The sequence below is a fragment of the Streptomyces sp. 35G-GA-8 genome (genome assembly GCF_023534745.1).
Lineage (GTDB): Bacteria > Actinomycetota > Actinomycetes > Streptomycetales > Streptomycetaceae > Streptomyces.
The window spans coordinates 286,654-342,886 of the sequence record NZ_JAMHJQ010000008.1; the positions used below are offsets into that span (position 1 = coordinate 286,654).

Sequence of the window (56,233 nt, forward strand, 5' to 3'; positions counted from 1 at the left end):
GCAGCAGCCGCCCACCAGCGACAGGCCGTACTCACGGACGAAGGTCTCCTGGGCGTCGGCCAGTTCCGGGGCCGACAGCGGGTAGTGCGCCCCGTTCTTGCCCAGGACCGGCAGGCCGGCGTTGGGCATGCAGGAGAGCGGGATCCGGGAGTGCCGGGCGAGATAGCGCAGGTGCTCGCTCATCTCGGCCGGGCCGGTGGCGCAGTTCAGCCCGATCATGTCGATGCCGAGGGGCTCCAGCGCGGTCAGGGCCGCGCCGATCTCCGAGCCGAGGAGCATCGTGCCGGTCGTCTCGACCGTGACCGAGCAGATGATCGGCAGATTCGTTCCCGTGGCGGCCAGCGCGCGGCGGGCGCCGAGGACGGCGGCCTTGGTCTGGAGCAGGTCCTGCGTGGTCTCCACCAGCAGCGCGTCGGCGCCGCCCGCGATCATGCCCTCGGCGTTCTGCTGGTAGGCGTCGCGCAGGGTGAGATACGGGGCGTGGCCCAGCGTCGGCAGCTTCGTACCCGGTCCCATCGAGCCCAGCACCCAGCGCTGCTGCCCGGTGGAGACGGTGAACTCGTCCGCGACCTCCCGGGCGATCCTGGCGCCGGACTCGGCGAGCTCGAAGACCCGCTCGGGGATGTCGTACTCCGCGAGGGCCGCGTAGTTCGTACCGAAGGTGTTCGTCTCCACGCAGTCGACGCCGACCGCGAAGTACTCCTCGTGGACCGAGCGGACGATGTCCGGCCGCGTCACGTTCAGGATCTCGTTGCAGCCTTCCAGGTTCTGGAAGTCCTCCATCGTCGGATCCTGTGCCTGGAGCATCGTGCCCATCGCGCCGTCGGCGACCACCACGCGGGTGGCGAGCGCCTCACGGAGGGCTTCGATACGGGTGCGGCTGTCGGTGGACGGGCTCGGCGACGAGGCCATGAAAGTACTCCCGGGGCTGCGACGGCTGTCGGCTTTGCGCCCGCTGGAGCAGGGCGCACCCGGCCAGCGTAGCCGGGCGGGCCCCGTTACGGTGCGGCATCCCAGCGGGCGGACGGCATCCTGTCCACGGAAAGATCCGGGGCGCGCGGTCTTGACAGATCCTCTCGATGGAGAGAGAAGGTCGGCATCGACCGATAGTGTTCAGCATTGTCGAACGTAGTGGAGGTCCGGGTCCGATGGCGAAGAACATCCAGTCGCTGGAGCGGGCGGCGGCGATGCTGCGGCTGCTCGCGGGTGGCGAGCGCCGGCTCGGCCTGTCCGAGATCGCCTCCTCGGTAGGGCTGGCCAAGGGCACCGCGCACGGCATCCTGCGCACGCTCCAGGCGGAGGGCTTCGTCGAACAGGACGCCGCCTCGGGCCGCTATCAGCTGGGGGCCGAGCTGCTGCGTCTGGGCAACAGCTATCTGGACGTGCACGAGCTGCGCTCCCGCGCCCTGGTGTGGACGGACGATCTGGCCAGGTCCAGCGGGGAGAGCGTCCATCTGGGGGTGGTGCACCAGCAGGGCGTCCTGATCGTCCACCATGTCTTCCGCCCGGACGACAGCAGGCAGGTGCTGGAGGTGGGCGCCATGCAGCCGCTGCACTCCACCGCGCTGGGGAAGGTGCTCTCGGCGTACGACCCGGTGGCGCACAGCGAGGCGGTGGAGGGCGAGCGTACGGACTTCACCGCGCGGACCGTCACCGATCTGGCGGAGTTCGAATCGGTGCTCGAACTGACCAGGGCGCGCGGCTGGGCCGCCGATGTCGAGGAGACCTGGGAGGGCGTGGCCGCGGTGGCCGCCCCCATCCACGACCGGCGACGGATGCCGGTGGGCGCCATCGCCATCACCGGCGCGGTCGAGCGGCTCTGCCCGGCCGGCGAGCTGCGCTCCGAACTGGTCGCGGCGGTCCGCGAATGCGCCCGCGCGGTGTCCAGGGACATCGGCGCCGGGCGGTTTTGAACCGAATGCCGGATCATCGGTACTGATCGAGGTTTCGGCCACTGAACCCTTGACGACGCTGCATCACAGGATAAAACTGCCGTTCAACGGTCGGCATTGTCGAACACTTACCGGCAATACGAGTTAGTGTGTGGCAACGCCAAGGGCCGTCAGCCCTCACCCGAGGGCGCGGACCACTGGTGTGAGCCGGCGGTTTGTCTTTCCCTGGACGAAGGAGTCTCGGGTGTCCAACTTCGACATCTTCATAGGTGAGGTCACGGGCACCGCCCTGCTGATCCTCCTCGGTGGCGGCGTGGTCGCCGGCGTCGTTCTCAAGCGGTCCAAGGCACAGAACGCGGGCTGGCTCGCCATCAGCTTCGGCTGGGGCTTCGCCGTCATGGTCGGCGCGTATCTGTCGGCTCCCCTCTCCGGCGCTCTGCTCAACCCCGCGGTCACTCTCGGTCTCGCGATCGAGGGCGGCGTCAAGTGGGGCGATGTCCCGCTCTACGTCGGCTCCCAGATGCTGGGCGCGATGATCGGCGCCTTCCTGGTCTGGGTGGCCTACATGGGCCAGTTCAAGGCTCATCTGACCGACCCGGACATCCTCGCGGCGCAGCCCGCGGTCGAAGGGCTCGTGGACCAGAAGACGGCTCCCGGCGCGGGACCGGTGCTCGGTGTGTTCTCCACCGGACCCGAGGTCCGGAACGTACTGCAGAACGTACTGACGGAGATCATCGCCACATTCGTCCTGGTCATCGCGATCCTCACGCAGGGCCTGAACAACTCGGGCAACGGCCTCGGCACGCTCGGTGTCCTGATCACCTCGTTCGTCGTGGTGGCCATCGGTCTCTCGCTGGGCGGCCCCACCGGGTACGCCATCAACCCGGCCCGGGACCTCGGCCCCCGTATCGTGCACGCGCTCCTGCCGCTGCCCAACAAGGGCGGCTCCGACTGGACGTACGCCTGGATCCCGGTGGTCGCGCCCCTGATCGGCGCGGCGCTGGCGGGCGGTTACTACAACTGGGCCCTCGCGTAAGCCCCCTTCACCCCCGCATCGAACAGGAGCAGACACCGTGAGCGACACCATCAGCACCGGAACCTCCTCCCACGGGACGGGGCCGTTCATCGCGGCCATCGACCAGGGCACCACCTCCAGCCGCTGCATCGTCTTCGACCGGGACGGCCGCATCGTCGCGGTCGACCAGAAGGAGCACGAGCAGATCTTTCCCAAGCCGGGCTGGGTGGAACACAACGCCACGGAGATCTGGACGAACGTCCAGGAAGTCGTGGCGCGGGCCATCGAGAAGGCGGGCATCACCTCCGCCGACGTGAAGGCCATCGGCATCACCAACCAGCGCGAGACCACACTGCTCTGGGACAGGAACACCGGCGAGCCCGTTCACAACGCCATCGTCTGGCAGGACACCCGCACCGACGCGCTCTGCCGGGAGCTGGGCCGCAATGTCGGCCAGGACCGCTTCCGCCGCGAGACGGGCCTGCCGCTGGCGAGCTACTTCGCGGGGCCCAAGGCCCGCTGGCTGCTCGACAATGTCGAGGGGCTGCGCGAGCGCGCCGAGCGCGGCGACATCCTCTTCGGCACCATGGATTCCTGGGTCATCTGGAATCTGACCGGCGGCACCGACGGCGGGGTGCATGTCACGGACGTCACCAACGCCTCCCGCACGATGCTGATGAATCTGCACACCATGGCGTGGGACCCGAAGATCCTGGACTCGATGGGGGTGCCGGCCGCGATCCTGCCGGAGATCCGCTCCTCCGCCGAGGTGTACGGAAACGCCAAGGGCGGCGCTCTGGACGGCATCCCGGTCGCCTCCGCGCTCGGCGACCAGCAGGCGGCGCTGTTCGGCCAGACCTGTTTCGCCGAGGGCGAGGCCAAGTCGACGTACGGCACCGGCACCTTCATGCTGATGAACACCGCGCACAAGCCGGTCAACTCGTACAACGGCCTGCTGACGACCGTCGGCTACCGCATCGGGGACGAGCAGGCGGTGTACGCGCTGGAGGGCTCCATCGCCGTGACCGGCTCGCTGGTGCAGTGGATGCGTGACCAGATGGGCCTGATCAACTCCGCGGCCGAGATCGAGACCCTGGCGTCGTCGGTCGAGGACAACGGTGGCGCGTACTTCGTCCCCGCCTTCTCCGGTCTCTTCGCCCCGCACTGGCGCCCCGACGCCCGCGGTGTGATCGCCGGTCTGACCGGCTATGTGACCAAGGCGCACATCGCCCGCGCGGTGCTTGAGGCCACGGCCTGGCAGACCCGCGAGATCAGCGACGCCATGACCAAGGACTCCGGCGTCGAGCTGACCTCGCTCAAGGTCGACGGCGGGATGACCTCCAACAATCTGCTGATGCAGACGCTCTCCGACGTCCTCGACGCCCCCGTGGTGCGCCCGATGGTCGCCGAGACGACCTGCCTCGGCGCCGCCTACGCCGCGGGGCTGGCCGTGGGCTTCTGGCCGGACACCGACGCGCTGCGCGCCAACTGGCGCCGGGCCGCCGAGTGGACGCCCCGGATGGACGCGGCCACCCGCGACCGTGAGTACAAGAACTGGCTCAAGGCAGTCGAGCGCACCATGGGCTGGCTCGACGACGACAGCAGCTGACCGACCGTCAGCTCACGCACCGGTGAGCCGGTGAGATCCGAAGAGGAGTGAAGAATGAGCACCCTGCAGCGCGTTCCCGCCCTGGGGACGCACCCGGCCGGCGGTTCCCTGCCGACCCGCGCCGAGACCCGGGATCAACTGTCCAACGCGACGTACGACCTCCTGGTGATCGGCGGCGGCATTCTGGGCATCTCCACCGCCTGGCATGCCTCCCAGTCGGGACTGCGGGTGGCCCTGGTGGACGGCGGCGACTTCGCCGGCGCCACGTCGTCCGCCTCCTCGAAGCTGCTCCACGGCGGGCTGCGCTATCTGCAGACCGGCGCGGTGAAGCTGGTGGCGGAGAACCACTTCGAGCGCCGTGCGGTGTCCCGGCAGGTGGCACCGCATCTGGCCAATCCGCTCACCTTCTATCTGCCGGTCTACAAGGGCGGACCGCACGGCGCGGCGAAGCTCGGCGCGGGCGTCTTCGCCTACTCCGCGCTCTCGGCGTTCGGTGACGGTGTCGGCCATGTGATCAGCCCGGCCAAGGCGCGGCAGGCCGTGCCCGAACTGCGTACGGACAATCTGAAGGCCGTGGCCGTCTACGGCGACGACCAGATGAACGACGCGCGGATGGCGCTGATGACCGTCCGCGCCGCCGTCGACTCGGGCGCCACCGTCCTCAACCACGCCGAGGTCACCGGCTTGCGCTTCACCCAGGGGCGGGTGACAGGGGCCGATCTCAGGGACCGGATGGACGGTACGGAGTTCGGCGTCGACGCCCGGCTCGTGCTCAACGCCACCGGCCCATGGGTCGACCATCTGCGGAAGATGGAGAACCCGGACGCAGCGCCCTCCATCCGGCTCTCCAAGGGCGCGCATCTGGTGCTCAGGCGCACCGCCCCGTGGAAGGCCGCGCTCGCGACCCCGATAGACAAGTACCGCATCACCTTCGCCCTCCCCTGGGAGGACATGCTGCTGCTCGGTACGACGGACGAGGAGTACGAGGGCGATCCCGGGGATGTCGCGGTCACCGAGAAGGACATCCACCAGATCCTCGACGAGGCGGCGTTCTCGGTCCGCGACCAGCAGCTGACCCGTGATCTGATCACCTACTCCTTCGCGGGGCTGCGGGTGCTGCCCGGTGGTCCGGGCGACACCTCCAAGGCCAGGCGCGAGACGGTGGTGACCGAGGGCCGCGGCGGCATGCTGTCGGTCGCCGGCGGCAAGTGGACGACGTTCCGCCATATCGGGCGTACGGTGCTCGCCAAGCTGGAATCCCTGCCGGGCCACCCCCTGGGCCAGGGCATGGAGCCCGTCTCCCGGCTGCCGAAGAAGCTGCCGCTGCCGGGGATCGCCAGCCCGAACGCGGTCGCCCACCGGCTGCTGATCGACGGCGGCGGCAGTGGCCCGTCGATGGCGGTGGACACCGCCCGCCATCTCGCCACCCACTACGGCTCGCTGGCCTTCGACATCGTGCGGCTGGCGAACGAGTACCCGGCGCTGGGCGAGCGGATCCACCCGGACGCGCCGGAGATCTGGGCACAGGTCGTCTACGCCCGGGACCACGAGTGGGCCGAGACGGTGGACGACGTACTGCGCCGCCGTACGACGCTGACGATCCGCGGCCTGGACACGGAGGACATCCGCTCCCGGGCCGAGGCGCTGCTCGCCGGGCGGCGCTGAGCGGCGCCGAGCGAATAGCCGGGCGAATTCCCGAGCGAATATTCGTACGAATTGAGGGGCACTCCCTGCCGGGGTGCCCCTCCTCGGCGTTCGGGGACGCATAATGGGGGCCGATACATCGGATGTATGGAGGTCGCCCATGGCTGTCACCGACGAGGCCATCGAGAAGATCAAGGGAATGATCGTCTCCGGCGCGCTGCGCCCGGGCGACCGGCTGCCCAAGGAGAGCGAACTCGCCGCCGAGCTCGGGCTGTCCCGCAACTCGCTGCGCGAGGCGGTGCGCGCCCTGTCGCTGATCCGCATCCTCGACGTACGGCAGGGCGACGGCACGTATGTGACCAGCCTCGATCCCCAGCTGCTGCTGGAGGCGCTCAGTTTTGTGGTGGACTTCCACCGGGACGACACGGTGCTGGAGTTCCTGGCCGTACGGCGCATCCTGGAGCCGGCCGCCACCGCGATGGCGAGCACCCGGATAACCGAGGCCGAACTCGACTCGCTGAGCGCCCAGTTGGACGCTCTGGGCGAGCGGCCCTCGGTGGAGCAGCTGGTCGCCGCCGATCTGGAGTTCCACCGGGGGATCGTGCAGTCGTCGGGCAACTCGGTGCTCTGCTCGCTCCTGGACGGGCTCTCCGGGCCCACCACCCGGGCCAGGATCTGGCGCGGGCTGACCCAGGAGGACGCGGTCAGCCGTACGCTCCACGAGCACCGGGCGATCCTGGCGGCGCTCAGGGACCGGGACGCCGAAGCGGCCCGGTCCTGGGCGACGGTCCATATCGCGAGTGTGGAGATGTGGCTGAGATCCACGCTCTGAGGTTCCGCATGGGGCCCGCCTCGGCGGGCGGGCCCCATGGCCCGGTCAGTCCTGCTTCTCGCCGCTCGCGAAGCGCGAGATGACCAGCGCGACGATGATGATCGCGCCGTTCAGGAACTGGTTCCAGAGCGCGGGCACACCCCCGAGCGTCATCACATTGACCACCAGCTGAAGGGTCAGCACCCCGGTCAGCGCCCCGAAGAGCGTGCCGCGCCCGCCCTTCAGGCTGATGCCCCCGATCACCGCGGCGGCGAAGACCTGGAAGATCCAGCCATTGCCCTGGGTGGCCGCGACCGAGCCGTAGTGGCCGGTGTAGAGGATGCCCGCGAAGGCCGCGAGCAGCCCGCCAACAGCGAGCACGATCCAGGTGATCCGGTCCACCCGGATCCCGGCGGCGCGGGCCGCCTCCGGGTTGCCGCCGATGGCGTACAGCGAGCGGCCGTGCCGCAGCCAGGCCAGCGTCGCGCCGCCGATCGCGAAGAGCGCCAGACAGATCCAGACGGCGGCGGGGGCGCCCAGCCAGTCGGTCTTGCCCAAGTACCGGAAGGACTCCGGGACATCGGTGATCGACTTGCCCTCGGTGATGCCGATATGGAGTCCGCGCAGCATGGTGAGCATGCCGAGGGTGGCGATGAAGCCGTTGACGCGCAGCTTCAGCATCAGGAAGCCGTTGACCACGCCGATGGCCATGCCGACCAGCAGACAGGCGGGGATGGCCATCCAGATCGGCAGCAGGTCGAGCCCGGCGAACCGGCCGCCCTCGGAGGGCAGTACCAGCCACATCGCGATGACCGGCGCGATCCCGATCGTCGACTCCAGCGACAGGTCCATCCGGCCGCAGATCAGGATCAGCGCCTGGCCGAGCACCAGCAGACTCAGCTCGGAGGACTGCTGGACGACGCTGATCAGATTGCTGGAGGTGAGGAAGACCGGCGAGACGATGAAGCCGATCACCATCAGCACCAGGATCACCGGCACCAGCGAGAAGTCGCTCCACCGGATGAGCCGGAGCCGGTTCAGCGGGCTCGCGCCGTCGGCCTCCTCGGCCACCGGCGGACGCATCGTCTCGGTCATTCCCGCTCCCCCACACCTTCCATGGCGGCGACCAGTTCCCGGTCGGTCCACCCACTTCCGAACGAAGCCACCACGCGCCCGTGGAACAGGGCGAGTACCCGGTCGCACACCCGCAGATCGTCCAGCTCGTCCGAGACGATCACGGCCGCGCTGCCCTCGTCCGCCACCCTGCGCACCACGCCGAGCAGCGAGTCCTTCGATTTGACGTCGACGCCCGCCGTGGGCCGCAGGGCGATCAGCGCGCTGGGTCCGCGCGCCAGGGCGCGGGCGACGACGACCTTCTGCTGATTGCCGCCGGAGAGCCCCGAGACCGGCTGTTCCGGGCCCTGGGTCTTGATGTCCAGCGACGCGATCATGGCTCTGGCGAACTCCCTGGTCCGCGAGGGCAGTACGGTCCCCCACGGGCCGAGCTGGTCGGTGACCGTGAGCGTGGCGTTCTCGGCGACGCTGCGGTCCAGGACGAGCCCCTGACGGTGCCGGTCCTCGGGGATGTATCCGATGCCCGCGTCCAGCGCGTGCGGAACGCTGCCCGGCCTCACCGTACGGCCGCGCACGGATATCCGTCCCGAGGTCGCCGTACGCATCCCGGCGAGCGTCTCGCCGAGCGCGGTGTTGCCGCTGGCCGCTGCTCCGGCCAGGCCCAGCACCTCACCGGGCAGCACGGCGAGATCCAGCGGCTCGAACTCGCCCTCCAGCGCCAGCGCTTCGGTCCGCAGTACGGGCTCGGCTGCCGGGTCGTCCGCGCCCTTCGCGCCCGACGGGCCGGTCGCGTCCGCGCGCGCGGCGTGCCAGGCGACGGCCGTCCCCGCGGACTCGCCGGTCATCGCCGTCACCAGCTCCGTCTTGGACAGCTCGGCGACCGGAGCGGTCAGCACATGGCGGGCGTCCCGGTAGACCGTGACGGCGGTGCACAGTTCGTACACCTCCTGGAGATGGTGGGAGATGAAGAGGAACGCCACGCCCTGGTCGCGCAGTTCCCGCAGCTTGTCGAAGAGCCGCTGGATGCCCCGCGCGTCGAGCTGCGCCGTGGGCTCGTCCAGGATGATGAGCCGGGCGCCGAAGGACAGTGCCCGCGCGATCTCGACGAACTGCCGCTGCTCGACGGGGAGATCCTTGGCGCGGGCGTCCGGGTCGACATCGACCCCGTACCCGGCCAGCAGCTCGCGTGCCTGCCCGCGCAGCCGCCGCCAGCTGATGAGGCGGCGGGCGCCGGGCCCGGATCCCCGCACCCCGTAGTCGTTGAGGAACAGGTTCTCGGCGACGGTCAGATCGGGCACGACCATCGACTTCTGGTAGACACAGGCGACCTTGGACTGCCAGGCCGTGGTGTCCCCGAAGGCGGGCGCGGGCTCGCCGCCGAAGGTCACCTCGCCCGCGTCCGGTCTGTGCAGCCCGGTGAGGACGCTGACCAGGGTGGACTTGCCCGCGCCATTGCGGCCGACGAGCGCGTGGGACTCGCCGGGCCGTACGGTGAGCCGGACACCGTCGAGCGCCACGGTGGGACCGAAGCGCTTGACGATGCCTTCCGCGTGGACCGCGGCGGGGGCCCGCTGCTGCTGTTCCATGGCTAGCTCTTCTTCTCCAGCTGGTTGGCCCAGAGCTTCGGGTCGTCCACGTTCTCCTTGGTCACCAGCGGCGCGGGGAGCTGGTCCTCGAAGCCGTTCGGGATCTTGATGATCGTGGAGTCGTGGTCGGTCGGCCCCTCCTTCGGCGTGGTGCCCGCGAGCGCCTGCTTCGCCCAGTACAGCGCGTACTTGGCGTACAGATCGGCCGGCTGCGAGACCGTGGCGTCGATCTTCCCCTCGCGGATCGCGTCCAGCTCCTCGGGGATGCCGTCATTGGAGATGATCGTGATGTGCCCCGCCTCGCCGGGCGCCTTGAGCAGCTTCTTCTGCTCCAGCAGGGCCAGTGTCGGCTGGAGGAAGACACCGCCCGCCTGCATATAGATGCCGTTGATGTCGGGGTGGGCGGCCAGGGTCGACTGGAGCTTCGCCGAGGCCACGTCGCCCTTCCACTCGGTGGCCAGCTCGAAGACCTCGATGCCGGGGAACTTCTGGTCCATGCAGGACTTGAACGCCTCGGAACGGTCACGGCCGTTGATGGAGGAGAGGTCGCCCTGGAACTCGACGACCTTGCCCTTGCCCTTGAGCTGTTCGCCCAGGTACTCGCAGGCCTTCTGGCCGTACGCGCGGTTGTCGGCCCGTACCACCATGTAGACATCGCCCTTGTCGGGCCGGGTGTCGACGCTGATGACGGGGACCTTCTTCTCGCTCAGCGTCCGGAGCGTCTCCGCGATCGCGCCGGTGTCCTGCGGTGCCATGACGACGGCCTTGGCGCCCTGGTCGGTGAAGACCTGGACATTGGAGACGAGTTTGCCGATGTCGTTCTGCGAGTTGGTCAGGGAGAGCGCGTCGACCTCGCCGTCCTTGACGCCCTGTTCGACGTACTGCTGATAGGAGTTCCAGAAGTCACTGTCGTTGCGCGGCAGGTCGATACCGACCTTCCCGCCGCCCGCCGCGTCAGGGCCCTGGTCGCGGTTGCAGCCCGCCAGGGCGGTCACGGCCAGGAGCACGGCGCAGGCGGAGGCGCTGGTCGTACGGAGTCTACGGAGTGGGGGGCGTCCCACGGGGTGTCGCGGCATGGATTGTCCCGTCCTTTGTCCCTCATGCGTGCGTGAGTACGGCTCAGGTGGCGGGGCGCAGGCGCAGGCCCTGCATTCCGCCGTCGACCGCGAGCGCCGTGCCGGTGACGGCGGCGGCGGCCGGGCCGGCGAGATAGGCGACGGCGGCGGCGACCTCGTCCGCGCTGACCAGCCGTCCGGTTGGCTGGCGCGCTTCGAGGGCGGCGCGTTCGGCCGCGGGGTCCTGGGCCTGGTCGAGCAGTCTGCCGACCCAGGGCGTATCGGCGGTACCGGGGTTGACGCAGTTGACGCGGATGCCCTCGCGGACATGGTCGGCGGCCATCGCCAGGGTCAGCGAGAGGACCGCGCCCTTGCTGGCGCTGTACAGGGCGCGCTGGGGCAGCCCCGCCGTGGCGGCGATGGAGCAGGTGTGGGTGATCGAGACGCAGCCGGGCCGCTCGGCGGCCGATCGGCGCAGATGGGGCAGGGCGTGCCGGGCGGTGCGGACCATGCCGAGGACATTGATGTCGAGGACCCGCAGCCACTCCTCGTCGGGGTTGTCCGCGACGGTGCCGATGGCGCCGATCCCCGCGTTGGACACGACCGTGTGCAGCCCGCCGAACTCCTCGGCCGCCGCGTCCACGGCCGCCCGTACCGCCGTGTCGTCGGTGACATCGGCGGTGAGGGCCAGCGTTCCCGCGGGCGCTCCGGCGCTCTCCCGGTCCAGCACGGCGACCCGGGCGCCCCGCGCGAGCAGCAGCGTCGCGATCGCCGCCCCGATCCCCGAGGCGCCGCCGGTCACCAGCGCGCCCAGCCCCGCGAGTTCCCGCGTCTGTCCTGACTCCGCGGCGGTCATGCGCCGGCCTCCTCGGTGGTGCGACGGGCCTGCCAGACGGGTCCGTCGGGATAGCTGTGCGCGGCGATGGACTCCGGGAGCATCCGGGCGGAGAAGCCCGGTGCGCTCGGTGTCAGATAGCGCGCGGAGACGACCACCGCCGGGTCGGCGAAGTGCTCGTGGAGATGGTCGACGTACTCGATGACCCGGCCCTCCAGACTGCCGGAGACGGCGATGTAGTCGAACATCGAGAGATGCTGGACGAGTTCGCAGAGCCCGACACCGCCCGCGTGCGGGCAGACGGGCACGCCGAACTTGGCCGCGAGCAGGAGGATCGCCAGATTCTCGTTGACGCCGGCGACGCGGGCCGCGTCGATCTGGACATAGTCGACGGCGCCGGCCTGGAGCAGCTGCTTGAAGACGACGCGGTTGGCGACATGCTCGCCGGTGGCCACCTTGACCGGCTGGCCGGCCCGGATCGCGGCATGGCCGAGGATGTCGTCCGGGCTGGTCGGCTCCTCGATCCAGTGCGGTTCGTACGGCGCGAGGGCCGACATCCAGCGCAGCGCCTCGGACACGTCCCAGCGCTGGTTGGCGTCGACGGCGATCCGGATGTCGGGGCCGACGGCGGCGCGGGCCAGCTTCATCCGGCGGATGTCGTCGTCGAGATCACCGCCGACCTTCAGCTTGATCTGTTCGAAGCCGTCGGCGACCGCCTGCTCGGCGAGCGTCACCAGCTTGGCGTCGTCGTAGCCGAGCCAGCCGGGCGAGGTGGTGTACGCGGGGTAGCCCTCGGCCCGGAGCCGGGCGGTGCGCTCGGCCCGCCCCGGCTCCGCGGCACGCAGGATGTCCAGCGCCTCGTCCGGGGTGAGGGCATCGGTCAGATAGCGGAAGTCGACGAGCGAGACGATCTCTTCCGGCGTCATCGCGGCCAGGAACTCCCAGACGGGTCTGCCCGCGCTCCTGGCCGCGAGATCCCAGGCGGCGTTGATGACGGCGCCCGCCGCCATGTGCATCACGCCCTTCTCCGGGCCGAGCCAGCGCAGTTGCGAGTCATGGGTCAGTTCGGTGGAGAGCGCGGCGAGATCGGCGGCGGTGCGCGGGGCCGGGCGCCCGACGACATAGGGGCGCAGCGCCCCGATGGCCGCCGCGGTCACGTCATTGCCGCGCCCGATGGTGAAGCAGAGGCCATGTCCCTCGGCACCGTCGTCGGTGCGCAGGACCACATAGGCGGCCGAGTAATCGGGATCCGGGTTCATGGCGTCGGAGCCGTCGAGCTGTTCCGAGGTCGGGAAGCGGATGTCATGAACCTCGAATCCCGTGACGGTCTGACTCATACACGCCCCTTGAGAAGAACATCGGATCTCTTTTGGTCATCCGATGTATAGCGTCGTGGGCGCCCGATCGTCCAGGGCCGGGACGAAAATTACGATCACAGCTCGGATGAATCGTCGGTGTGAGTCCACGACTCCTCGGGCTATGCCCCGGTACGGAGAAGTTCACCCGGCCGGGCACGGGCTGCGGACGGGCAGGTGTGAAGCCGTAAGGTTGGTGCGTACAAGAGGGAACTTCGGAAGGAGGCACTGGGTGATCGAGCTCGACGGGGTTCCCGAGCTGATCGACCCGGTCATGGTGGCCGCGTTCGAGGGCTGGAACGACGCGGGCGACGCGGCCTCCACCGCGGTGGCGCATCTGGACCGGGAATGGAAGGGCGAGGTGTTCGCGGCGCTGGACGCCGAGGACTACTACGACTTCCAGGTCAACCGGCCCACGGTCTATCTGGAGGGCGGCCTGCGGAAGATCACCTGGCCGACCACCCGGCTCTCCGTGGTGCGGGTCGGCGGTGAGAAGCCCCGCGATCTGGTGCTGGTCCGGGGGATCGAGCCGTCCATGCGCTGGCGTTCGTTCTGCAACGAGCTGCTGGGCTTCGCCCATGAGCTGGGCGTGGAGATGGTGGTCATCCTGGGCGCGCTGCTCGGCGACACCCCGCACACCAGGCCGGTGCCGGTCAGCGGGGTCACCTCCGACACGGACCTGGCCAGGACGATGGACCTGGAGGAGACCCGGTACGAGGGGCCGACGGGCATCGTCGGCATCCTCCAGGAGGCCTGTACGCACGCGGGGGTGCCCGCGGTGAGTCTGTGGGCCGCCGTACCGCACTATGTGTCGCAGCCGCCCAACCCGAAGGCCACGCTGGCGCTCCTCAACCGGCTGGAAGATCTCATCGGTCTCCGGATCCCGCAGGGCGAACTGGCCGAGGACGCACGGGCGTGGCAGCTGGGCGTCGACCAACTGGCCGCCGAGGACAGCGAGGTGGCGGAGTACGTGCAGTCGCTGGAGGAGGCGCGGGACACCGCGGAGCTTCCCGAGGCGTCGGGCGAGGCCATCGCCAGGGAGTTCGAGCGGTATCTGCGGCGGCGTGACGGCGATCCCGGCCAGGGGCCGGCGAGCCATGCCTCGGAGAGCGGTGAAGGCCCGTCCTATCTGCGTGACACGCCCGGTGGCCGGCGCCGCCCGCAGAAGCCGCCGCGCGGCGGACCCGACACGGGCAAGGGCCCCGAGCAGGGTCCGGGTCCGGGTCCCGAACGGGGCTCAGGAACCGCGCCGGACAAGGGTTCTGACGGGGAGCCGGGACCTGACGGGGACGCGGGCCCCGAGGGCGAGGACGGCTCCGCCGAGGACTGAACGCGCGTACCAGGAGCGGGAAGACCGGGACGTACGGCAGTTACGGCCCAAGAGCGGGGCGGCGCCTCACCGGCACCGCCCCGCTCCCGTATCTCCTGGGCACGGGGTCTTCCCAGGCTCTAAGCGCGGGATCCTCGTGGCGCGATCACAGCGCGACGCCGAGCAGCGCGTCGACCGCGCGCGAGACCACTCCGGGCGCTCCCTCGTCCGTGCCACCCGTGGTCTCCTGGAGGGCCGCCCAGCGGTCGACGGCCGTGAGCGCCGCGGGCGCGTCCAGATCGTCCGCCAGCGCCGTGCGGATCTCGTCGAGCAGCGCCTCGGCCGAGGGTCCGTCGGGCCGCGACACCGCGGCCCGCCAGCGCCCCAGCCGCTCGACCGCGTCCTGGAGCACCTGATCGGTCCACTCCCAGTCGGAGCGGTAGTGGTGCGCGAGGAGCGCGAGCCTGATCGCCGCCGGGTCCACGCCCTCGCGGCGCAGCGTCGAGACGAAGACCAGATTGCCCTTGGACTTGGACATCTTCTCGCCGTCCAGGGCGACCATCCCGGCGTGCACATAGGCCTGGGCGAACGGGTGCTCACCGGTCAGTGCCTGCGCGTGCGAGGCGCCCATCTCGTGGTGCGGGAAGGCCAGATCGCTGCCGCCGCCCTGGACGTCGAAGCCCATGCCCAGATGGTCCAGGGCGATGGCCACGCACTCGATGTGCCAGCCGGGCCGGCCGCGGCCCAGGCTGCCCCCGTCCCAGCTCGGCTCGCCCGGACGCGCAGCCAGCCAGAGGATCGGGTCGAGGGGGTTCTTCTTGCCGGGCCGGTCGGGGTCGCCGCCGCGCTCGGCGGAGAGCAGCCGCATCGTCTCGGCGTCGAGGCGCGAGACCTCGCCGAAGTGCCGATCGGCCTCGACCGAGAAGTAGACGTCACCGTCGAGTTCGTACGCGGCCCCCGCGTCACGCAGCCGCTCCACCAGCGGCACGATGCCCGGTATCGCCTCCACGGCGCCGATGTAGTGCTGGGGCGGCAGCATCCGAAGGGCGGTCATGTCCTCCCGGAACAGCGCCGTCTCGCGCTCCGCCAGCCCGACCCAGTCCTCGCCGTCGCGCCGCGCCCGCTCCAGCAGCGGATCGTCGACATCGGTCACGTTCTGGACGTAGTGAACCTGCCGCTTGGTGTCGAGCCACACGCGCTGGACGAGGTCGAACGCGTTGTAGGTCGCCGCGTGCCCCATGTGGGTCGCGTCGTACGGCGTGATGCCGCAGACATAGATCCGGGCGACGGGACCGGGCTCGAGGGTGACTCGGCCATTGGTCGAGGTGTCGTGAATCCTGAGGTCGCGGCCCTTGCCAGGCAGGGCGGGGACCTCGGAAGCGGGCCAGGCATACATGTCATGAGCGTAACCGGATGGAGGTTCCGCATACGAACCGGATGGGCGGTCCTGGCCGGTTGGGCGCTCTTGCGCGATGCGCCGCCGGCTGATCGGGCCGGCCGGACGGACCGGCGCCCGAGGTCGCACGGCCCGTGCCCGTGCCGGTCTCGTGCCGTGCTCAGACCGGTGGCCAGGGGATCGCGGGCCACTGGCCGGAGGGCTCCGGATGGCGGCCCGTGTGGCGCAGTTCACCCACACGGGACCGAATGGCGTCGGTCTCGGCCAGAGTGAGCAGTTCGGCCAGCCGGGTGGCGAGGGGCGCGCCCTCCATCAGGGCTTCTTCCAGCCTGCCGAGCACCTCCAGCGTCTGGGCGGGCAGCGGCTCGCCGGCCCAACCCCAGAGCAGGGTGCGCAGCTTGTCCTCGACGTTGAACGTGACGCCGTGGTCGATGGCGTACAGCCGCCCCTCGGGCGCGGGCAGCAGATGGCCGCCCTTGCGGTCACCGTTGTTGATCACCGCGTCGAGCACGGCGAGCCGTCGCAGTCGCTCGTCGTCCGCGTGCACCAGCAGGGCGGTCTCCCCCTCGCCGACTTCGGCGAGGCCGACCGCCTTCCAGCCGTCACCGGGCTCCTCGTCCTCCACGAGGGCGAGCAGCGGCGCCGCGGTCCCGTCCGTGTCCGCCTCGATCCACAGCTGGCACATGCCCTCGCCGTAGGGGCCGTCCCGCAGCACGGTCGGGGGCACCAGGCCCCAGCCGGTCGCCTCGGAGACCTCGTACGCCGCCACCTCGCGCTGGGCCAGCGTGCCGTCCGGGAAGTCCCACAGGGGCCGCTCGCCCGCGACGGGTTTGTAGACGCAGTGTGCCTGCTCGCCCTCGTACGCGACGGAGCAGTAGAGCACCGCGTTGGACGCCTCGCGGATACGCCCGAGCACCGTCAGCTCGCCCTTGGCGAGGAGATCGACCGGCGTCACGCTCCGCGGCGGTATCCGTTCTGGCGCGGGCATACGTGTCCTTCCGGGTCGAGCGGCAGGCTGCACAGCGGGCACGGCGGGCGGCCGGCGTTGACCACGTCCAGGGCCCGCTTGGCGAAGGCCCTGGCCTGGGCACCGGTCAGCCGGACGCGGAGCATCGGCGGACCGTTCTCCTCGTCCTGGAGCAGTCGTTCCTCGGCCTCGGCGAGATCCTCGTCGCTGTCGGCGTCCAGCTCGACGAGCGCCTGGGCCTCGACGATCATGCGCTGTTCGTCGCCGTCCCAGGCCAGCGCCATCGTGCCGACCCGGAACTCCTCCTCCACCGGGGCGTCGAGCGGCGCGGAGTCGGAGACGTCGGAGGGTGCCATGGCGGGTACGGGGGCATTGCCGCCGGTACGGCGTACGACCTCGTCGAGCAGCTCATCGATCCGCTCGGCGAGCGCGGCCACCTGGGTCTTCTCCAGGGCGACGCTGGTGACGCGCCCTGCGGCGGAAGCCTGCAGGAAGAACGTACGGCGTCCAGGCAGCCCGACCGTGCCGGCCACGAAGCGGTCCGGTGGGTCGTAGAGGAACACCTGACGGGACACGTCCTGATCTCCCTTGGAAATCGTCGGTAACGGCACATCGGTCATGGCGATGGATCGGCACGCGCGATGGGCGGACCGCGGGTCCCGGGAAGCCCCGGGATCGCACGGACGGCGCGTCCACCCTACTGCGCGGAGCGATCACGGTGCTCCCGCTCCGCCCCCCACGACACCGCTGCCGCCGCCGGTGTTCTCCCGCGGCGCCAGCCCGGCGAGATCGCCGGTGTCACCGAGCCGCAGCACAAAGGGGCGCAGCCGCGTGTAGCGGACCGCCGTGACCGAGCAGGGGTCCACATGGATCCGCTGGAAAAGATCCAGATGCATGCCCAGGGCGTCCGCCACGAGCGCCTTGATGATGTCCCCGTGCGAGCACATCAGGAAGACGGCGTCCTCACCGTGCTCCTCCTCCACGCGCGCGTTCCACTCCCGTACGGCGTCCACCGCGCGCGTCTGCATCGCGCGCATCGACTCGCCCCCGGGGAACACGGCGGCCGAGGGATGCTGCTGGACGACGGTCATCAGCGGCTCGTCGGCCAGCTCGGCGAGCTTGCGGCCCGACCAGTCGCCGTAGTGGCACTCCCCGATCCGGTCGTCGGTCTGGACCGCCAGCTCCGGCCTGGCCTCCAGCAGCGGCTGAAGGGTCTCCCGACAGCGCTGCAACGGGCTGCTGACGACGGCGGCGATCGGCACCCCCGCCAGGCGTCCGGGCAGCGCCGCGGCCTGGGCGGCGCCGCGCTCGTCGAGGGCGACCCCCGGCGTCCAGCCCGCGAGCAGCCCCGCGGTGTTGGCGGTGGACCGTCCATGACGTACGAGGATCAATGTGGCCATGCCCGCCAGCGTAGGCGGTCCGTACGGCGGCGTCATGGGCCGGTGCGGGCCCGGAGGATGCGGGCCGGACGCCGAGAGGGGAGAATGCCCGCCGTGATCGTGGACTGTGCCATCTACCGCGACGGACGCCGTACCGACGGCCCCGCCGACTTCTCCGACGCCCTCGCCGAGGCGCGCGCCACGGGCGACGCGTTCCTCTGGCTCGGGCTGCACGAGGCCACGGCGCACGAGTTCGACCTCGTGAGCAGCGAGTTCGGGCTGCATCCGCTGGCCGTGGAGGACGCGCTCACCGCGCATCAGCGGCCCAAGCTGGAGATCTACGACGACTCGCTGTTCGTCGTGCTCAAACCGGTGCGGTACGACCACGAACGCGACATCGTCTCCTCCGGAGAGCTGATGGTCTTCGTCGGCGACTCCTTCGTGGTGACGGTCCGGCACGGCGGGAGCGCTCCGCTGACGGCCGTACGGCAACGGCTCGAAGCGGAGCCCGAGGTACTCAAGCACGGACCCACGGCGGTCCTGTACGCGGTCAGCGACGCGGTCGTGGACGACTACATCGAGGTGGCCGGGGAGCTCCAGCTCGATCTGGAGGAGCTGGAGGAGCAGGTCTTCGCGCCGAACGGGGGCGACGGCGGATCCGGGTCGCGCAAGCCGGGACCGGGGTCGGGGCCGGGCTCGGTGATGTCGACCGCGGAACGGATCTACAACTTCAAACGGCAGGTGATGGAGTTCCGCCGGGCCACCGGCCCGCTGGCGTCGCCGATGGCCCGGCTGGCGGGCCCCGGGGTGCCGTTCGTCGACACGGGCTCGCAGCTGTTCTTCCGGGACGTCAACGACCATCTGCTGCACGCCAATGAGCAGGTGGAGGGGCTGGACCGGCTGCTCTCCGACATCCTGGCGGCGCATCTCGCGCAGATGGGCGTGCGGCAGAACGACGACATGCGGAAGATCTCGGCGTGGGCGGCCATGGCCGCCGTCCCCACGCTGGTCGCGGGGATCTACGGCATGAACTTCAGGTACATGCCGGAGCTGAGGTATGTGTGGGCGTATCCGGCGGTGCTCGTGTTCATGGTGGTCGTGGTCTTCGGGCTGCATCGGGCGTTCAAGCGTCGCGGCTGGCTCTGACCCGCCATGCGTGGCCCCGACCCGCCGCGCGTGGCTCCGACCCGCCGCGCGTCAGGGGTTTGGAATCTCAGCGGCTCAGAAGGCCGGTGCGGCGGTCGCGGTCCCGCCGAGCGCGTCGCGCCGCTCGGGCATCACGAGCGTGACCATCCGGCGCCAGCCGATGAGCCGTTCGTACGCGTAGATCGCGTGGATCCCCGCCGCGAGTGCCGCCGACTTGGGCGCCGGCCAGCCGAGGATCCGGCCCATCCGGCCCATCACGGCCAGACTCACCTGACGGTAGACCCTGATCTCGGACAGGGCGCAGTGCCGCAGGGTGCGCTGGATCGTACGGCCATGGCCCGCGCGGGCCAGCCGCAGCAGCTCCTCGTGGCAGTAGGCGAGATGGTTGTCCTCGTCATTGCTGATCATCTTGACGGCCTTGCCGACCTCGGGGTTGTCGCCGAAGTATCTGACCAGCATCACCATCTGGTCGGCGGCCCGCTGTTCGGTGATCCGGCTGTGCGCGAGATAGACGAGGATGTCCTCCTCGGTCAGCGGTTCGTCACGGCGCAGCTTCGTGTGGGCGAGCCCGATGCCCTGCCGCTCCAGCAGCGTGGTGTAGTCCGTTTCCGCGGGTACCGCGACCGGCTGGAGACCGCGCTTGCGCAGCAGGGCGTTGAAGATCCGCCCGTGTTTGTCCTCGTCGGCGCCGTGCCGGGCGATCTTCGGAGCGAGATCCCGCATGGACCCCGGCACCAGGGCGGCGATCCGGCCGTTCTCCCATCCGCCCTGGGACTCGCCGCTGGCCGCGATGGAGCAGAACAGCCGGAAGGAACGATCGTCGTCCAGGATTTCCTGGAACAGGCTTCGGGCCGAGAGCATCACTGCCACCTCCATACAGACATCCGCAGAAACCGAGTCAAATGGGGTGCGGGGGAACAGGCAACAGCTACGCCGGGCCGCTGAGCCGAAAGAAGGAGCGTGAACGAAGCCCCGGCGCGTAACCGAGCGGGCCCGGAGGCGTTGTCGTACATGACGGCCGTGGCGGGGAAGACCCCCCGAGCCCCCACCACGGCCGGAGACTTCCGGCCGGCCGCCCGCATACCTCTCCGTACGTCACCGCGGACGTCGCGTACGAGCGCGCCGGTCCGGTAGCCCGTTCGGGCTATGCCGACCACACGGACCGGGACGGATCGGACCGGGACGGATAGCGGACAAGAGTCAGGGCGGCTACGACACCAGCCCGGCGCGCTCCAGGGCCTCCGTGCCCACGCGGAGCGCGGCGATCCGCTCGTCGAGCGTGAAGCCGGACGGTGCGAGCGTCAGCGTGGTGACACCGGCGGCGGCGTACGCCCCCATCCGGTCGGCGATCCGCTCGACGGAGCCGAGCAGTGTGGTCGAGTCGATCAGCTCGTGCGGTACGGCCGCCGCCGCGCCGTTCTTGTCGCCCGCGAGGTACTTGTCCTGGATCTCGGTGGCCTCCTTCTCATACCCCATGCGCCGGGCGAGCTGGTTGTAGAAGTTCTGCTTGCGGCTGCCCATCCCGCCCACATAGAGCGCGGTGTACGGACGGAAGACATCGGCCAGCGCGTTGATGTCCTCGCCGACCGCGATCGGCACGGTGGGGCAGACGTCGAAGCCGTCCATGGTCAGCCCGGCCTTCTCGCGGCCCGCCCGCAGATGCCGGACCGCCGTGTCCTCCAGATGCTCGGCGGAGGGGAAGATCAGCAGCGCGCCGTCGGCGATCTCGCCGGTCTGCTCCAGGTTCTTGGGGCCGATCGCGGCGATGTAGAGCGGGATGCGCTCGCGCTCCGGGTGGACGGTGAGCTTCAGCGGCTTGCCGGGGCCGCCGGGCAGCGGCAGCGTCCAGTGCTCGCCCTCGTACGACAGCCGCTCGCGGGTCATGGCCCCGCGGACGATCTCCACATACTCCCGGGTGCGGGCGAGCGGCTTGTCGAACTTCACTCCGTACCAGCCCTCGGAGACCTGCGGGCCCGAGACGCCGAGGCCGAGCCGGAACCGGCCGCCGGAGAGGGAGTCGAGGGTGGCGGCGGTCATGGCCGTCATCGTGGGCTGGCGTGCCGGGATCTGAAGGATCGCGGAACCGACGTCGATGCTCTCGGTCTGCGCGGCGACCCAGCTCAGTACGGTCGGCGCGTCGGAGCCGTACGCCTCGGCGGCCCAGCAGACGTCGTAGCCGAGCCGGTCCGCCTCCTGCGCGACGGCGAGGTTGTCGCCGTCCATCCCCGCGCCCCAGTATCCGAGGTTGATGCCGAGCCGCATAACCACTCCCTTACCGATGAGTAACGTCCCTGTGCCCGGGACTCTAGCGCGCGATACGGGCATCCGTCAGGGGCGGGTTGTCCACAGGCTCTCTCCGCGTGGGGCCGTGGCCAGTAATCTCAGCAGCCATGGAGCAGAGGCATCTCGGCCGAACCGGCCTGCGCGTGTCCAGAATCGGGCTCGGCACCCTGACCTGGGGGCGGGACACCGACGAGCACGACGCCGCCGACCAGATGAAGGCCTTCTGGGAAGCGGGCGGCACGCTGATCGACACGGCGGACGTGTACGGCGGCGGGGAGGCCGAATATCTGCTCGGTCAACTCGTCGAACGGCTCGTTCCGCGCCGCGATCTGATCATCGCGACCAAGGCCGGGAGTGTGCCCGATCCCTACCGGCGCTTCGACGGTTCGCGCGGACATCTGCTCGCCGCGCTGGACGCGTCCCTGGAGCGGCTCGGCACGGACTATGTGGATCTGTGGCAGATCCACGCCTTCGACACCGGCACACCGCTGGAGGAGACGCTCCACGCGCTCGACATCGCGGTCACCAGCGGGCGGGCCCGGTACGCGGGGGTGTCGAACTTCTGCGGCTGGCAGCTGGCCAAGGCCGCCACCTGGCAGCTCGCCTCACCCGGTATACGGACCCGGCTGGCCAGCAGTCAGATGGAGTACTCACTGCTGCAACGCGGGGTGGAGCGGGAGGTGCTGCCCGCCGCGATCGATCTGGGGGTCGGGCTGCTGCCCTCGTCACCGCTGGGGCGCGGGGTGCTCACCGGCAAGTACCGGCACACCACACCGCCCGATTCCCGGGGCGCCTCCGAGCTGTTGGCCCCGTTCGTCGAGCCGTATCTGGACGAGCCGGCGAGCCGGATCGTGGACGCGGTCGCGACGGCGGCGGAAGGGCTCGCCACGACCCCCTTGGCAGTGGCGCTGGCATGGGTACGGGACCGCCCCGGGGTCGTGGCACCGATCATCGGCGCGCGCAACGCGCAGCAGCTCACGGCCGCTCTGTCAGTGGAGAGCCTTAGTCTTCCTGACGAGATCTGCCAGGCGCTCGACGATGTGTCGGCGCCCGTGCACCGCTATCCCGACCAGGACTGGAGCACGCTGTGAGTACGGACCGCGACACCGCCGCGGGGGCGGCCGAGACCGCCACTGAGCACGCCACGGAGGACGCGGAAGGCCCCGGCACGGACAGTCCCGGCGCGGACAGTCCCGGCGCGGACGCGCCGGACGCGGAGGGCGGGACGGCCGCGGCCGAGGTGTCCGAGGCCGCGGCCGAGCTGGCCGCGCAGCGGGAGCTGCGGGAGCGGATCGAGCAGCGCAAGGCGGAGAAGGCCGGCCCCATCGCCGCCGGCACGAAACTGAGCGGGCAGGCCGCCGATCTGCTCGCCGCCGTACGCGCCGTGGAGAGCGGCGCGCCCGTGGACCGGTCGCTGCTGGGCCCGCGCGCGTCCGCCGCCCCGGAGCGCGCCCAGCCGTCTCCGCGCGCCGCTGAGCCCGCGTCGGCCGCTCCCTCGGGCCCCTCGCCGGGCCTCTCGCCCGCGCCCGCGTCGGCCTCGCGCGCCGTCCCTGCCGAGGCGGTGTCCGCCGTACGGGCCGTGCTGGCGCGAGGCGGTGCGCCGGAGGCGCTCGCGGGGCAGGTCGCCACCGCGCTCGGGGAGCAGGCGGCGGAGGTGCTGCGCGAGGACCCGTGGCTGCTGCTCGGTGTCGCCGGGGTACGGCCCGAGCAGGCCGACGGGTTCGCGCGCGCCCTGCTCGGGGCGGCCTGCGGCCCCGGTGACGAACGGCGGGCCGCCGCGCTCGTCGGCTGGCTGCTGGAACGGGCCGCGCTCCAGGGCCACACCGCGCTTGAGGCCGCGTCGGTACGGGACACCCTGGCCGAACACGCGGTGCCCGACCCTCACGAGGCGGTGCGGCACGCGATCGCCGAGGGCGCGGTGCTGGTGTTCCAGGAGGGCGCGGAGGACAGCTTCGGAGGCGGTTTCGAGGACGGCTTCGAGGAGGATTCCCCGGCCGTCGCGGAGGAGAGCGAGGCCGGAGCGGACGAGGAGCCCGCCGACGGCACCGACCCGGCCGAGGCCGGTCCGCCGGCCCCCGTGCTGCTCGGGCTCGACCGGTACGCGCTCGCCGAGGAGAGCCTGGCCGACGGGCTCGCGCGGCTGGTCAGGACCGGGCCCGAGGACTCCTGGGACGAGGCCGCGGCAAAGGCCCCGCGCGCGGCGGCGGAGCTGATCCGCGCGGTCGCCGGCCATGGGCTCGTGCTGCACACCGGCGGTGAGGCCGCGCGCGCCGAGCCGGTCGCCCTGGCCGGGGCGGCCCGCGCGCTCGGGGTGCGCGCGGTCGTCGCGACGCACAGCGAGAACGGCCGTGACCGACTGGACGCGGCGGCGGGAGCCGTCACCGTGGCCGGGCTGCTGGCGGGCGCGGAAGGCCCCGGACGGTACGCGGACGGCCTGTTCGCGCTCGATCTCCTGGTCGTCCTGGACGCGCCGCAGCTCGATGTCGAGACGGCCGCGATGATCGTCGAGTCCCTGCCCGACGGCAGCCGTCTGGTCCTCAGCGGTGACCCCGGAGTCCTGTGGTCGGCGGGCGCGGGCCGGGTGTTCGCCGATCTGCTGGCCGCCGGGGTGTGCCCGCGGCTCGCCTCCCGTACCCCCGACCCGGGGCCGGTCGGCGAGTTGGTCTCGGGCATCGGCATCGGTGAGCTGCAGCAGGTCGACGCCCCCGGCAAGGAGGTCGTGATCGTTCCGGTGCGGGACGCGGGCGAGGCGGTGCACCGCACGGTGCAGTTGGTGGCCGAGTCGGTGCCGCGCGCCTTCGGGGTGGACGCCGGGCAGACACAGGTGATCACCGTGGGCCATGGCGGCTCGGCGGGCACCCGCGCGCTGAACACGGCGCTCAAGGAGCGGCTCAACCCCGGTCCCGGCCGGTTCGGCGGCTTCGATCCGGGTGACAGGATCGCCTACGTACCGTCGCCCGGCCGGACGCTCCAGGGGGCGGTGGTCGCCGCGGACGCCGAGGGGCTGCGTCTCGACTGCGCGGGCACGGAGGTCGTCGTGGCCAGGGACCGGGTGGAGTCGGCCGTACGCCACGGCTGGGCGCTCACCGCGCACCAGGCGGCGGGGATGCGCTGGCCCGCGGCGGTCGTGGTGCTCCCCGGCGACGCCGCGCGGGGGCTGAGCCGCCCATGGGTCTATACGGCGTTCAGCCGGGGCGATCGCCATCTGTCGGTGGTGCACGGCGTCGACCAGGCGCTCGCGCGTGCCGTGACGGACGTCCCGTCCCAGGAGCGGACCACCAGACTGCGCCCGCTGATCGAGGGCCTGCTGGCCCCGGCGGTGCAGCCGGGCTGAGCCGCGCCCGGGTCGACCAGACCGCATGTCGACCAGGCCGCATCCGGGACGTCCGTACCGCCCGCGCCGCGCCCGTCGGCGCGGGCGGTACGGCGTCAGGCGTCCTGTTCCTCCAGGTCGTCGATGTCCGCGTCGAGATCGTCCTCGTCGAAGACCGCGCTGACATCGAAGCGGCAGACCACCTGCTGGGGATCGGCCTGGTCGAAGGGGGCCGAAAGCCACTCCCCCGGCTCGGGGAGGTCGTCCGCGGCGGACACCCAGAGGGTGGAGTCGCCCTCCTCAAGGCCGAACTCCTTGTGACGGGAGGCGATCTCGTCCGGTTCGTACTCACCGAAGAGCACACCGAGGGCGGCGTGCACACTGCCGCCCGCCACTCCTCCGTTGTCGGTGTCCCCTTCCACATCGGCGATGCGCTGTGCCTGTGCGAGCAGCCGCTGCGGCTCCACGACCGCGTAGTCACGCCGGATCAGCACGCTGAGGGCGTTGGGCTCCTCGGGACCGTTGTAGGGCGGCAGTGAGTCGTCCGGGTCCGGGATCTCGAAGGGGGTGACTTCGTCGTACCGGTTGTAAAGCCGCTCGTCATAGACCTCGGCCGCGACGGCGAGGGCGTTGAACGCGTCGGAAACAGCCGGGTCGTCCTCACCCGTGCGGTGTTCGACCGCCGCGAGATGGCGGTCCAGAGCTACCTTGACCGCCTCGGCGGCAGCGCGTACCTCGGCAGCGGTGGGCTGCGCAGCATCAGACATAGTGCAGACGCTATCCGTACCGGGGCTCTGCCCGCACAATAGATGCGATGCCGGAATACGAATTTGTCGACGTGTACGTGCCGCGCGGGGTCTCCCGCAAGGAAGCGGCGCGTCTGCTCACCGACCATGCCGAGTACGGGCACTGGGAATTGGACCGTCTGAGCCTGCACCGGGACGGCAGCCGCAGGGTACGGCTGCGCCGACGCATCATCCGTCAGGTGCGCGCCACCTGGTGAGGGTGAGTACGACGGAACGGGCCCCGCTGCTACGAGGCCCGCCCTGTCCTGCCTTGTTCCGTTTTCGGTGTGCTTTCCGCCCGCTTCGCTACGGTGCGATGTCGCGTGACTACGCGGCGGAGCGGGACCGGGAGCGGCGGTAGAGGATGGTGCCCGCGAGCAGCAGGCCCGCACCCGCCGGAATCGCGATCCCGAGCGCGTCGGCACCGGTACGCGCGAGGACATCGGTGCCCTCGGGCTGGGCGACGGTGTGCGTCTCGGGGGTGTTCGGGGCGCCGGGGGCGGCCGGCGTCGGCGGGATCGCACGGTCGGACGGCGGCGTGCCGGGCTCGTGCGGGGCGACCGGCTTCCCGGGGACCCCGGGCTGCTCGGGCTTGACCGGCGGGTGGACGGGCGCGTCGTTCGCGCAGTCGTTGCCCAGCGCGGGGTTGAGCAGGCCGATGACATCGACGGAGTTCCCGCAGACGTTCACGGGGATGTCGATCGGCACCTCGACCGAGTTGCCGGAGCCGACGCCCGGGGAGTCGGCCGCGCCGCCTCCCGCGTGGGAGCCGCCGGACGGCACGGTGTGTGTGGCGCCGGGGTGCGAGCCGCCGTTGTGCGACCCGCCGGGGTGCGCGGCACCGCCGTCCTGGCCCCCGCCGTGCGCAGGACCGTGTGCGCCGCCGGACGGTTTGCCGGACACATTGGCGCACTTGTTGCCGAAGGCGGGGTTGAGCACCCCGACGACATCGACGGTGTTTCCGCACACGTTGACCGGGACATGCACCGGAACCTGCACGTTGTTGCCGGACAGCACCCCCGGCGAGTTCGCGGCGGTGCCGCTCGCTCCCGAGTCCGCGTGTGCGTAGCCGCCGCCGAGCGCGAGTACGCCGCCCGCGGCTGCCACAGTGATCAGGCCTTTGCGCGTGACCTGCCTCATAGCTTCGATCCCTGCCTCTTGCCTTTCGGAGCTGCCCTGGGCATCGGTGCCGGGGCAGGATGCCCAGCGGCCCCGGAGTGCATGGCGCGCACTCCGGGGCCACTCGGACTCAGACCCTCACGAGGTGTGAGAGATACGACGTCAGTCGTTGATGCACACGTTGCCGAAGGCGGGGTTCAGCAGCCCGATCACGGAGATCGTGTTGCCGCACACGTTCACCGGAACGTGGACCGGAACCTGGACCACGTTGCCCGAAAGGACACCGGGAGAACCGATGGCGGCACCCTGGGCGCCCGCGTCGGCGACGGCCATACCCGCACCCGCGAGCACCAGACCACCAGTAACAGCCGCAGCAGCGACGACCTTCTTGATCATTGTTCCTCCTTGTTGGCAAATGCGGTCCCAGCCGCGGACCGCACACCTGTAACGAGGAGGAAGTAATGAGGCTACGAGCGTATGGTCGCATTCACTCTTCTCAGTCGCGGACGCACACGCTGTCGATTACGGGAGCCCCAACTCCCTTGTCAGCTGTGGTCGATGAAGCGATCCAGCACCCGCACACCGAACTGAAGGCCGTCAACCGGTACCCGCTCGTCCACACCGTGGAACATCCCGGCGAAGTCCAGCTCCGGCGGCAGCTTGAGGGGGGCGAAGCCGAAGCCGCGGATGCCGAGGTCGTCGAAGGACTTGGCGTCGGTGCCGCCCGACAGCATGTACGGAACGGCCCGCGCGATCGGGTCCTCCGCCGACAGCGCCGTCTGCATGGCGTCCACCAACGTGCCGTCGAAGCTGGTCTCCAGGGCCTTGTCGCCATGCACGTCCTCCCGCTTGACGCGGGGGCCGAGGATCCGGTCGATGTCGGCCAGGAACTCCTCCTCGTACCCGGGCAGGAACCGGCCGTCGACATGCGCGGTCGCCTGGCCGGGGATCACATTCACCTTGTACCCGGCGCCGAGCATGGTGGGCGCCGCGGAGTTGCGCAGGGTGGCGCCGATCATCTTCGCGATACCGCCGAGCTTGGCGAGCGTGGCGTCCATGTCCTCCGGGTCGAGCGGAGTGCCCAGCGCGTCGGACAGCTCGTCCAGGAAGGACCGTACGGTCTTGGTCACCCTGACCGGCCACTGATGGCGGCCGAGCCGCCCCACGGCCTCGCAGAGTTCGGTGATGGCGTTGTCGTGGTTGGTCATGGAGCCGTGCCCTGCGGTGCCCTCCACGGTCAGCCGCATCCAGTGCATGCCCTTCTGCGCCGTCTCGACGAGATAGAGCCGCAGATTCTCGTTGACGGTGAAGGAGAAGCCGCCGACCTCGCTGATCGCCTCGGTGACGCCCTCGAAGAGCCCGGGGTGGTGGTCGACGAGATACCGCGCCCCGTAGGTGCCGCCCGCCTCCTCGTCGGCGAGGAAAGCCAGCACGATGTCGCGCGGCGGCTTGCGGCCGGTGCGCATCCTGTCCCGTACGACGGCGAGGGTCATCGCGTCCATGTCCTTCATGTCGACGGCGCCCCGGCCCCAGACGCAGCCGTCCGCGATCTCGCCCGAGAACGGGTGGTGCCGCCAGTCCTCGGCGTTGGCCGGGACGACATCCGTGTGACCGTGAATGAGCAGGGCGGGCCTGGAGGGGTCCTCGCCCTCGATCCGGGCGACGGTGGAGGCACGGCCCTTGTGGGACTCGAAGATCTGGGGTTCGAGGCCGACCTCGGCGAGCTTCTCCGCGACATACTCGGCCGCGGCCCGCTCTCCCGGTCCCGAGTGGTCCCCGTAGTTGCTGGTGTCGATCCGGATCAGATCACGGCAGAGGTCGACGACCTCGTCCTCGCCCGAGACGGTCCTGCCCGCGTTCGGCTCGCTCACGCTGCTCACTCCCACGGTCGTTGCTGGTGGTCCTCGCTTGATGGTCCTCATACTCCCGCGATCCGCCCCCACACCCCAAGGCAGGCCCCGGCCTGTCATACGCCCGTCACAGGACCCGCCGCCCGTACCGCGACCCGGCCCGCGGGCGGGGTCGCGGGCCGGGTCGCGCGGAACGGGCCGTGATCGGGCACCGTCGAATGTTTGCTATGGTTTTCCACGTCGGAACGGCCCATGGCCGCCCGGCAGACACCTGGTCCGGGTGGCGGAATGGCAGACGCGCTAGCTTGAGGTGCTAGTGCCCTTTATCGGGCGTGGGGGTTCAAGTCCCCCCTCGGACACCAGAGAAGACAAGCATGACAACCACTGATGGTGTCGGCCGAATCACGGCCGGCACCATTTGCGTTTCCCGGACGCGGTGCGCGCGCGGCCCATGGGGCCGGGGCTCGCGTGACGATACAGGGCTCTTTTCCGTCCTCACCGTCGCGCGCGACATGGTCGACTGTATACACTCGCGGGGCGATCCGTGGAGTGCCGACGGCGGATCATCGCAACTCGGAGGCGTCATGGGAGACTTGAACCCCGAAGTGATACTCGCGATGGCGGAGCGGGCTCCCGACGGTCTGGTGATCGTCGACCGTGAGGGGCTGATCCGCTACTGGAACCGGGGAGCGGAGCGGATCTTCGGCTTCTCGGCGGCCGAGGTCGCCGGCCGTGATCTGGATCTGATCATCCCCGAGAAGCACCGGCGGCGTCACTCGGACGGTTTCGCGGCGGCCATGGCCGCCGGCGCCAGTAAGTACGGGGACAACGACCTCTTGGCGGTTCCCGCGCTGACCGCGGACGGTTCGACCATCTCCATCGAGTTCAGCGTGGTGCTGCTGACCGACTCCGACGGCGACGCGAGCCATGTCGGAGCCGTCATCAGGGACGTCACCGCGCGGCGGGCCCAGGAGAAGGAAGTGCGTCGGCGACTGCTGGAAGCCGCTCCCGGCAACACCGCCTCCTGAGCCCGGCTCGCGGTCAGCGGAGCCCGGTGTACAGGGCGTTCATCAGGGTGCCGTTCGGGGTGTCACCGGACATCTCCCAGACCATTGCGCCGAGCAGCCCCTTGGATTTGATGTACTCGGTCTTCTTCCCGATCGACCAGGCGTCGTCGAAGGACCACCACTGGCCGCCATTGCCCGTGTAGCCGTACGTGGCGACCGACTGGGCGTCATGGACGACCGTGATGCCGGGGTAGCTGGTGATCAGGTTCTGGTAGCCGCGGGTGCCGGCCTCCTCCGGGAACTGGCCGGGGGCCGCGCCGTTCGCGGTCTGCCACTCACCGCTGACGCCGCCGTCGGCGACCTCCTTCCAGCCCCTGCCGTAGAAGGGGAAACCGACGGTGAGTTTGCGTGGAGCGACCCCGGCGTCGGTGTACGCCTTCACCGCACTGTCGATGCTGAAGTCGTCGGGGTAGGGCGACTGGCTGTCGGCGTGGAGATTGGCCTGATGGCCGGTGCGGCCGGGCTCCCAGGAGTTGTCGCTGCCCGCGCCGTGGAAGTCGTAGCCCTGGACATTGGCGTAGTCCAGATCGCCGAAGATCTTCGACACGTCCCAGCCCGCGTCGATCTTCTTCGGGTCGGCGGGGGTGAACGCGGTGAGCAGCTTGTGGTCTCCGCCGAGCGCGTCGAGCTGCCTGCGGAACTCCGCGATCAGGGCGGTGTTGTTGGCCTTGTCCGCGGTGCTCCAGTGGTTTCCGGGGTGTCCGTCGGGAGAGCCGGGCCACTCCCAGTCCAGGTCGATTCCGTCGAAGATCCCCGCCGCCGCGCCCGGTCCGCCGGCGCCGTTGTACGCGGGCAGGTCGCCCTTGATGTACATGTCCACACAGGACTTCACGAACTTCCTGCGTGACGCGTCGGTGGCGGCCACGTCGGAGAAGTACTTGGAGAACGTCCAGCCGCCGAGCGAGATGACGATCTTCAGATGCGGGTACTTGGCCTTGAGCTTCCTGAGCTGGTTGAAGTTGCCCCGCAGCTTGCCCCAGCCGTCGTCGGCCACGCCGTCCACCGACTGGGAGGCGGCGAAGGCGCGGCCGTAGTCCGCCTCGGCGTCACCGGCCCCATCGCCCTCGTTGGGGTCCTGGGGGTTGCCCGAGACGCCTTTGACGACGCCGTTGAGGCAGGTGAGGTTGACGGGGTCGATATTGCCGAAGGCGTAGTTGATCACGTCCAGTTTGGCGGCGGCCCCGGAGGTGTCCAGGTTCTTGACGAAGTACTGGCGGCCGTAGATGCCCCACTGGACGAAGTAACCGACGGTCGCGTAACGGCCGTTGCCGACCGCCTCCTGTGTGGTGACCGTGAGCGTGGCACCGGCCGGGGACGGGTTGTCGGCGGCGTCGCGGGCCCGGACCGTGAACGCGTACGTCGTGGCGGGGCTCAGCCCGGTGACCGTGGTGGTCAGGGTGTCCGCCGGGACGGTGGCGACCTGGGTCGCTCCCCGGTAGACGTCGTAGGCGGCGACGCGGTTGTTGTCGGTCGACGCGTTCCAGGCCAGCGCGACGGTACTGGCGGTGACGGCGGTGGCGCGCAGGCCGCCGGGGGCCGTCGGCGGTACGGGGTCGGTCGCCGGGTCCACGGTGGTCGCGGTGACGGGCGCGCTCGGCTCACCGAGGTTGCCGCGGGTGTCCTTGGCGCGGACGGTGAAGCTGTAGCCGGTCGCCGGGGTCAGGTCCCGGACGGTGGCGGAGGTGGTGGCGGTGGCCGCGACGACGGCGCCGCCGCGCAGCACTTCGTACCCGGCGACGGGGAAGTCGCCGCGGGCGGAGGCGTTCCACTTCAGGCTCACGGTCCGGGCGGTGGTGTCGGTGACGGTCACACCGCCCGGCGCGGACGGTGGCGCGGCGGGGCTGCCGTCGCATTTGTCGCCGTTGATCAGGCAGCCGGTCGGCGCGGTGATCGGGCCGGTGGCGACGAACCAGTAACTGTAGGGCTCGGTACTGCCGTTCGCCGGAACGGTGGCGTTGTAGTGGGCGTTGCCCACGGTGACATGCGAGCCGTTCACGGTCGCGGTCCCGTTGTAGTGCTGGCTGATGGTGACCCCGGCCGGCAGATCGAACTCCAGGGTCCAGCCGTTGACCGGTGTGGCGCCGTTGTTCCTGATGACGAACGTGCCTTTCCACCAGGGTCCGTTGTCGGCACCGGTGAACGACGCGGTGAGCCCGCCCGCGGCCTGCGTCGGCGCGGCGATGCCGACGAGACCGCCCAGGGCGAGGACGAGAGCGGTGAGCGCGGCGAGAAGCCGCCGCCGGAGCGATGACAGGGATCTGATCGTTCTGGGTCTGGTGAACACGGCTCTCCTTGATGTGGGGGGAGGCGAGACCGGGGACGGGGTCCCGCGTCGCGTGTCCGTGCGTGTGCTGTGAAATCGCTGTGGAAGTGCTGTCCAGAGAAACCAGTTGCCGGGCACCCGTCAATGAGCGCCGCGCGGGATTGGGCTGTACCAATGGCACGTACGCTCCGCCCGGCCGGCCTCCCGCCCCAGCGAGGCGACTCCAGGAAAGGACTGGACCAATTCCCGGGATTTTACGGTCTCTTGACGGTACTGGTCAGCGGACGCGGGGCGGCGGAGGCTTGGAGCCGGAGGCCAGAGGGGAGCGGGCCAGTTCCACACAGCCCGCCGCGATCAGGGCGACCCCGATGAGTTCGGGCAGCAGCCACCAGCCCGCGCGCAGGCTCTCGCCGAAAAGGGTCACCCCGTACGTGATGCTGATCAGCGCGTCGCCGAGCGTGAGCATCGGCTGGGACGCGACCAGCCAGCCGGCCTGGAGTGCGTTCTGGAGCAGGAACAGCGCCCCCACCCCGGCGACCGCGGTGCCGTAGAGCTGCCAGGCGGTCACCAGCGCGGGGACACCGCCGCTTTCGAGCCGGGACATGGCGTCCTTCATCAGCGCGGCGGTCAGCGCGTATCCGCAGGCCGCGGCGAGACCGAGCAGCGCGGCGCGGGCGTTGCCGCGCAGCCGTCGCGACCAGATGATCAGCACGGCCTCGAAGATCCCGGTGATGATCAGGGCCGGGATCCAGGCGTACCCGGGGACGCTCTCGCTGCCGCCGCCCGGCGCGGCGGCGGCCATCCCCAAGGCGAGACCGCTGGTCACCGCCGCCACTCCCAGCCAGGCGGACCGGGCCAGCGGGCGGCGGAAGACACAGCTCGCGATCAGCAGGGTGGCGGGCAGCTCGATGACGAAGATCGGCTGCACCACCGCGATCGGTCCCGTGGCGAGCGCCACCGCCTGGCACACCGCGGCCACGAGCACCAGCCCGATCCCCGCCAGCCACACCTTCTTCCGCGCCAGGTGTTTGATCAGCGAGAAACGCATCGCCTCGGCGTCGGGCACGGTGGACGCGGCCCGGCGCTGGAGCACCGAGGCGGAGCCGTTGCTGATCGCGGTCAGTACGGCGAACAGAACACTGATCACCGGTCCATCATGCGGCCGGGGGGTTCCGGAACGGCTCTCATCCCGGTGCGCACGGTCGGGGTGGGGGCCGAACGAGGGACGCCGGTGCCGTCCGCCCTCGATAGAATCGAGGCGCTGACGCTCCGTGCGCCGGAGGCGCCCCGGAGAGGGCGCCGAGACCACACCGAGGAAGACACGGGGACCCGTGGCACGCAGACACCGCACCCCTCCCCCCTCGCCCCTCCCCCAGCGGGACGGGATCGATGCGGTGCGGCTCCGGTTGCCCGCGGACGAGAAGGGCGAGTGGGCGACCGTGCGGGATCATCTGGTCGCGCGGTTCGGGGACGCCGTCGGGGCCGGGCGGGTCGACGCGATGTTCCGTGAGGGGCGGTTCGTCGGGGTGGACGGTCCGGTGGGAGCGGCGGAGCCGTATGCCGCCGGGCGGTACGTCTGGTTCCACCGGGACTTCGCCGACGAGGAGCGGGTGCCGTTCGGGATCGGGATCGTGTACCGCGACGAGCGGATCGTGGTCGCCGACAAGCCGCATTTCCTGGCCACCACCCCGCGCGGACGGCATATCACGGAGACCGCGCTGGCCCGGCTCCGCCGGGATCTCGGGCTGCCGGAGTTGGGGCCCGCGCACCGGCTCGACCGGCTCACGGCCGGGCTCACGCTCTTTGTCGTACGAGCCGGGGACCGTGGCGCGTACCAGACGCTGTTCCGGGACCGGCTGGTGCGCAAGGAGTACGAGGCGATCGCGCCGTACGACCCCGCCGTGGCGCTGCCGGTCACGGTGCGCGGCCGGATCGAGAAGGAGCGCGGGGTGCTGGCGGCGCGGGAGGTGCCCGGTGAGCCGAACTCCGAGAGCTGGATCGAGCTGGTGGAGCGGCGGGGCGGGTTCGGCCGGTACCGGCTGCTGCCGGCCACCGGCCGAACCCATCAGCTGCGGGTCCATATGAACCGGCTGGGGCTGCCGATCCTGAACGATCCGGTGTACCCCGTCGTCCGGGCGGAAGGCCCCGACGACTACGCGTCACCGTTGCAACTCCTGGCGAAGGTACTGGAGTTCACCGATCCGGTGACGGGTGAGCCGTACCGGTTCGAGAGCCGGCTCACCCTGTCCCGGTGGCCGCCTCAGTGACCGCGCCTGATCCACTCCGCCAGTTGGGGCGCCTCGGCGCCGATGGTGGTCGTATCGCCGTGTCCCGTACGGACCACCGTCTCGGGCGGCAGACCGAGCAGCCGGTCGCGGATCGAGTCGATGATCGTCGGGAAGTGCGAGAACGACCGGCCGGTGGCGCCGGGGCCGCCCTGGAAGAGCGTGTCGCCGGTGAAGACCGAGGACAGTTCCGGGGCGTACAGGCAGACCGCGCCCGGAGCGTGTCCGGGGGTGTGGAGCACGGTCAGCGTGGTGCCCGCGACGGTGAGCGTGGCGCCGTCGGTCAGCTCACCGTCCGGGACCTGCTCGGGGTAGGTCTGCTTCCACAGCGGCAGATCGTCGGGGTGCAGCAGTACGGGCGCGCCGGTGGCGGCGGCGAGGGCCGGTGCGGCGTCGATGTGGTCGTTGTGCGCGTGGGTGCAGACGATGGCGCGCAGCGTCCGGCCGCCGAGCGCGTCCTCGATGGCGGCGGCGTCATGGGCCGCGTCGATGACGATCGCCTCGGAGTCGTCGCCGACGATCCAGACGTTGTTGTCGACGTCCCAGGTGCCGCCGTCGAGCGAGAAGGTGCCGGAGGTGACGAGATGGTCGATACGGACGGTCATCAGAACACCACCACGGAACGCAGGACGTCGCCCTCGTGCATCCGGGCGAACGCCTTCTCGACATCGCCGAGTCCGATGGTCTCGGTGACGAACGCGCCGAGGTCGATCCGGCCCTGCTGGTGCAGGTCGATGAGCATGGGGAAGTCGCGGGACGGCAGACAGTCGCCGTACCAGGAGGACTTGAGGGAGCCGCCGCGGCCGAAGACGTCGATCAGCGGCAGTTCGAGCGTCATCTCGGGGGTGGGGACACCGACCAGGACGACCGTCCCGGCCAGATCACGGGCGTAGAAGGCCTGCTTGTACGTCTCCGGGCGGCCGACCGCCTCGATGACGACATCCGCGCCGAACCCGCCGGTCAGCTCGCGGATCGCTTCGACGGGGTCGGTGGAGCGGGAGTTGACGGTGTGGGTGGCGCCCATCGACTTCGCCGTCTCCAGCTTGCGGTCGTCGATGTCGACGGCGATGATCCGGGCCGCGCCCGCGAGGCGCGCGCCGACGATCGCCGCGTCACCGACACCGCCGCAGCCGATGACCGCGACCGAGTCGCCCCGGCCGACCTGGCCGGTGTTGATGGCGGCGCCGATGCCGGCCATCACGCCGCAGCCGAGCAGACCGGCGACGGCCGGTGAGACGCCGGCGTCGACCTTGGTGCACTGGCCCGCCGCGACAAGGGTCTTCTCGGCGAAGGCGCCGATGCCGAGCGCCGGGGAGAGTTCCGTGCCGTCGGTGAGCGTCATCTTCTGTGCGGCGTTGTGGGTGTTGAAGCAGTACTGCGGACGCCCGCGCAGACAGGCCCGGCAGTTCCCGCACACCGCACGCCAGTTGAGGATCACGAAGTCGCCGGGCGCCACCTCGGTGACACCGTCGCCGACCGACTCGACGACACCCGCGGCCTCATGGCCGAGGAGGAAGGGGAAGTCGTCGTTGATACCGCCCTGCTTGTAGTGCAGATCCGTGTGGCAGACGCCGCACGCCAGCACCTTCACCACGGCCTCGCCGGGGCCGGGGTCCGGTACGACGATCGTCTCGACCCGCACCGGCTCGTTCTTGCCGGGGGCGATGACCCCCTGCACCTGCTGCGCCATTGCCAGGACCTGCCTTTCCTCACACCGTCAGACGCTCGGACGCTCAGTCACCGAACGTTCCGTCACCTCCCACTATCCCGTGCCGGAGCGCCCTTCCCGTACCGAAGCGCGCGCGGGAGGCGCGCACAGGGGCGTCAGGGGGCGAGCACGTCCAGCTCCTCCAGGGCGCCGACGGCGATCTGCCTGGTGAGTTCCTCGGCACGGACGGCGTCCCCCTCCCGTACCGCCTCGGCGACCTGGACATGCAGGGTCACGGCGGCCGGATCGGGGTCGTCGAACATCACCTGGTGGTGCGTACGGCCGGTGAGGACCTCGGCGACCACATCGCCGAGCCGGGCGAACATCTCGTTGCCCGACGCGTTCAGCACCACCCGGTGGAAGGCGATGTCATGGACGAGGTACTCCTCCAGCCGGCGGCCCCGGGAGGTGGCGACCATGCCGAGCGCCTGCTCGGTGAGAGCGGCGCACTGCTCGGGCGTGGCGTGCCGGGCGGCGAGCCCCGCCGCGACCGGTTCGATCGCGGAGCGCAGCACGGTCAGCGAGCGCAGCTGGCGGGGCCGGTCGGAGCCGGCCAGGCGCCACCGGATGACGCGCGGATCGTAGACGTTCCACTCCTCGGTGGGGCGTACGGTCACGCCCACCCGGCGCCGGGACTCCACCAGATGCATGGATTCGAGGACGCGGACCACCTCGCGGACGACGGTGCGCGAGACATCGAAGCGCTGGGCCACCTCGTCGGTGCGCACGACGCTGCCCTGCGGGTACTCGCCCGCGGTGATGGCGAGGCCGAGAGTGTCCAGCACACGGGTATGCAAGCCCCGGCCTTCAGTGGTCATGGGACAACCCTACGTGGCGTACCCCTGCGGAATTAAGTACGACGTTTACATCACAGCCTCTTGAATAAGTCGTACCTAATAGGTTTCAGTAGCGCGACGGCCCGATGCCCGGGACGGACTGAAGCCGATGTCGAGGAAGACAGCGAGGCATGCGATGAGCACCCCCCACGTCGTCGTGGTGATGGGCGTGGCAGGAACCGGCAAGACCACGGTCGGCCCCCTGCTCGCCGCCGCCCTGGGCGTCCCGTACGCCGAGGGCGACGACTTCCATCCGCCGGAGAACATCGCGAAGATGTCCGCCGGCACCCCGCTCGACGACGCGGACCGCTGGCCCTGGCTCGACGCCATCGGGGCCTGGGCGCACGGCAGGGCCGGGCTCGGTGGTGTGGTCAGCAGCTCCGCGCTCAAGCGCGCCTACCGGGACCGGCTGCGGTCGGCCGCGCCGGGCGCCGTCTTCCTCCACCTCACCGGCGACCGGCCGTTGATCGAACACCGGATGTCGGAGCGCAAGGGGCACTTCATGCCCACCGCGCTGCTGGACTCGCAGTACGCGGCCCTGGAGAACCTGGGCGCGGACGAAGCGGGCGTGGCCGTCGATGTGTCCGGTACCCCCGAAGAAATCACCGACCGGGCCGTCGCCGCGCTGCGCCGGCTCGAAAGCCGAAGGAAGCTCCCGTGACTCCCGTGACCAGTCTCAGTGTCGAGACGCTGGCAGCGGACGCAGCCGAACCGATCACCTCGGCGGGCAACGCGCAGCTGGGTATAGCGGTTCTCGCCGGTATAGCCGTCATCGTCCTGCTCATCACCGTCTTCAAGCTCCATGCCTTTCTGGCCCTGACCCTCGGCTCGCTGGCGCTCGGCGCCTTCGCGGGCGCCCCGCTGGACAAGGTCATCACCAGCTTCACCGCCGGTCTCGGCTCCACGGTCGCGGGGGTGGGGGTACTGATCGCGCTCGGCGCGATCCTCGGCAAGCTGCTCGCCGACTCCGGCGGCGCCGACCAGATCGTCGACACGATCCTCGCCAAGGCGAGCGGGCGTGCCATGCCGTGGGCGATGGTCCTGATCGCCTCGGTGATCGGGCTGCCGCTCTTCTTCGAGGTCGGCATCGTGCTGCTGATCCCGGTCGTCCTGCTGGTCGCCAAGCGCGGCAACTACTCCCTGATGCGGATCGGTGTCCCGGCGCTGGCCGGACTCTCCGTGATGCACGGTCTGCTCCCGCCGCACCCCGGGCCGCTGGTCGCGATCGACGCGCTCGGCGCCAACCTCGGTGTCACGCTGGCGCTCGGGGTGGTCGTCGCCATCCCGACCGTGATCATCGCGGGCCCGCTGTTCTCCCGGTACGCCGCGCGCTGGGTGGACATCCCGGCGCCCGACGCGATGGTGCCGCAGCGCACCTCCGACGATCTGAAGACCCGGCCGAGCTTTGTCGCGACCGTCTCCACCGTGCTGCTGCCCGTCGTGCTGATGCTGGGCAAGGCGCTCGTGGACATCGTCGTGGACGATCCGGAGAACACCGTCCAGCGCGTGGCGGATGTCGTCGGTTCCCCGCTGATCGCGCTGCTCGCCGCCGTACTCGTCGGCATCTTCACCCTGGGCCGCGCGGCCGGGTTCACCAAGGACCGGATCTCCTCCACCGTCGAGAAGTCGCTCGCCCCCATCGCGGGCGTGCTGATGATCGTCGGCGCGGGCGGTGGCTTCAAGCAGACACTGATCGACTCGGGCGTGGGCCAGATGGTCCTGGACATCTCCAAGGACTGGTCGATCCCCGCGCTGCTGCTCGCCTGGCTGATCGCGGTCGCGATCCGGCTGGCGACCGGCTCGGCGACGGTCGCGACCATTTCGGCGGCCGGTCTGGTGGCGCCGCTCGCGGCGGACATGTCGACGACGCACGCGGCGCTGCTGGTGCTGGCGATCGGCGCGGGCTCGCTCTTCTTCAGCCATGTGAACGACGCCGGATTCTGGCTGGTGAAGGAGTACTTCGGGATGAGCGTCGGCCAGACGCTGAAGACCTGGTCGGTGATGGAGACCATCATCTCCGTGGTCGGCCTCGGCTGTGTCCTGCTGCTCTCCCTGGTGTTGTAGGCGCGTCCCGGCGCGGTGAGCGCGTCACCTCGTCGCGTCCGGGCTGGGCGGGGCGGGTCACTCCTCCTTCCATCGGGGGTGCTCCCGCTCCGCCCACGCGCGGTCCACGGACCCGGTGCGCATCCCGCGCCGCGCCTGCGGATCGCCGTACGCCATCCCGATGTGCCCGAGCAGCACGATGCCGATGGCCAGGGCCAGCCAGTCATGGACGAAGGTGGCGCTCGTACGCCACAGGACCGGTGTGAGGCCGGTGAACCACATGAGCAGCCCGGTGCCGAGCATCACCAGTACCGCGCCCGCGATCCACCCCGCGTAGAGCTTCTGCCCGGCGTTGAACTTGCCCGCCGGACGCGCCTCGGGACGCGTGTCGCGCCGCCGTACCGCGCGCAGCCACTCCTTGTCGTACGGCAGGAACCGGTTGAGCCGGCGCAGATCGGCGCGCAGCGCGCGGGAGCCGAGGCCGAGCAGCAGGGGTACCGGCAGCAGCAGCCCCGACCACTCGTGGAGCGTGACGACGAGAGCGCGGCGGCCGACGAGTTCGGCGAGCTGGGGTACGTAGAGACAGCCCGCGCTCACCACGCACAGCAGCATCAGCGCGCCGGTGACACGGTGCACCCAGCGCTCCGCCCGGCTGAAGCGCCGAATCCGCCCGTCGGCTCCGGGGGCCGGGGGCTCAGACCGTGGGGGTGTCGCCTCGGCCGTTGGACCGGCCGACCCAGGCGTCGACGTCATAGCCGCGCTCCTCCCAGTAGCCGGGCCTGACGTCGGAGGTGACGGAGATCCCGGAGAGCCACTTCGCCGACTTGTAGAAGTACATCGGCGCCACATAGAGCCGGACCGGGCCGCCGTGGGCGTGCTCGATCGGGGTGTCCCGCATCCTGAGCGCCACCATCACATCGGCGCGGCGGGCCTGCTGGAGGGTGAGGCTCTCGCTGTACGTGCCGTCGAAGCAGGTGAAGCGGACGGCCTTGGCGTCGGACCGTACCCCCGCCGCGTCGAGGAGCCGCGAGAGCCGTACGCCTTCGAAGGGGGTGTCCGGGACGCGCCAGCCGGTGACGCACTGCACATCGTGCACGACCCGGGTCTGCGGCAGCGCGCGCAGCGCGTCGAGGGTGTAGGTGGCGGGCCGGTCGACCAGTCCGTCGACCGTCAGCCGGTAGGTGTCCGGGCCCTTGCGCGGTACGGAGGCGGCGACCGAGTAGTAACGGAAGCCGCCGCCGTTGGGCAGCAGTCCGGTCAGACCGGTCGGGTCCTTGTCGGCGGCCGAGCCGAGGAAGGCTTCGAGACCGCGCTGGAGATGGGGCGCCGTGAGGAGTCCCGCGGCGCCGAGGCCGAGCATGGAGAGCACCAGGCGCCGTCCTACCGGCGTGCCCTCGGGCCGGCTTGGTTGGTGGGTCACCCATCGAGGAGACCACCCGCGGGCCCGTGAAGCCAGGGCCCGCGGGTGTTCGTCATACTTTCGTCAGCAGCGTGCTGTCCGCCTCACGGCGGGGACGTCACACCCCGGCCTTCGTCTCGGACTCGGCCGCCTTCTCCAACTGGAAGGCCTCGTTGCCGAGCCCGATACGGGCGTGCACCTCGGGCTTGACGGAGCGCAGCACCAGTCCGTACACCAGCCCGCCGATCAGCGCGAGAGCGATGATCCCGGGCAGCACCCAGCTGAGCGCGGAGCCGGGTCCCGACCCGACGAGGATGTCGAAGTCCTTGACGGTGTAGCCGGCGATGGTCACCAGCGCGATGCCCGCCAGCCCGGAGGCCACCAGCCGCGCGGCCTGATGGCGCGCGGCTCCCCGCCGTACGAAGAAGACGATGACGGCGAGGGAGGCCGCGGCCATCAGCACGATGACCCCGAGCGCGCCGATGTTGCCCATCCAGGTGAAGAGATGGAGCACCGGGGCCGTCGGGTCCCCGACCGGCTTGTCGTCGGTGAGGGCGAAGGCCAGGATGACGGCGACCGAGACCGCGGACTGGAGCACGGAGCCCGACGCGGGCGCGCCGCTCGACGTGCTGGTGCGGCCGAAGGCGGCGGGCAGCAGGCCCTCGCGGCCCATCGCGAAGGCGTAGCGCGCGACGACATTGTGGAAGCTGAGCAGCGCGGCGAACATGCCGGTCACGAACAGGACGTGCAGGACATCGGTGAAGGTGCCGCCCAGCCGGCTCTCGGTCAGGCCGAAGAGCAGTCCTGGCCCCTGCTCCCCCGCGGCTTTGACGATCGAGCCGGGTCCCGCGGCGACGGTCACCGCCCAGGCGCTGAAGGCCAGGAACAGCGCGGCGTAGCCGACGGCCAGGAACATGACACGTGAGACGACGACGTTCGGCCGGCTCGTCTCCTCGGCGTAGACCGGGGCCTGTTCGAAGCCGACGAAGGCGGCGACGCAGAAGCAGAGCGCGGTGCCGAACCCCGCGCCGGTCAGGGTGTCGGGGTTGAAGGCGGCCATGGACAGCCCCTCCTCGCCCGGATCGGCGAGGGAGGCGATGTCGAAGATCACGACCAGCGCGCACTCGACGATCAGCAGAACGCCGAGGACCTTGGCGTTGAGGTCTATCTTCAGCCAGCCCAGCAGACCGACGATCGCGGCGGCGACGAGCGCCGGGATCCACCAGGCCACGGTCAGATCGAGATAGGTGGCGAAGAGCCCGGAGACCTCGAAGCCGAGGATGCCGTAGATACCGACCTGCATGGCGCTGTACGCGACGAGGGCGACGAGCGAGGCACCGGCGCCGGCGGTCGGGCCGAGACCGCGGGCGATATACGCGTAGAACGCGCCGGCGTTGTGCACATGCCGGCTCATCTCCGCGTACCCGAAGCTGAACAGCACCAGGACGACGCCGAGGATCACATAGAGCAGGGGCTGTCCGACGATGCCCATGACACCGAAGACGGTGGGCATGACGCCCGCGACGACGAGCATCGGCGCGCTCGCGGCGAGGACGGAGAGCAGCAGTCCCATCGTGCCGAGCCGGTCGGCACGCAACGCCCGTTCCTGCCCTTTGTAGGTATGGATCTCGTTGAGCTCGCTCGTGCTCGGTCTGCCCGTCGACATGACAGGGTGGTCCTTTCGGAGTTCATCGGTATTCAGTGATGTTCAGTGATGTTCAGCCTGGTTCAGCGGTGTTGAGTGGTGTTCAGGCGGAGCCGAGCGCCGCGTCGCGCGCGGCGAGGAACGCTTCGCGCGGGTCCCGGTGGGGGTACGACCAGGGATCCGGGGTCTGGTGCGGACCGATCCGCTGGAACAGCGCGGCGGCCTCGGCGAACCGCCCGTCGTGGAACTGGGCGTGGGCGAGGAAGTTGAGGTCGACGCGGCCGCGCGGATGCTCCCCCGCCTCCCACTCCAGCCACCAGTCGAAGGCGACCTTGAGCACCTGACGGGCGCGGCGTCCGGTCCAGTGGGCGGAGGCCGCGGGGTCGCCCGGCTCATGTCCCGCGGCGGCGAGGACGCGATAGCGCTCGGCGTGGGCGACCACGGGCAGGATCGCGAGCGGCGATTCGGCGGGGGCCTGTTCCGCGGCCCAGGCCGCGAAGTCGTACACCTCGTGCAACGGGTCCTGGCCGGCTTCGGGACTGCGCTCCGCGAGCCGCGCCGCCATCAGATGATGGGCATGGTGATGGTCCGGATGCCGGGTCCTGACCTCGTCGAAGAGCTGTGAGGTCTCTTCCTCCGTGCCGAGCGTACGGGCGAGCAGCAGCAGTCCGAGCCAGGGTGTGGGATCGGCCGGGGCACGGCGGATCGCGTCACGGCAGGCGTCCCGCGCGCGCTGTTCGGACTCTTTGCCGCGCAGTGTCCCGACGACGGTGGCGCAGGCGAGGAGGGTGGCCGCGTCGACGCTCTCGGGTTCCGCGAGCAGCCAGTCCCGGGTCCAGGCGGCGGCGCCGGAGGCGCGGGCGAGGACGACGACGCGGTGGCCTCGCCGGTCCCAGTCGTCGCCGGTCTCGGCGAGCAGGGTGCGCGCCTCGGACCAGCGGCCCTGGGCCAACTGGTCCCGTACGGCCGCGAGTCGGGCGTCGTCGAGGGCCGGATCGAAGAAGTGGCCGGAGCGTGAGCCCCGTCTTCGTGGACGGCCCAGGGGTGGTGGCGGAGGCGGGGACATCCGCGGAAATCCTCCAGGGCACATAAACGGGCGTGGACCGCGGACAGCCAACCGGTAGGCAACGCTTTCCGTCAAGGCCTGTCTTGGTGCAAAGTGGGCCAACTGTCCGGCCGACCCGCGCTGTTGGTCCCCTTTCGCGGCCTGTGCGCCACCGGTGCCCGACCGGGCCCGATCGATGCCCGACCTGGTGCCCGACCTGGTGCCCGGCCGGTGCGCGCGCCGCCGCCGCTACCGGACGGCCTTCGCCGCCGCCCGGCCCGCCGTACGGCCCGAGAAGATACAGCCGCCGAGGAACGTGCCCTCCAGGGAGCGGTAGCCGTGCACACCGCCGCCGCCGAAGCCGGCCGCCTCGCCCGCCGCGTAGACGCCGGGCAGCGGCGCGCCCGTCGCGGTGAGGACACGGGAGGACAGATCGGTCTCCAGCCCGCCGAGCGACTTACGGGTCAGGATGTTCAGCCGTACCGCGATCAGCGGGCCCGCCTCGGGGTCGAGCAGGCGGTGCGGGGCGGCCGTGCGTATCAGCTTGTCGCCCAGATACTTCCGGGCGCCCCGGACGGCCATGACCTGGAGATCCTTGGTGAAGGGGTTGGCGATCTCACGGTCGCGCGCGGTGATCTCACGGCGCAACCGCTCCTCGTCGATCAGTCCTTCGCCGGTCAGCGCGTTCATGCCGCGTACGAGCGCGCCCAGGTCCTTCTCCACGACGAAGTCGGCGCCGTTGTCCATGAACGCCTTCACCGGCCCCGGGACTTCGGCGCGGGCCCGCCCGATCACCCCGCGGACCGACTTCCCGGTCAGATCGGGGTTCTGCTCGGAGCCAGAGAGCGCGAACTCCTTGCCGATGACGCGCTGGTCGAGGACGAACCAGGTGTACTCGTGGCCGGAGCGCATGATGTGTTCCAGCGTGCCGAGCGTGTCGAAGCCGGGAAAGAGCGGCACGGGCAGCCGCCGGCCGCGCGCGTCCAGCCAGAGCGAGGACGGGCCCGGCAGGATACGGATGCCATGCCTGGCCCAGATCGGGTTCCAGTTCTCGATGCCCTCGGTGTAGTGCCACATCCGGTCCCGGTTGATGTGCCGGGCGCCCATCGCCTCCGTGATGCCGAGCATCAGTCCGTCGACATGCGCGGGGACTCCGGAGAGCATCTTCCGCGGCGGGGTGCCGAGCCGCTCGGGCCACTGGGCGCGTACCAGCTCGTGATTGCCTCCGATGCCACCCGACGTGACGATCACCGCCTGCGCCCTGAACGCGAAGGCGCCGGTGACCGTGCGGCTGCTCGCGGTGCCGCGCGCGGCCTCGCTCGGCTCCAGGATCTCGCCGCTCACGGTGTCCACCACGCCCGCGGTGGTGGCGAGGCCGGTGACGCGGTGCCGGAAGCGGAACGTCACGAGCCCCTTCGCCACGCCCGCGCGCACCCGCCGTTCGAACGGCTCGACCACCCCCGGCCCGGTCCCCCAGGTGATGTGGAAGCGCGGCACGGAATTGCCGTGTCCGGTCGCGTCGTACCCGCCGCGCTCCGCCCAGCCCACCACCGGGAAGAACCGCATGCCCTGCCCGTGCAGCCAGGCCCGTTTCTCGCCCGCCGCGAAGTCGACATACGCCTCGGCCCACGCGCGCGGCCAGCGGTCGTCCTCGGGGCGGTCGAAGCCCGCCGTACCCAGCCAGTCCTGAAGGGCCAGGTCCCGGCTGTCCTTGATCCGCAGCCGGCGCTGCTCGGGCGAGTCCACGAAGAACAGGCCGCCGAAGGACCAGTGCGCCTGTCCGCCGATCGACCGCTCGGGCTCCTGGTCGAGGACGATGACGGAGCGGCCCGCGTCCACCAGTTCCGCGGCGGCGACCAGGCCCGCGAGGCCCGCCCCGATCACGATCACATCAGCGTCGTACGCCATGGCTGCCATCCTTCGCGCGCGGGGTCGGTGAAGCCCTGTCGGTCGTCCGATCTTCCGTACGCGCGAGTAACGCGTCAACTGGTTGGATGGCGTTCATGAGCGCTGCTGACGAGATCCTGGACATCGTCGACGAGGACGACCGCGTGGTCGGACAGGCACCGCGCGGGGAGGTCTACGCGCGGGGGCTGCGCCATCGCGCGGTCTTCGTGTTCGCGCGGGACGCGGAGGACCGGGTCTTCGTCCATCGCAGAACCCCGGTGAAGCTGGTCTTCCCCTCGCTGTACGACATGTTCGTGGGCGGTGTCGTCGGCGCGGGCGAGAGCTACGACGCGGCGGCGCTGCGGGAGGCCGAGGAGGAGCTGGGGGTGTCGGGACTGCCCCGGCCCGTACCGCTGTTCACATTTCTGTACACGGCGGCTGACGGGGCCGGGAGCTGGTGGTCACGGGTGTACGAGGTGCGCTGCGCGCTGCCGGTGCGTCCGCAGGTGGAGGAGGTCGCCTGGCACGACTTCCTCCCCGAGGCGGAGCTGGAGCGCCGGCTCGGACCGGGGCCGGACGGCTGGGAGTGGGTACCGGACGGGCTCGCGGCGTACGAGCGGCTCCGCGCCCACCGCGCGTAGGGTGCGGCGGGTGAGCGACTTTCTGAGCGGCCTGCGGCTGTGGTTCACGCCCGGGCGCGTCGCCGAGGAGGGCGAAACCCCCGACTACCGTTTCTCGCTCGCCAATGAGCGCACCTTCCTGGCCTGGATCCGCACGGCGCTCGCGCTGGTGGGGGGCGGCTTCGCGGTCGATCAGTTCCTCCCCGGTCTGCGCTGGGGGGTACGGGTCGGGCTCGCGGTGGCGCTGCTCGCGGCGGGCGCGCTGTGCGCGCTGCGCGCGGTCAATCACTGGGTGCGGTGCGAGCGGGCGATGCGGCGCAAGGAGGATCTGCCCGTCTCCGCGTTTCCGACGGTGCTGAGTCTGGCGGTGGGGCTCGTCGCCATCACGATGCTGGTCATCGTGGTACTGGGGCGGGCCGGCTGATGGCCACGCCGCCCGGGGACTCGGGCGGGGCCCCGGCCAGGGATCCGGGGCTCCAGCCCGAGCGGACCCGGCTGGCCTGGCGGCGTACGACGCTCTCCTGCACGGTGGTCGCCGTGCTCGCGGCCCGGCAGGCCGTCCATGGCGGCGCCACGGCCGCGGGGATCGCCGGCGCCGCGCTGAGCGCCCTGGTCTGGCTCGCTTTTCTCGGCGTGGCGCACCGCCGGACGCTGGCGCTGGACGCCGCCGCGCCGGGGCCCCTGCCGGCGCGCGCGGCGATCGCGGCGGCGGGCTGCACGATCCTGCTGGCGCTGTTCGCGGTGGCGGTGCTGGCCTGAGGGTCGCGTACGGTACGGCGGCGCCCCCTGCGCGCCGTCAGCTGGCAGGCTCGGGGCGACCGTTCGCTCATGAGCCTGGGGGCCCGATGTCCGCCACCGATCCGTATCTCGTCCGACTGGCACCGGAGGTGCACGCCTATGTCCAGCCGGACGGCGGCTGGTGCCTCAACAACGCCGGTTTCGTCAGCGACGGGGAGACGACACTTCTCATCGACACCGCCGCCACCGAACGCCGCGCGCTGCTGCTGCGCGAAGCGATCCTGACGGCCGGCGTCCCGCTCCCCCGTACGGTGGTCAATACGCACCATCATGGCGATCACACCTACGGCAACGGCCTGTTCGTGCCGGAGGCCACCGTCATCGGCCATGCCGCGTGCCGCGAGGAGCAGTCCGCCGCCGGGCACGAACTCCGGGTGGCCTGGCCCGGAACGGATTTCGGCGCCATCCCGATCACGCTCCCGACCGTGACCTACCACGAACGGCTGACCCTCCATGTGGGCGGGACCGAGGCGCGCGTGTTCCACCCGGGGGTGGCCCACAGCCGGGGCGACTCGATCGTGCATCTGCCCGAGCGTGGCATCGTCTTCACCGGCGATCTGGTCTTCCAGGGCGGTACACCGTTCCTGGCCATGGGCTCGCTGCGCGGATCCCTGCGGGCGCTGGAGCTGCTGCGCTCACTGGACGCGAGCGTGGTCGTACCGGGGCACGGTCCGGTCACCGACCCGTCGGCGTTCGACGCGACGGAGGAGTATCTGCGCTATGTGACGGATCTGGCCCTGGAAGGGCACGGCAAGGGTCTCTCCCCGCTGGAGACGGCGTGCTCGGCCGATCTCGGGAGGTTCGCCGCGCTGCGGGAGAGCGAGCGGCTGGTGGGCAATCTGCACCGGGCGTACGCCGAGCTGGACGGGCTGCCCGAGGGCTCGCCGCTGGACCCGGTCACCATCTTCACCGAGATGGCCGTGATGAACGGTGGCGCGCTCCCGGCCTGTCACGCCTGACCGGTCCGGGCCACCCGGCGGATCCGGCCCCGGGCACCGGCAGCGGCAGCGGCAGCACCGGCATTGGCACTGGCACTGGCACTGGCACTGGCACTGGACGACATACCGACTGGTCGGCATCATGAATGTCCGACGACGATCGCCCACGGAGGTACACACGATGAGCCCCGTCCCCCCGCCAGGACTCGATCCCGAGCAGTTGCGCGGCCATCTCGACCGCGCGCTTCCCGGCCTGGTGAGCGGACCGCTCGACGCACGGCTGATCGAGGGCGGCCGGTCGAATCTGACGTACGCCGTCACCGATTCCGCCGATCCCGCCCACCGCTGGGTGGTCCGCAGACCCCCGCTCGGCCATGTGCTGGCCACCGCGCACGACATGAAGCGCGAGTACCGCGTGATCGAGGCGCTGCATCCGACCGCCGTGCCGGTGCCCGAGCCGCTGTCGCTCTGCGAGGACGAGTCCGTGCTGGGCGCGCCCTTCTACGTCATGGAGTACGTGGCGGGCACGCCGTACCGTACGGCCGAACAGCTCGCTCCGCTCGGCCCCGAGCGCACCCGCGGCGCCGTCCTCGCGCTGGTCGACACGCTTGTCGAGCTGCATGCCGTCGATCCCGCGGCGGTCGGACTCGGTGACTTCGGCCGCCCCGACGGCTTTCTCGACCGGCAGCTGCGCCGCTGGGGCAAGCAGCTCGACGCCTCCCGCAACCGCGAGCTGGCCCGTATCGACGAGCTGCACGCGGCCCTCGGCCGGTCGCTGCCCGGCTCCCCCGCGCCGACCGTGATCCACGGCGACTACCGGCTCGACAATGTCCTGATCGATGAGGACGACCGGATCAGGGCCGTACTGGACTGGGAGATGTCCACGCTCGGCGATCCCCTCACCGACCTGGGGCTGCTGGTGATGTACAGCACGCCCCTGGAGCTGACGGGCTCCCCGATCAGTACGACGGCCGAGGCGGCGGGCCACCCCACGTCAGGCGAGCTGATCGAGCGGTACGCCGCGGGTTCGGGCCGGGACACCTCGGCGATCTCCTGGTACACGGCGTTCGCCTGGTTCAAGCTCGCCGTGATCCTGGAGGGCATCCACTACCGCCACACCCTGGGCCAGACCGTCGGGCCCGGCTTCGACCGGATCGGCGCGCTCGTGCCCGTCTTCATCCAGCACGGCCTCACCACCCTCCAGGAAGGCTGAGTACCCTCATGGACTTCGCATTCGACGCCCGCACCGAAGAGCTGCGGGCCAGGCTGCTCGCCTTCATGGACGCGTACGTCCTGCCGGCCGAGGCGGTCGCGCACGAACAACGGTCCCTGCTGGCCGATCCCTGGGAAACCCCGGCGGTCGTCGAGGACCTCAAGGCCGAGGCGCGCGCCCAAGGTCTGTGGAATCTCTTCTTCGTGGACCAGCACACCGGGCAGGACACGCGGTACGGCGCCGGGCTGACCAATCTCCAGTACGCGCCGCTCGCCGAGATCACCGGGCGCTCCCCGCAACTGGCCCCCACCGCGCTGAACTGCGCCGCGCCCGACACCGGGAACATGGAACTGCTCGCCCAGTTCGGCACCGCCGAGCAGCGCAAGCAGTGGCTGGAGCCGCTGCTCGCGGGCGAGATCCGGTCGGCGTTCGCCATGACAGAACCCGAGGTGGCGTCCTCGGACGCGACGAACATCCAGACGCGGATCCGGCGGGACGGCGACGACTACCTCATCGACGGCCGCAAGTGGTACATCTCCGGGGCGATGAACCCGGACTGCGCGATCTTCATCGTGATGGGCAAGACCGACCCCGACGGCGAGGACATCCGCCGCCAGCAGTCGATGATCCTGGTCCCACGCGACACCCCGGGGCTCGAAGTCCGGCGCGCCATGCGGGTGTACGGCTACGAGGACCACTCCCACGGCGGCCATGCCGAGGTGGTGTTCGACAACGTCCGGGTGCCCGCCTCGCATCTCGTCGGCGAGGAGGGCGGCGGTTTCGCGATCGCGCAGGCCCGGCTCGGTCCCGGCCGGATCCACCACTGCATGCGGCTGATCGGGATGGCCGAGCGGGCGATCGAGCTGATGTGCCGCAGGGCCCTGTCCCGTACGGCGTTCGGAAAGCCGATCGCCCAGCAGGGCGTCGTCCAGAACTGGATCGCGGACGCCCGGGTGACGGTCGAACAGCTGCGGCTGCTCGTACTCAAGACGGCCTGGCTGATGGATACGGTCGGCAACAAGGGCGCCCACACGGAGATCCAGGCGATCAAGATCGCCACCCCTCGCGCGGTCGTCGGCATCATCGACTCGGCGGTGCAGCTGTACGGCGCGGGCGGGGTCGGCCAGGACTTCCCGCTGGCCGAACTGTGGGCCGCGGCACGGACCTTGCGGCTCGCGGACGGTCCCGACGAGGTGCATCAGCGGTCGCTGGCGCGGCGGGAGCTGAAGAAGTACCTCTGAGCGGCCCACCGGAACCGGTGCGTCCGGGGCCGGCGCGTACGGGGCCGGCGCGTCCGGAACCGACGCGTACGGCGTCTCAGGCGTCGGGCGACGGCGGTGGGAGCAGGCCAAGGGACTGGGCGCGCATGACCGCGGAGAGCCGGTCGCAGGTGCCCAGTCCCCGGTAGATGCCCTCGATGTGCTTGTGGACGGTGCGCGGGGAGATATGCAGCCGACGGGCGATCGCGGTGGCGGGCATGGCCTCCGCGAGCAGCGTGAGGACGGTGAGCTGACGAGGGGTGAGCCCCGCCTCCGCCGCCCTCTCGGCCGGGTCCGCGAGGGAGGCGACGCGGGACGGCGCGGGACAGGAGGGGGCGGCGCGGCCGGCGGCGGCGCGCCAGCGCGCGAGGGCGCTGTAGTGGGAGTCGATGCTGACCAGCAGCGGCTGAACGCGGCGGGCGTACGCCAGCTCCTCCGCCGTGAAGTCGTCCTGCGGATGGTGCAGTACGAACCCTCGGGCGACACCGGCCGGGGCGGGCAGCGGAATCCCGAGCATATGGGCGCCGAGGGTCCCCCGGGCCAGGCGGTGGCTACGGCTGCGCAGCCAGGAGCGCTCGCCCATGATCTGGCTCGCCGAGAGCGGGGTGTGGTCCCGGGCGGAGGTGTAGTGGGCCACGAGGGGGTTGTCCGCGCGGAGTTGGCGACGGGTCAGCGCGTCCAGATAGTCCTGTGAGAACGCGTGCGCGGACTTCCACGCCACCACACGGCCGGTCCGCTTCGCGTAACTGGCCTGGGTGAGCGAGACCGCCGACGCGTGCATGCCCCGGGCCAGTTCGGCGAGGACCGAGGACCAGGCGGGCTCCGGGTCCGGGCGTTCCAGAACGGCGACAGCCAGACCGAGCATATGGGCGTAGTCACGCCACAGGACAGACCCCATCGAAACCCCCGCACCCCCGACGGCCGGTGACGACCAGCGATCACCGGTGCCGACTTTACGCACCGATACCAATACTCTCCGTGTTCATTCTGCCGTACCTCTCTCTCGATGGACAGCCCGGCCGAGGGGTGAACCGGCCCACACCACAAGGGGGCTCCCGGGGCTCGCGCACAGCCGCTGCCCCGGGAGCCCTGGGCCGAGGGGGTGCCCACCGATGCAATCGCCACGGCCACGGCGACTGAACCGGCGCCCTCCGGCCCCGCACGCCCTCCGGCCGTCGCTCCCTGCGGCCTTCACGCCACAGGAGTTCCCGACCGTCGGGCCGTCACCAACAACACACATAGTGACCAAGCTGCGCGGCACCCACAATGCGTACAAGTACGTAGGGTGAGCACCCGCGTTCGGTGCGGGGGAACGCACGGGGCCGCGGGGCCGCAGAGGCAACGGGGTTCGGTCTCAGGGGCGCAGCGCGCGCAGCAGCAGATCCGCGAGATGGTCGGCGACCTGCTGCGGGGCGAGCGGGCCGTCCGGGCGGTACCAGGTCGAGAGATGGTGGACCGAGCCGAAGTGGTAGTCCACGACCAGATCGGCCGGGGTCGCGGTCGAGAAGACCCCGCTCCGCTGGCCCTCCTCGATCAGCGCGCGGAACCGCTCGTGGTAGCGGCGGCGCTCCGCCCGTACCTGCTTGTTCTTCTCCGGGCTCAGATGGTGCATGGAGCGGAAGAAGATCGCGGCGTCGTCCAGGTTGTCGATCGTCGTCACGACGACATCGGCGGCGGCGGCCCGCAGCCGGCGCTCCACCGGTTCGTCCGCGTCCGCGTAGGCGTCGAGACGTTCCTGCTGAAGGCGGAGGACGCGGGCGTAGACCTCCTGGAGAAGATCCTCCTTGGAGCCGAAGTAGTGGTAGAGCGCGCCCTTGGTGACGCCCGCCGCCTCGACGATCTCCTGGACGGAGGTGCGGTCGTAGCCGCGCTCGGCGAAGAGCCGGGTGGCGGCGGCCAGCAGTCGCTGGGGAACGGGGGTACCGTCCCCGTCCGTCGTTCTGGCCATCTGCCGTCACCTGCCTTTCGCTCCGTGCCGTCCCCGTGCGGTCCCGGGTGGCGTCCCCGTACCGTTCCCGGTCCATGACGCCTGCGGTGACGCCCACGAGGGGGAACGCAGTTCCCGCCCGAGGATCTTCCCATCCGCTGTCCCGGGCGGCTCGGGCAGGATCGCGGCCGTCCGAGGCCGCGCGAGGCCGCGCGTGGCCGTGGTGCGCGCGGCCACGCCCGGTCATTCCCGCGTGCCCTCGCCGCCTTCGGCCGCCTCCCACCTCTGCTGGACGCGGTTCATCGTGGCGAGCCAGCGGTCGGGGTCACCGGCGCGCGCCTGGTAGAAGCCCGCGACCTCGGGATGCGGCAGTACGAGGAAGCGGTCCTCCGCCATGGCGGTGAACAGCGCGTCGGCCACGGCAGGCGGCTCGATGGCGGTGGGGGTGAGCACCAGCTCGCCGGCGGTGCCGGAGGCGGTGAGCATGTCCGTACGCACGCCCTGCGGGCAGATGGCGTGCACCTTGAGCCCGCGGTGACGGTAGGTGAGCGAGAGCCATTCCGCGTACGCCAGCGCGCCGTGTTTGGTGACGCTGTACGGGGCCGCGCCGATCATGGTGAGCAGTCCGGCGGCGGAGACGGTGGAGACGAACCTGCCGCTCCCGCGCTCCAGCCAGCCGGGCAGCAGCGCCCTGCTCGCCCGCACGTGCGCCATGACATTGACGTCCCAGGCGGCCGACCAGACGTCCTCGCCGGAGAGCGCGTCGCCGGGCGAGCCGAGCCCGGCGTTGGCGCAGTAGATGTCGACGGTGCCGCCGAGCGCTTCCCGCGCGTCGTCCACGATCAGGGAGGCGTCGCCGGGGACCGCGACGGCGTCGATCTCCGCGGCGACGGCTTTGGCCTTCTCCGCGTCGAGGTCGTTGACCACCACCCGGGCGCCCTCGGCGGCGAATCTGCGGGCCAGCGCGGCGCCGATGCCGCCGCCGGCTCCTGTGACCACAACCCCCGCACCGCGCACCGAACTCATCGGGACCTGCCTCTCCGGCATTCCGGTTCCTCCGCCTCGCCGACGGCCTTGTCGACTCCGGCAGACTAACCGGTCGGTATGTACGGCGGGAAGAGGGCCGGGCCCTGTCCGGGCGGGGGGCGGCGACGCGGCGTACGGTCCGCCTCGTTCCGCGCGGCCGACCGCCGCGCTAGCGTGCGTGGCCATGACAGCTGACAAGCCGATGCGCGGAGGTAGCGGAATGAGCCTGTCCAGACGGGGATTGCTGGCCGCCGGTGGCGCGATGGGTGTCGTGGGCGCGGCGAGCGCGTCGGGTCCCGCGGTCGCGGCCCCGGCCCCGGCCGCCGCGCGCCCGGGGGACGGAGCCGGGGCCGCCCACGTCGGCGGCGGCGCGCGGGTCCGTACCGGGTTCGACCGGCTGGCCGCCGACGGCTACCGGCAGCTCGCCGGGGAGAAGGTCGGCGTGGTCACCAACCCGACCGGGATCACCTCCGACGTACGCCACATCGTGGATGTCATGCACGCCGACGCGCGGGTGAAGCTGGTCGCCGTCTTCGGCCCGGAGCACGGCTTCCGCGGCACGGCGCAGGCCGGCGGCTCCGAGGGCCGTTACGACGACCCGGCCACCGGACTGCCCGTCTACGACACGTATCTGAAGAGCGGTCAGCCTCTCGCGGACGTCTTCACCGCGTCCGGGGTCGACACCGTCGTCTTCGACATCCAGGACGCGGGTGCCCGCTTCTACACCTACATCTGGACGCTGTACGACTGCATGGAGGCGGCGGCGCTCGCGGGCAAGCGGTTCGTGGTGCTCGACCGGCCCAATCCGGTGACCGGGCGGGCGGCCCTCGGACCGGTCCTCCAGCGGGAGTTCGCGACCTTCGTGGGGCGTCAGCCGATCTCGCAGGCGCACGGCATGACCGTCACCGAGCTGGCGCGGCTGTTCAACGGCGAGTTCCTCACGTCGAAGCCGGTGGAGCTGGACGTCGTCACGATGGCGGGCTGGCGGCGCGGCGACTTCTTCGACGCGACGGGCCTGCCGTGGGTGCCGCCGAGCCCCAATATGCCGACGCCCGAAACCGCGTTGGTGTACGCCGGGACCTGTCTCTTCGAGGGGACGAATCTGTCGGAGGGACGGGGCACGACACGGCCGTTCGAACTGCTGGGCGCGGAGGGCATCGGCCGCGAGTGGGCGGCGGCGGCCAACGCGCTGGAGCTGCCGGGGGTGCGCTTCCGTGAGGCGTACTTCGCCCCGACCTTCTCCAAGTTCCAGGGCCGGACGGTCGGCGGTGTCCAACTCCATGTCCACGACCGGGAGTCGTTCGATCCGGTGCGCACCGGCATCGCGCTGCTGGTGACGGCGAAGCGGTCGTGGAGCGGGTTCGCCTGGCGCCCCGACAACTGGATCGACAAGCTGACCGGGTCGGCGAAGGTCCGGACGCTGATCGACGCGGGCGCGGACACGGACGAGGTGACCGGCGCGTGGCAGAGCGAACTGGCCGCGTTCCGTGCCGTACGACGGGGATATCTGCTCTACCGCTGACCGCGCGGCTCCGTCGGCGAGCGCGCGGCCGATAACAGTCGGTAGCGCGTCAATCTCGGAGAGTGCCCAACGCGCGCCGTTGACCGTGTCGTTCACCGGCCGTGAAAGTGCCTGTCGTGATCGACGAAACTCTGTCCCCCACTCCCACGGCGCCCGCCGCGGACACTCCGGAACGCCGGGAGAGTCCGCGCCGGGTGGCCGTGGCGAGCTTCATCGGCAACACCATCGAGCTCTACGACTTCTTCATCTACGGCATGGCGGCGGCGCTGGTCCTCGACGACGTCTTCTTCCCCAACCTCTCCCCGCTCAACGCGATGCTCGCGTCCTTCTCCACGTACGCGGTGGCCTTCCTGGCTCGCCCGATCGGCTCAATCGTCTTCGGCCATTTCGGTGACCGCGTCGGCCGTAAAACCGTTCTGGTCACCTCGCTGCTGCTGATGGGTGTGTCCACGGCGCTGGTGGGGCTGCTGCCCGGCTATGCCACGCTGGGCAGTTGGGCGCCCCTGCTGCTCGTCATGCTCCGCTTCCTCCAGGGCATCGGGATCGGCGGCGAGTGGGGCGGCGCGGTGCTCCTGGCCGTCGAGCACGCGCCGCCCGGGAAGCGTGGGCTGTACGCGGCGTTCCCCCAACTCGGCCCGCCCGTCGGCTTCTCCGCCGCCACCGGTGTCTTCTGGCTGACGTCCGCGTCGCTCGACGAGGCGGCCTTCGCCAGTTGGGGCTGGCGCGTTCCCTTCCTGCTCTCCTTCCTGCTGGTCGCCGTCGGACTGGTCGTACGGCTGAAGATCAGCGAGACCCCGGTGTTCGCGCGGTCCGTGGCGGAACGCGCGGCGAGCAGGGCACCCCTGCTGGAGCTCCTGCGGCGGCACACCCGTGAACTGCTGCTCGGCGCGGGCGCGATGGCGGTCGTGTACGCGCTCTTCTACACATCGATGACCTACGGCCTGTCGTACACCACGAACTCGCTGGGCGTGCCGCGCAATACGATGCTGGCGCTCTCCCTGGTCGCGTGCCTCTTCCTCGCGGCCGGCATCTGGTTCTCCGCCACCCGCTCCGACGCGGACGGCCGACGGAGACTGGTCCTGTCGGGGTGCGGACTGGCCGCGGTCTGGAGCCTGTTGCTGTTCCCGCTGCTCGACACCGGCCGGCCGGTGCTGATGGCGCTGGCCCTCGGTGGCGCGCTGTTCTGTCTGGGCGTGACGTCCGGTCCGATGGGCGCCTACTTGCCGGAGCTGTTCCCGGCACGCGTGCGCTACTCGGGCGCCTCGCTCGCGTACAACCTGGGCGGTGTCCTGGGTGGCGCGGTCTCCCCCTTGGTCGTGCCGCGCCTTCAGTCCGGCTTCGGCTCGACGTCGGTGGGCTGGTACGTCTGCGGGATGGCCGTGATCTCCCTGCTGTGCGTGCGGGCGCTGCCGGAGACTCGGGAGCGCGAGCTGGGCTGACGCGCGAGTCCCGGCCCCGTTCGGTCCGTGCGTGGTCCGTGCGCGGTCCGTGCGGAAGCAGTTGCTCAGCGGGCGCCGAGCGCTCCGGCCAGGAACCGCGCCTGGGCCTCGGTGAGTTTCGTCGCGATCGTGACCGTGGGGCTCGTCAGCCGGTCCAGGACGACGGGGTTGGCCAGCAGCCGAGTGCTGGTGACGACGGCGATCTCGTTGCGCGGTTCCGGCTGTCCGGCGACCTGTCCCGTCAGACGGGTGAAGCGGTCCGCGTCCTCGCTGTTGAAGGTGATCTCGACGACCCAGCCCTGCCCGGACTCCAGGTCCTCGAACGCGCGGACACCGTCCAGTTTCCGTACGGTCAGCCCGCCCGCGCGGGAGACCGTGGCACACGTGCCGCGGTCGTCCGCCGTATAGGAGAGCGACGGATCGGGGTCGGGCCGGGCGGCGGGGTCGGCCCCGCACACCCCGGCCGACTTCCGCTCCACGGCGTAGAACCCGACCGGATCGTCGGGCGCGACGACCGTCGGTCCCGCGCTCTCCCAGGGCCGTAACACCAGGAGGACCGCCAGCGCCGCGGCCCCGACGGCCGTCGCGGCGGCCCACAGCCGGGTCCGCGCGGGCCGGCGCCGTGATGGGTCCGGCGGCGCGGGCGGCAGCACCGAGGTACGGGGCGGCGCCGCCACCGGGCCGGTCGCGGCGTCCGGGTCGGCACGCCGCCGCGCCTCCTCCACCTCGCGGGTGCGGCGCTCGCGGTAGCGCTCGATCTCGGTGATCCAGGCCGGGTCGAGCCAGTCGGCCCCGCCCCGGGCCTCCGGCCGGCGCCGCAGATGTCCGGCGCACATCTCCAGGATCCGGGCGGGTGTCGGCCGGTCCGCCGGGTCCAGCGCCAGGCAGGG

General features: G+C 71.0%; 52 protein-coding genes and 1 tRNA gene (2 of these 53 running past the window's edge). 23 read left to right on the plus strand and 30 right to left on the minus strand.

What is annotated here, in order from left to right; all coding sequences use genetic code 11:
- Positions 1–912, minus strand: partial view of a methionine synthase gene (gene metH / locus M1203_RS20295; protein ID WP_249951164.1) — the beginning only. It extends 2,598 nt beyond the left edge of the window; 912 of the gene's 3,510 nt are visible here — the first part of the coding sequence; it begins with the start codon at positions 910–912; the stop codon falls past the left edge of the window.
- Between the two features lie 236 nt (positions 913–1,148).
- On the opposite strand from metH, the gene M1203_RS20300 reads away from it, so the two are divergent.
- The 5 genes from M1203_RS20300 (at position 1,149) to M1203_RS20320 (ending at position 6,992) form a co-directional block, all read left to right on the plus strand.
- On the plus strand, positions 1,149–1,913 hold the full coding sequence (locus M1203_RS20300) for an IclR family transcriptional regulator (RefSeq protein ID WP_249951165.1): 765 nt from the start codon (positions 1,149–1,151) through the stop codon (positions 1,911–1,913).
- A 223-nt stretch (positions 1,914–2,136) separates the two neighbouring features.
- Positions 2,137–2,928 (plus strand): MIP/aquaporin family protein, encoded by a 792-nt coding sequence (locus M1203_RS20305; protein WP_249951166.1) that lies wholly within the window; start codon positions 2,137–2,139, stop codon positions 2,926–2,928.
- Between the two features lie 37 nt (positions 2,929–2,965).
- On the plus strand, positions 2,966–4,516 hold the full coding sequence (gene glpK, locus M1203_RS20310) for a glycerol kinase GlpK (protein ID WP_249951167.1): 1,551 nt from the start codon (positions 2,966–2,968) through the stop codon (positions 4,514–4,516).
- A 54-nt stretch (positions 4,517–4,570) separates the two neighbouring features.
- The gene (locus M1203_RS20315; RefSeq protein WP_249951168.1) at positions 4,571–6,181 is read left to right on the plus strand and encodes a glycerol-3-phosphate dehydrogenase/oxidase; all 1,611 of its coding nucleotides are present in this window, start codon (positions 4,571–4,573) and stop codon (positions 6,179–6,181) included.
- 139 nt (positions 6,182–6,320) lie between these two features.
- Positions 6,321–6,992 (plus strand): FadR/GntR family transcriptional regulator, encoded by a 672-nt coding sequence (locus M1203_RS20320; protein WP_249951169.1) that lies wholly within the window; start codon positions 6,321–6,323, stop codon positions 6,990–6,992.
- A gap of 45 nt (positions 6,993–7,037) precedes the next feature.
- On the opposite strand, the gene M1203_RS20325 is transcribed toward M1203_RS20320, so the two are convergent.
- From M1203_RS20325 to M1203_RS20345, 5 genes are read right to left on the minus strand one after another with little or no spacing between them, the layout of a single operon-like run.
- Positions 7,038–8,066, minus strand: coding sequence for an ABC transporter permease (locus M1203_RS20325; protein WP_249951170.1), 1,029 nt, complete (start codon positions 8,064–8,066; stop codon positions 7,038–7,040).
- Positions 8,063–9,631, minus strand: a complete 1,569-nt coding sequence (locus M1203_RS20330) for a sugar ABC transporter ATP-binding protein (protein WP_249951171.1) — start codon at positions 9,629–9,631, stop codon at positions 8,063–8,065. Before M1203_RS20330 ends, M1203_RS20325 begins: the two co-directional genes overlap by 4 nt.
- Positions 9,632–9,633: 2 nt before the next feature.
- Complete coding sequence (locus tag M1203_RS20335) at positions 9,634–10,707, minus strand: sugar ABC transporter substrate-binding protein (RefSeq protein ID WP_249951172.1); 1,074 nt, start codon at positions 10,705–10,707, stop codon at positions 9,634–9,636.
- A gap of 43 nt (positions 10,708–10,750) precedes the next feature.
- Positions 10,751–11,542: an SDR family NAD(P)-dependent oxidoreductase gene (locus M1203_RS20340; RefSeq protein WP_249951173.1), complete on the minus strand. Its 792-nt coding sequence runs from the start codon at positions 11,540–11,542 to the stop codon at positions 10,751–10,753.
- Positions 11,539–12,858, minus strand: a complete 1,320-nt coding sequence (locus M1203_RS20345; RefSeq protein WP_249951174.1) for an enolase C-terminal domain-like protein — start codon at positions 12,856–12,858, stop codon at positions 11,539–11,541. Before M1203_RS20345 ends, M1203_RS20340 begins: the two co-directional genes overlap by 4 nt.
- Positions 12,859–13,108: 250 nt before the next feature.
- Here M1203_RS20345 and M1203_RS20350 point away from each other — a divergent pair, with 250 nt between their 5' ends.
- Positions 13,109–14,206 carry a PAC2 family protein gene (locus tag M1203_RS20350; RefSeq protein ID WP_249951175.1) on the plus strand — a complete coding sequence of 366 codons (1,098 nt, stop codon included), beginning with the start codon at positions 13,109–13,111 and terminating at the stop codon, positions 14,204–14,206.
- 145 nt (positions 14,207–14,351) lie between these two features.
- On the opposite strand, the gene mshC is transcribed toward M1203_RS20350, so the two are convergent.
- The 4 genes from mshC to M1203_RS20370 all read right to left on the minus strand — a co-directional run bounded on the left by mshC (position 14,352) and on the right by M1203_RS20370 (position 17,948).
- Positions 14,352–15,581 (minus strand): cysteine--1-D-myo-inosityl 2-amino-2-deoxy-alpha-D-glucopyranoside ligase, encoded by a 1,230-nt coding sequence (mshC, locus tag M1203_RS20355; RefSeq protein ID WP_249951176.1) that lies wholly within the window; start codon positions 15,579–15,581, stop codon positions 14,352–14,354.
- A gap of 160 nt (positions 15,582–15,741) precedes the next feature.
- A complete protein-coding gene (locus M1203_RS20360; protein WP_249951177.1) occupies positions 15,742–16,569 on the minus strand; it encodes an SCO1664 family protein in 828 nt (275 codons plus the stop codon).
- Complete coding sequence (locus M1203_RS20365; RefSeq protein WP_249951178.1) at positions 16,533–17,123, minus strand: DUF3090 domain-containing protein; 591 nt, start codon at positions 17,121–17,123, stop codon at positions 16,533–16,535. The genes M1203_RS20360 and M1203_RS20365 overlap by 37 nt, the downstream gene beginning before the upstream one ends.
- A gap of 138 nt (positions 17,124–17,261) precedes the next feature.
- Positions 17,262–17,948, minus strand: coding sequence for a histidine phosphatase family protein (locus M1203_RS20370; protein ID WP_249951179.1), 687 nt, complete (start codon positions 17,946–17,948; stop codon positions 17,262–17,264).
- Positions 17,949–18,032: 84 nt separating this feature from the next.
- Here M1203_RS20370 and M1203_RS20375 point away from each other — a divergent pair, with 84 nt between their 5' ends.
- Positions 18,033–19,073, plus strand: a complete 1,041-nt coding sequence (locus tag M1203_RS20375) for a magnesium and cobalt transport protein CorA (RefSeq protein ID WP_249951180.1) — start codon at positions 18,033–18,035, stop codon at positions 19,071–19,073.
- Positions 19,074–19,148: 75 nt separating this feature from the next.
- Here M1203_RS20375 and M1203_RS20380 read toward each other — a convergent pair whose 3' ends face one another.
- Positions 19,149–19,934, minus strand: a complete 786-nt coding sequence (locus tag M1203_RS20380) for a ferritin-like domain-containing protein (RefSeq protein ID WP_249951181.1) — start codon at positions 19,932–19,934, stop codon at positions 19,149–19,151.
- A 348-nt stretch (positions 19,935–20,282) separates the two neighbouring features.
- A complete protein-coding gene (locus M1203_RS20385) occupies positions 20,283–21,335 on the minus strand; it encodes an LLM class F420-dependent oxidoreductase (RefSeq protein ID WP_249951182.1) in 1,053 nt (350 codons plus the stop codon).
- A 128-nt stretch (positions 21,336–21,463) separates the two neighbouring features.
- Between M1203_RS20385 and M1203_RS20390 the strand changes: the two genes are divergently transcribed.
- Complete coding sequence (locus M1203_RS20390) at positions 21,464–22,447, plus strand: aldo/keto reductase (protein WP_249951183.1); 984 nt, start codon at positions 21,464–21,466, stop codon at positions 22,445–22,447.
- Complete coding sequence (locus tag M1203_RS20395) at positions 22,432–24,690, plus strand: ATP-dependent RecD-like DNA helicase (RefSeq protein ID WP_283958843.1); 2,259 nt, start codon at positions 22,432–22,434, stop codon at positions 24,688–24,690. The genes M1203_RS20390 and M1203_RS20395 overlap by 16 nt, the downstream gene beginning before the upstream one ends.
- Positions 24,691–24,785: 95 nt before the next feature.
- On the opposite strand, the gene M1203_RS20400 is transcribed toward M1203_RS20395, so the two are convergent.
- Positions 24,786–25,436 carry a hypothetical protein gene (locus M1203_RS20400; protein WP_030354640.1) on the minus strand — a complete coding sequence of 217 codons (651 nt, stop codon included), beginning with the start codon at positions 25,434–25,436 and terminating at the stop codon, positions 24,786–24,788.
- Positions 25,437–25,483: 47 nt separating this feature from the next.
- Here M1203_RS20400 and M1203_RS20405 point away from each other — a divergent pair, with 47 nt between their 5' ends.
- A complete protein-coding gene (locus M1203_RS20405; RefSeq protein ID WP_030354641.1) occupies positions 25,484–25,672 on the plus strand; it encodes a DUF5703 family protein in 189 nt (62 codons plus the stop codon).
- Positions 25,673–25,781: 109 nt separating this feature from the next.
- Here M1203_RS20405 and M1203_RS20410 read toward each other — a convergent pair whose 3' ends face one another.
- The 3 genes from M1203_RS20410 to M1203_RS20420 all read right to left on the minus strand — a co-directional run bounded on the left by M1203_RS20410 (position 25,782) and on the right by M1203_RS20420 (position 28,444).
- Positions 25,782–26,594, minus strand: coding sequence for a chaplin (locus tag M1203_RS20410; RefSeq protein WP_249951185.1), 813 nt, complete (start codon positions 26,592–26,594; stop codon positions 25,782–25,784).
- Positions 26,595–26,735: 141 nt separating this feature from the next.
- Positions 26,736–26,969 (minus strand): chaplin ChpH, encoded by a 234-nt coding sequence (chpH, locus tag M1203_RS20415; RefSeq protein WP_249951186.1) that lies wholly within the window; start codon positions 26,967–26,969, stop codon positions 26,736–26,738.
- Between the two features lie 149 nt (positions 26,970–27,118).
- Entirely contained in the window at positions 27,119–28,444 is a 1,326-nt protein-coding gene (locus tag M1203_RS20420; protein WP_249951187.1) for a M20/M25/M40 family metallo-hydrolase, read from the minus strand.
- A 253-nt stretch (positions 28,445–28,697) separates the two neighbouring features.
- Here M1203_RS20420 and M1203_RS20425 point away from each other — a divergent pair.
- Positions 28,698–28,785, plus strand: a tRNA-Leu gene (locus M1203_RS20425).
- A 222-nt stretch (positions 28,786–29,007) separates the two neighbouring features.
- Positions 29,008–29,451 (plus strand): PAS domain S-box protein, encoded by a 444-nt coding sequence (locus M1203_RS20430; RefSeq protein ID WP_249951188.1) that lies wholly within the window; start codon positions 29,008–29,010, stop codon positions 29,449–29,451.
- Between the two features lie 13 nt (positions 29,452–29,464).
- Here the strand turns inward: M1203_RS20430 and M1203_RS20435 are convergent, their stop codons facing one another.
- Positions 29,465–31,774 (minus strand): glycosyl hydrolase family 18 protein, encoded by a 2,310-nt coding sequence (locus M1203_RS20435; protein ID WP_249951189.1) that lies wholly within the window; start codon positions 31,772–31,774, stop codon positions 29,465–29,467.
- A 256-nt stretch (positions 31,775–32,030) separates the two neighbouring features.
- Positions 32,031–32,900: a DMT family transporter gene (locus tag M1203_RS20440; protein ID WP_249951190.1), complete on the minus strand. Its 870-nt coding sequence runs from the start codon at positions 32,898–32,900 to the stop codon at positions 32,031–32,033.
- A gap of 184 nt (positions 32,901–33,084) precedes the next feature.
- On the opposite strand from M1203_RS20440, the gene M1203_RS20445 reads away from it, so the two are divergent.
- Entirely contained in the window at positions 33,085–34,020 is a 936-nt protein-coding gene (locus tag M1203_RS20445) for an RluA family pseudouridine synthase (RefSeq protein WP_249951191.1), read from the plus strand.
- Here the strand turns inward: M1203_RS20445 and M1203_RS20450 are convergent.
- The 3 genes from M1203_RS20450 to M1203_RS20460 form a co-directional block, all read right to left on the minus strand.
- The gene (locus M1203_RS20450) at positions 34,014–34,643 is read right to left on the minus strand and encodes an MBL fold metallo-hydrolase (RefSeq protein ID WP_249951192.1); all 630 of its coding nucleotides are present in this window, start codon (positions 34,641–34,643) and stop codon (positions 34,014–34,016) included. The genes M1203_RS20445 and M1203_RS20450 overlap by 7 nt on opposite strands.
- Positions 34,643–35,728, minus strand: a complete 1,086-nt coding sequence (locus M1203_RS20455) for an S-(hydroxymethyl)mycothiol dehydrogenase (RefSeq protein WP_249951193.1) — start codon at positions 35,726–35,728, stop codon at positions 34,643–34,645. The genes M1203_RS20450 and M1203_RS20455 overlap by 1 nt, the downstream gene beginning before the upstream one ends.
- A gap of 134 nt (positions 35,729–35,862) precedes the next feature.
- The gene (locus M1203_RS20460; protein WP_249951194.1) at positions 35,863–36,564 is read right to left on the minus strand and encodes a FadR/GntR family transcriptional regulator; all 702 of its coding nucleotides are present in this window, start codon (positions 36,562–36,564) and stop codon (positions 35,863–35,865) included.
- Positions 36,565–36,718: 154 nt separating this feature from the next.
- Here M1203_RS20460 and M1203_RS20465 point away from each other — a divergent pair, with 154 nt between their 5' ends.
- Both M1203_RS20465 and M1203_RS20470 read left to right on the plus strand, forming a co-directional pair.
- On the plus strand, positions 36,719–37,243 hold the full coding sequence (locus M1203_RS20465) for a gluconokinase (protein WP_249951195.1): 525 nt from the start codon (positions 36,719–36,721) through the stop codon (positions 37,241–37,243).
- 5 nt (positions 37,244–37,248) lie between these two features.
- Positions 37,249–38,646, plus strand: a complete 1,398-nt coding sequence (locus tag M1203_RS20470) for a gluconate:H+ symporter (protein ID WP_249951196.1) — start codon at positions 37,249–37,251, stop codon at positions 38,644–38,646.
- Between the two features lie 57 nt (positions 38,647–38,703).
- On the opposite strand, the gene M1203_RS20475 is transcribed toward M1203_RS20470, so the two are convergent.
- The 5 genes from M1203_RS20475 to M1203_RS20495 form a co-directional block, all read right to left on the minus strand.
- Entirely contained in the window at positions 38,704–39,378 is a 675-nt protein-coding gene (locus M1203_RS20475; protein ID WP_249951197.1) for a cytochrome b/b6 domain-containing protein, read from the minus strand.
- Complete coding sequence (locus tag M1203_RS20480; RefSeq protein ID WP_249951317.1) at positions 39,320–39,985, minus strand: molybdopterin-dependent oxidoreductase; 666 nt, start codon at positions 39,983–39,985, stop codon at positions 39,320–39,322. The genes M1203_RS20475 and M1203_RS20480 overlap by 59 nt, the downstream gene beginning before the upstream one ends.
- Positions 39,986–40,142: 157 nt before the next feature.
- Entirely contained in the window at positions 40,143–41,690 is a 1,548-nt protein-coding gene (locus M1203_RS20485) for an APC family permease (RefSeq protein ID WP_249951198.1), read from the minus strand.
- Between the two features lie 82 nt (positions 41,691–41,772).
- On the minus strand, positions 41,773–42,735 hold the full coding sequence (locus tag M1203_RS20490; protein ID WP_249951199.1) for a hypothetical protein: 963 nt from the start codon (positions 42,733–42,735) through the stop codon (positions 41,773–41,775).
- Between the two features lie 228 nt (positions 42,736–42,963).
- The gene (locus tag M1203_RS20495; protein ID WP_249951200.1) at positions 42,964–44,622 is read right to left on the minus strand and encodes an FAD-binding dehydrogenase; all 1,659 of its coding nucleotides are present in this window, start codon (positions 44,620–44,622) and stop codon (positions 42,964–42,966) included.
- Between the two features lie 95 nt (positions 44,623–44,717).
- Between M1203_RS20495 and M1203_RS20500 the strand changes: the two genes are divergently transcribed.
- From M1203_RS20500 to M1203_RS20525, 6 genes are all read left to right on the plus strand, one after another.
- Positions 44,718–45,242, plus strand: a complete 525-nt coding sequence (locus M1203_RS20500; protein ID WP_249951201.1) for an NUDIX domain-containing protein — start codon at positions 44,718–44,720, stop codon at positions 45,240–45,242.
- Between the two features lie 10 nt (positions 45,243–45,252).
- Positions 45,253–45,645 (plus strand): DUF202 domain-containing protein, encoded by a 393-nt coding sequence (locus tag M1203_RS20505; RefSeq protein WP_249951202.1) that lies wholly within the window; start codon positions 45,253–45,255, stop codon positions 45,643–45,645.
- Positions 45,645–45,980, plus strand: a complete 336-nt coding sequence (locus M1203_RS20510; RefSeq protein ID WP_249951203.1) for a DUF202 domain-containing protein — start codon at positions 45,645–45,647, stop codon at positions 45,978–45,980. The genes M1203_RS20505 and M1203_RS20510 overlap by 1 nt, the downstream gene beginning before the upstream one ends.
- 86 nt (positions 45,981–46,066) lie before the next feature.
- Complete coding sequence (locus M1203_RS20515) at positions 46,067–46,978, plus strand: MBL fold metallo-hydrolase (protein ID WP_249951204.1); 912 nt, start codon at positions 46,067–46,069, stop codon at positions 46,976–46,978.
- A 160-nt stretch (positions 46,979–47,138) separates the two neighbouring features.
- Positions 47,139–48,170 (plus strand): phosphotransferase family protein, encoded by a 1,032-nt coding sequence (locus M1203_RS20520; protein WP_249951205.1) that lies wholly within the window; start codon positions 47,139–47,141, stop codon positions 48,168–48,170.
- Positions 48,171–48,178: 8 nt separating this feature from the next.
- A complete protein-coding gene (locus tag M1203_RS20525) occupies positions 48,179–49,411 on the plus strand; it encodes an acyl-CoA dehydrogenase family protein (protein WP_249951206.1) in 1,233 nt (410 codons plus the stop codon).
- Between the two features lie 76 nt (positions 49,412–49,487).
- Here the strand turns inward: M1203_RS20525 and M1203_RS20530 are convergent, their stop codons facing one another.
- The 3 genes from M1203_RS20530 to M1203_RS20540 form a co-directional block, all read right to left on the minus strand.
- Positions 49,488–50,327, minus strand: coding sequence for a response regulator transcription factor (locus M1203_RS20530; protein ID WP_249951207.1), 840 nt, complete (start codon positions 50,325–50,327; stop codon positions 49,488–49,490).
- Positions 50,328–50,783: 456 nt separating this feature from the next.
- Entirely contained in the window at positions 50,784–51,377 is a 594-nt protein-coding gene (locus M1203_RS20535) for a TetR/AcrR family transcriptional regulator (RefSeq protein ID WP_129772556.1), read from the minus strand.
- A 222-nt stretch (positions 51,378–51,599) separates the two neighbouring features.
- Positions 51,600–52,382 carry an SDR family oxidoreductase gene (locus tag M1203_RS20540; RefSeq protein WP_249951318.1) on the minus strand — a complete coding sequence of 261 codons (783 nt, stop codon included), beginning with the start codon at positions 52,380–52,382 and terminating at the stop codon, positions 51,600–51,602.
- Between the two features lie 220 nt (positions 52,383–52,602).
- Here M1203_RS20540 and M1203_RS20545 point away from each other — a divergent pair, with 220 nt between their 5' ends.
- Positions 52,603–53,904, plus strand: a complete 1,302-nt coding sequence (locus M1203_RS20545; RefSeq protein WP_249951208.1) for an exo-beta-N-acetylmuramidase NamZ domain-containing protein — start codon at positions 52,603–52,605, stop codon at positions 53,902–53,904.
- A 119-nt stretch (positions 53,905–54,023) separates the two neighbouring features.
- On the plus strand, positions 54,024–55,343 hold the full coding sequence (locus M1203_RS20550) for an MFS transporter (RefSeq protein ID WP_308404887.1): 1,320 nt from the start codon (positions 54,024–54,026) through the stop codon (positions 55,341–55,343).
- A gap of 65 nt (positions 55,344–55,408) precedes the next feature.
- On the opposite strand, the gene M1203_RS20555 is transcribed toward M1203_RS20550, so the two are convergent.
- A protein-coding gene (locus M1203_RS20555) for a serine/threonine-protein kinase (protein WP_249951209.1) crosses the window boundary here: on the minus strand, positions 55,409–56,233 show its 3' portion. 735 nt of this gene lie beyond the right edge of the window; only the last 825 of its 1,560 coding nucleotides appear in the window; the start codon falls outside the window, past its right edge — the gene reads right to left on this strand; the stop codon is at positions 55,409–55,411.

Bases quoted from the DNA above. Each gene is read 5' to 3' on its own strand.
- mshC (WP_249951176.1), bottom strand. From the start codon at position 15,581: ATGTATGCCTGGCCCGCTTCCGAGGTCCCCGCCCTGCCTGGCAAGGGC.
- M1203_RS20385 (WP_249951182.1), bottom strand. From the start codon at position 21,335: ATGCGGCTCGGCATCAACCTCGGATACTGGGGCGCGGGGATGGACGGC.
- M1203_RS20410 (WP_249951185.1), bottom strand. From the start codon at position 26,594: ATGAGGCAGGTCACGCGCAAAGGCCTGATCACTGTGGCAGCCGCGGGC.
- M1203_RS20490 (WP_249951199.1), bottom strand. From the start codon at position 42,735: ATGTCCCCGCCTCCGCCACCACCCCTGGGCCGTCCACGAAGACGGGGC.
- chpH (WP_249951186.1), bottom strand. From the start codon at position 26,969: ATGATCAAGAAGGTCGTCGCTGCTGCGGCTGTTACTGGTGGTCTGGTG.
- M1203_RS20450 (WP_249951192.1), bottom strand. From the start codon at position 34,643: ATGACCGTCCGTATCGACCATCTCGTCACCTCCGGCACCTTCTCGCTC.
- M1203_RS20430 (WP_249951188.1), top strand. From the start codon at position 29,008: ATGGGAGACTTGAACCCCGAAGTGATACTCGCGATGGCGGAGCGGGCT.
- M1203_RS20495 (WP_249951200.1), bottom strand. From the start codon at position 44,622: ATGGCGTACGACGCTGATGTGATCGTGATCGGGGCGGGCCTCGCGGGC.
- M1203_RS20480 (WP_249951317.1), bottom strand. From the start codon at position 39,985: ATGCTCGGCCTCGGCGCCGCGGGACTCCTCACGGCGCCCCATCTCCAG.
- M1203_RS20500 (WP_249951201.1), top strand. From the start codon at position 44,718: ATGAGCGCTGCTGACGAGATCCTGGACATCGTCGACGAGGACGACCGC.
- M1203_RS20510 (WP_249951203.1), top strand. From the start codon at position 45,645: ATGGCCACGCCGCCCGGGGACTCGGGCGGGGCCCCGGCCAGGGATCCG.
- M1203_RS20335 (WP_249951172.1), bottom strand. From the start codon at position 10,707: ATGCCGCGACACCCCGTGGGACGCCCCCCACTCCGTAGACTCCGTACG.
- M1203_RS20545 (WP_249951208.1), top strand. From the start codon at position 52,603: ATGAGCCTGTCCAGACGGGGATTGCTGGCCGCCGGTGGCGCGATGGGT.
- M1203_RS20330 (WP_249951171.1), bottom strand. From the start codon at position 9,631: ATGGAACAGCAGCAGCGGGCCCCCGCCGCGGTCCACGCGGAAGGCATC.
- M1203_RS20345 (WP_249951174.1), bottom strand. From the start codon at position 12,858: ATGAGTCAGACCGTCACGGGATTCGAGGTTCATGACATCCGCTTCCCG.
- M1203_RS20465 (WP_249951195.1), top strand. From the start codon at position 36,719: ATGAGCACCCCCCACGTCGTCGTGGTGATGGGCGTGGCAGGAACCGGC.
- M1203_RS20380 (WP_249951181.1), bottom strand. From the start codon at position 19,934: ATGCTCTCGGCCCGAAGCCTGTTCCAGGAAATCCTGGACGACGATCGT.
- M1203_RS20530 (WP_249951207.1), bottom strand. From the start codon at position 50,327: ATGGGGTCTGTCCTGTGGCGTGACTACGCCCATATGCTCGGTCTGGCT.
- M1203_RS20455 (WP_249951193.1), bottom strand. From the start codon at position 35,728: ATGGCGCAGCAGGTGCAGGGGGTCATCGCCCCCGGCAAGAACGAGCCG.
- M1203_RS20320 (WP_249951169.1), top strand. From the start codon at position 6,321: ATGGCTGTCACCGACGAGGCCATCGAGAAGATCAAGGGAATGATCGTC.
- M1203_RS20390 (WP_249951183.1), top strand. From the start codon at position 21,464: ATGGAGCAGAGGCATCTCGGCCGAACCGGCCTGCGCGTGTCCAGAATC.
- M1203_RS20520 (WP_249951205.1), top strand. From the start codon at position 47,139: ATGAGCCCCGTCCCCCCGCCAGGACTCGATCCCGAGCAGTTGCGCGGC.
- M1203_RS20360 (WP_249951177.1), bottom strand. From the start codon at position 16,569: ATGCCCGCGCCAGAACGGATACCGCCGCGGAGCGTGACGCCGGTCGAT.
- M1203_RS20315 (WP_249951168.1), top strand. From the start codon at position 4,571: ATGAGCACCCTGCAGCGCGTTCCCGCCCTGGGGACGCACCCGGCCGGC.
- M1203_RS20535 (WP_129772556.1), bottom strand. From the start codon at position 51,377: ATGGCCAGAACGACGGACGGGGACGGTACCCCCGTTCCCCAGCGACTG.
- M1203_RS20400 (WP_030354640.1), bottom strand. From the start codon at position 25,436: ATGTCTGATGCTGCGCAGCCCACCGCTGCCGAGGTACGCGCTGCCGCC.
- M1203_RS20300 (WP_249951165.1), top strand. From the start codon at position 1,149: ATGGCGAAGAACATCCAGTCGCTGGAGCGGGCGGCGGCGATGCTGCGG.
- M1203_RS20460 (WP_249951194.1), bottom strand. From the start codon at position 36,564: ATGACCACTGAAGGCCGGGGCTTGCATACCCGTGTGCTGGACACTCTC.
- M1203_RS20370 (WP_249951179.1), bottom strand. From the start codon at position 17,948: ATGGCCACATTGATCCTCGTACGTCATGGACGGTCCACCGCCAACACC.
- M1203_RS20340 (WP_249951173.1), bottom strand. From the start codon at position 11,542: ATGACCGCCGCGGAGTCAGGACAGACGCGGGAACTCGCGGGGCTGGGC.
- M1203_RS20375 (WP_249951180.1), top strand. From the start codon at position 18,033: ATGCCCGCCGTGATCGTGGACTGTGCCATCTACCGCGACGGACGCCGT.
- M1203_RS20325 (WP_249951170.1), bottom strand. From the start codon at position 8,066: ATGACCGAGACGATGCGTCCGCCGGTGGCCGAGGAGGCCGACGGCGCG.
- M1203_RS20525 (WP_249951206.1), top strand. From the start codon at position 48,179: ATGGACTTCGCATTCGACGCCCGCACCGAAGAGCTGCGGGCCAGGCTG.
- M1203_RS20540 (WP_249951318.1), bottom strand. From the start codon at position 52,382: ATGAGTTCGGTGCGCGGTGCGGGGGTTGTGGTCACAGGAGCCGGCGGC.
- M1203_RS20475 (WP_249951197.1), bottom strand. From the start codon at position 39,378: ATGACGTCGACGCCTGGGTCGGCCGGTCCAACGGCCGAGGCGACACCC.
- M1203_RS20515 (WP_249951204.1), top strand. From the start codon at position 46,067: ATGTCCGCCACCGATCCGTATCTCGTCCGACTGGCACCGGAGGTGCAC.
- M1203_RS20405 (WP_030354641.1), top strand. From the start codon at position 25,484: ATGCCGGAATACGAATTTGTCGACGTGTACGTGCCGCGCGGGGTCTCC.
- M1203_RS20485 (WP_249951198.1), bottom strand. From the start codon at position 41,690: ATGTCGACGGGCAGACCGAGCACGAGCGAGCTCAACGAGATCCATACC.